The organism is Methylobacterium sp. E-066, from assembly GCF_022829635.1.
In the GTDB taxonomy this organism is placed as follows: Bacteria; Pseudomonadota; Alphaproteobacteria; order Rhizobiales; family Beijerinckiaceae; genus Methylobacterium.
This window is the reverse complement of sequence record NZ_JAKSYO010000090.1, coordinates 1-53,064: the sequence shown is the minus strand read 5'-3', so window position 1 is coordinate 53,064 and position 53,064 is coordinate 1. Positions and strand designations below refer to the sequence as shown.

Genomic DNA, 53,064 nt, shown 5'->3' with positions numbered 1-53,064 from the left:
GCGCCGCGCAGCTCACCGCCGCGACGCAGCCCGAGCGCGGCCGCGCCGCCGAAAGCCCGGCCGAGATGACGCCGGCCGGCTGGAAGGACATCGCGGTCCGGGTCTACCTGGAGTTCAACAAGGACCGGGTGCTGGCGGTGGCCGCCGGGGTGACCTTCTACACGCTGCTGTCGCTGTTCCCGGCCATCGCCGCGCTGGTCACCTGCTACGGGCTGTTCGCCGACGTTACGGCCATCAACGAGCACCTCGCGCAGTTGCATGCCGTGCTGCCGTCGGGCGCGGTCGAACTGATCGGCGACCAGATCAAGCGCATCGCCGCCAAGGGCAGCAGCTCACTGAGCGTCACCTTCTTCACCAGCCTGCTGCTGTCGATCTGGAGCGCCAACGCCGCCATGAAAGCGATGTTCGATGCGCTGAACGTCGTCTACGAGGAGGAGGAGAAGCGCAATTTCTTCTGGCTCAACATCCGCTCGCTCACCTTCACGGTGGGTGCCCTGGTGTTCATCATCATCGCGCTTAACGCGATCGTGGTGGTGCCGGTGGTCCTGAACTTCCTCGGCCTCGGCTCGGGCGCGTGGCTGCTCGCGGCCCTGCGCTGGCCGGCGGTGCTGCTGGTGCTGCTCGCCGGGCTGTCGGTGCTCTACCGGTTCGGCCCCAGTCGGGAGCATGCCCGCTGGCGCTGGGTCGGATTCGGCAGCCTGGTCGCCGGGCTGCTCTGGCTGATCGCGTCGCTGCTGTTCTCCTGGTACGTGGCGAGCTTCGGCACCTACAACGAGACCTACGGCTCGCTCGGCGCCGTGATCGGCTTCATGACCTGGATCTGGATCTCGTCGACCATCGTGCTGCTCGGCGGCGAGATCAACGCCGAGCTGGAGCACCAGACCGCCCGCGACACCACCACGGGCGCGCCCCTGCCGATGGGCCACCGCCGGGCTCGGATGGCGGATACCGTGGGGGCGGCGGCATAGCGGGCATCGCCATAACCGCGAGCGACAGGATGCCGCCGCTGCATCTGTTTTGCGGCAAACGGACTGCCGCCCCCCGCGGGATGCCTATATCTCCCATCGAAAAGGGAGATCTCCATGGCCGATACCGCGACCACCAACCCCGATACCCGTAGCGAGGCCGAGTGGCGCGCCACGCTCACGCCCGAGCAGTACCGGGTGCTGCGCGAGCACGGCACCGAGCGGGCCGGCACCAGTTGCCTGCTGGCCGAGAAGCGGCCCGGCACTTTCACCTGCGTCGGCTGTGGACAGCCGCTGTTCGAGCAGGGCACAAAGTTCGAGTCCGGCACCGGTTGGCCGAGCTTCTTCGAGCCTCTCGACGGCGCCGTCGAGACCACCGTCGACCGCAGCCACCGGATGGTCCGGACTGAGGTCCATTGCGCCCGCTGCAAGGGCCATCTCGGCCATGTCTTCGACGACGGCCCCGCCCCCACGGGCCTGCGCTACTGCATGAACGGCGCCGCGATGACCTTCGAGCCGGCCGCCTGAGGCGTCCGGTTCCGGTTTAACCTGGGTTGGAAAAACCGGGGCGAAAGACGGGATATCGGGGACAGGCAGGGTTCCGGGCGAATCATAACCCGGTTCCGGTCTTGATTTCGTCGTGTTTTTGCTTAGCGCTTAACCGTCTCATGTTGTCGCCATCCGGTATTGGGGATGGATGCGGTCATGTGCGGGCCAATACGGCGTTGCCGTTGAGCTTATACGCCGTCGGCGCGGGCTCGACTTGGCAGATCCATCCGGGCCGGCGGCCCTGAGGGCAGTCCGCCGGATCGGCGCACCGCCGACGAAGCGGGAGGGGTTTTGAGTTCATGAGCACCATTCGCCGATTCCTGGTTGCGCCATCCCTGGTCCGCCTGATCCGCAAGGAGCGGGGCGGCGCCCGGATCACCGAGGGCCATTTCGTCGCGCAGGGGGGCCGCAGCTCCTACGTGCGGGTCGACGGCCAGGTTTGCCAGCTGGTGCTGGTGAACAAGGGCCCGGACGGCGTCCCGGCCGAGGAGCGGACCGACGTGCCGCGCGCCCACGGCGACGCCCTGCTCGACGTCTGCCCCGGCAAGGCCGCCTACGACCGCACCGTCCTGACCATCGGCGGGCGCGAGGTCACGATCGACCGCTACGTCACGCCGGGCAATCTCGACCTGATCAGCGTCGCCTTCGACAATGACGGCGATGCCGCCGGCTTCCAGGCCCCGAACTGGTTCGGCCGCGAGGTCAGCAACGAGCCGACCTTCGAGCGTCAGGCGCTCGCCATCCAGGGCGTGCCGGCGGCCGAAGAGGTGCCGCTGAGCAACGCCGCGCTCGACGCGGTCCTCGACTTGATCGAGCCGCGGTTCGGCTTCGGCCGCTACGGCAGCAGCAGCGCCCGCACCAGCGAGCCGTCCGACGACGGCGCGATGAGCGCCATGCGCCGCATCGTGACTCCGGCCGCCGCGGCAGCCCCGGTCGCGGCAGCGGCTGCGACACCGGCCCCCGAAGCCGTCGAGCCGGCCCCGGCCGCCCCCGTCGCCGAGGCTCCCCCGGAGCCTCAGCCCGAGCCGGAGCCGGCCCCGCCGCCCGCCCCGGAGCCCGTGCATCACGCGGCGCCGGTGGCTCATGAGCCGAGCCCGCCCCAGCCCGCCCCGCAGGAGAGCATCCACAGCGACGCCCGGATCGACGACGTGATCGAGAGCCTGTCCCAGGCGCTCGGCGCGGCGATCCACCAGCATCCCGAGGCCACCGCCGAGCCCAAGGACCCGAAGACCGACGAGTCGGCGGGCGTGTTCGAGCGCTGGACCGTGCGGCCCCGCCGGACGCAGCAGCAGACCTGATCAACCGAGCCATCGAGAAGGCCGCGGAGGCAGGAGCCACCGCGGCCTTTTTGCTGCGCGCCGTCCCGGGCTCGCGTGGCCACGATCCGCGGCCATTCCCTCGCCAAAGAAAAAGAATCGGTCTACACGGCCGCTCCCCAGAACACGCTTACCTGCCCCGTATGCAGGACTGAGCCCGGAGAGCCTGACCCATGCCGATTCTCACCTTCCCCAATGGCGACACGCGGGAGGTCGCTGCCGGCACCACCGGCCGCAGCGTGGTCGAGGGCATCGCCAAGTCGCTGGCCAAGCGCACCGTCGCCATGGCGCTCGACGGCACGGTGACCGACCTCGACGATCCGATCGCCCAGGATGCGGCAATCGAATTCCTGGACCGCACCGACCCGCGCGCCCTGGAGCTGATCCGCCACGATTGTGCGCACGTGCTCGCCGAGGCCGTGCAGAGCCTCTGGCCGGAGACGCAGGTGACGATCGGCCCGGTGATCGAGAACGGCTTCTATTACGACTTCTATCGCGAGACCCCGTTCACGCCCGAGGACTTCCCGAAGATCGAGGCGAAGATGCGCGAGATCATTTCGCGCGATGCGCCCTTCACCAAGGAAGTCTGGAAACGCGAGGACGTGCGCGCGCTGTTCGAGGGCAAGCAGGAGAAATTCAAGGTCGAGCTGGTCGACGCGATCCCTCCGGGCGAGGATCTGAAGATCTACCGGCAGGGCGACTGGTTCGACCTGTGCCGCGGCCCGCACATGACCTCGACGGCCAAGGTCGGCACCGCCTTCAAGCTGATGAAGGTCGCGGGCGCCTATTGGCGGGGTGATTCGAACAACCCGATGCTGACGCGCATCTACGGCACGGCCTGGGCCGCCCAAGCCGATCTCGACGGCTACCTGCACCGCCTCGAAGAAGCCGAGCGCCGGGACCACCGTCGCCTCGGCCGGGAGATGGACCTGTTCCACTTCCAGGAGGAGGGGCCGGGCGTCGTCTTCTGGCACGCCAAGGGCTGGACGATCTTCCAGGAGCTGATCGCCTATATGCGCCGTCGCCTCCGGGGCGACTACGCCGAGGTCAACGCCCCGCAGATCCTCGACAAGGCCCTGTGGGAGACCTCCGGCCACTGGGGCTGGTACCGGGAGAACATGTTCGCCGCGCAGTCCGCGGGCGACGAGGCCGAGGACAAGCGCTGGTTCGCCCTCAAGCCAATGAACTGCCCGGGGCACGTGCAGATCTTCAAGCACGGCTTGAAGTCCTACCGGGACCTGCCCCTGCGGCTCGCCGAGTTCGGCGTAGTGCACCGCTACGAGCCGTCGGGCGCCATGCACGGGCTGATGCGCGTGCGCGGCTTCACTCAGGACGACGCGCACGTCTTCTGCACTGAGGACCAGCTCGCCGACGAGTGCCTGAAGATCAACGACCTGATCCTCTCGACCTACGCGGATTTCGGCTTCGACCAGATCGTCGTGAAGCTCTCGACCCGGCCCGAGAAGCGCGTCGGCTCGGACGCGCTCTGGGACCACGCCGAGGACGTGATGACCCGGGTTCTGACGCAGATCGAGGCGCAGTCGGCCGGCCGGATCCGCACGGAGGTCAACCCGGGGGAGGGCGCGTTCTACGGGCCGAAATTCGAGTATGTCCTGCGCGATGCCATCGGCCGCGACTGGCAATGCGGCACGACGCAGGTGGACTTCAACCTGCCCGAGCGGTTCGGCGCCTTCTACATCGATGCCGACGGCACAAGGAAGCCGCCCGTGATGGTGCACCGGGCGATCTGCGGCTCGATGGAGCGCTTCACCGGCATCCTGATCGAGCATTTCGCCGGGCATTTCCCGCTCTGGCTGTCCCCGGTCCAGGTGGTGGTGGCGACGATCACCGGCGAGGCCGACGCCTACGCCCATGAGGTGGTGCGCGCCCTGGACCGCGCCGGGCTGCGGGTCGAGGCCGATCTGCGCAACGAGAAGATCAACTACAAGGTTCGGGAGCACTCCCTCGCCAAGGTGCCGGTGCTGCTGGCGCTGGGCCGCCGCGAGGCCGAGGAGCGGACGGTCTCGATCCGCCGGCTCGGCAGCCAGCAGACCCGCACCCTGCCGCTCACGGAGGCGGTGGCGGCCTTCGTCGACGAGGCGACCGCCCCGGATCGCCGCCGGGCGCAGGCCGTGGCCGACACGGTCCCGACCAGCGACACCGTCCTCGACGGGCATCACGGCGTGCACGAGACGCCGTAAGGTCTCGGACGGCGCTTTCGCCGTCTCGCCAAGAGGAACCGGCGCGAAAACAAGTCCTCGTCGATCCTCGCGGCGGCCGGCCGCGGGGATTTTCTTGGGCCGGCACAGGCCTGTGCTGCCGGACCCGGCAACTCTAAGTGACCGATCCTGATCTGAGGCCGGCCGGAATTCGCGGGGCTATCAGAGCGATTGACGAGATTGTCGCGTCCTTTCGAGCCAAACGCCGTTTCGTCAAGGTTGGCTAAAGGAATCCCATTCTAAGACGCCTCGGAAGCAGTCTTCGGCGGGGCGTCCGGCTATCCGGCAGGAGCCCGGATCCCGCCGGGTGCTCGAAGGGGGTCGCCATGATGGCGCGAGCGGGCAGGGTGTCGGCGCGGCTGGAGCGGCGCGCGCGGGAGCCGATCGTCGGTCCCCGGGGCTACGGATTCCGTCGGGACCGCCGGCTGGGATCCCGGATTGTCCGGGCCCTGGATAGCCTGCCGCACGGCTTCTGCCTGTTCGATACCGGCAACCGCCTGCTGTTCGCCAATGCCGGCTACCGGGGCATCTTCGGCCAGCCGGACGGAGCGGTGCGACCGGGCCTGCATGCCTGCACGCTCATCGCGATCAATGCCGCCAAGGGTCTCAAGGCCGAGCGGGACCCGGCGCAGATCTGGGCGGAGCGCCGGCGGCTCCTGGCCCGGCGCGATCCCGTCACCGTGCTGCAGACGCTCTCGGACAGCCGCCAGATCGCCCTGACGCTCCAGCCGCAGACGGACGGCGGCTGGGTCGCCCTCTACGAGGACGTGACCGAGCGCCGGCAGGCGGAGGCGCTGCTGCACCATATGGCCCACCACGACCCGCTCACCGGCCTGCCCAACCGCCACCTGTTCGAGGCGCGGCTCGACCGGGCCACGGCCGAGCCCACCGGCCGGGGCTGCGCCCTGCTGTGCATCGATCTCGACGGGTTCAAGCCGGTCAACGATCTCTACGGCCACGCCGCCGGCGACGCGCTGCTGCGGCGGATGGCCGAGCGGCTCCAGGACGGTCTCGGCGATCGGGATATTGCCGCCCGCCTCGGCGGCGACGAGTTCGCCCTGCTCCTGGCCGACGCCCCGGCCTCGACCGTGCTGGACCGGGCGCACCGCCTCCACCGGCGGCTCACCGAACCCTACGATGTCGGCGCCGGGCGGCCGGTCCTCGTCGGGGCGGCGATCGGGATCGCCTGCGCCCCGCAGCACGCCGCCCAGGCGCAAGGGCTGGTCGAGCGGGCCGATGCGGCGATGTACCAGGCCAAGCGCCTCGGCCATCCCTGCCTGTGGAGCGATGCGCTGCGCCCGGGCCTCGCACCGGCAGCCGAAGCGGCCTCATGACGGCCGGCGGCCCGGCTGTGCTCACCGGGCCTTGTCGTGCTCCGCGAGACCGACAGCCTTGTAATCGTAAGTCGGGTAGAACTCGGTGCGATACGCGCCCCAGGCCGTATCCTCCAAGACGCGGTTGATCTCCCGCAGCCGGGTCGCGGGCAGCCGTAGGATGATGATCTGCCCGATGCCCATGACGACGTTCCAGGACACGACCTCGATGCCCGCCGGCGGGAAGGCCTTGTAGAAGCCCTGCCTGGCGAGCTGCGCGTTCAGATCGGCGAGCGGGCGCGACTGGTCGTGCCGCAGGAAGACCGTGAGCAGGATGGCGTTGTCCGGCGTCGCGGTGGCCGAGCCCGCCTGCGGCGGCGGCGTGGTCTGGGCCGTCGCCGGCTGCGCCGCCATGCACGCCAGCAGAGGGAGCGCGGTCAGAAAGGGCCGGGTCGCGATCCGTAAGCGTCTCATGCGTTCTCCTCGCTCAAGCGAACCGGCGCGACACCAACGCATGCAGGCCCGCTTCCGTCGCGGCGCGGTCGCTCGGCGGCCCTGGCCTTCAACCCGGCTCGACATCGTACGACAGACGCAGCCGCAGGCGGACGGTGCCCTGCTCGTCCCGGACGGCGATCACGTAATCCTGCCGCACCTGCGGGTCCGAGAGTCCCTGCGCGATCCGGGTCATCATGCGGACGGCCTGCGCCTGTGCGGCGGCGAGATCGGGCAGGTCGAAACCTGTTTGGTCGCGAACCAGGTTCGCACCATCGTGGAGATCGATGAAGTATCGGGGCACGGATATTGGCTCGGGGCGCGCGATCGCTCACCAGCATCGTGCTACGTTGTTTCTACGTAGTGTCCAGAGGGCCGGCGATGCATTTCGCGCGTGCCGTATACCCCGGCGATCCGGGCCCCGGTGACGCGGGTCAACCGCCCTGGAGGCTCTCGGCGAAATCCTCCGGCACCTCGCCGAACTGGCCCAGGATGGTCACGCCTTCGAGCTCGCCGGTCTCGTCGTCGGCGACCACCTTCAGGGCCGCCGCGCCCGGCATGCGGGCGGCCAGCGCCTCCGCCTTCTTGAGGGCACCGAACTCGCTCTGGGCGGGCTCCTGCCGGGCCGGCCTGAGCCGCTTCCGATGCAGCTCGAACGGCTGCACCACGAATGTCGTCTTCATCGCCATCCACTTCCTTTGAAGCACGCGGCGCGGTTGCGATAGAGCGATGACGACCGAATCGGCGGTGGGCTTCCGGAATGCAGGCCCTGTCGCGAGGGCCGGAGACCGGACCCGTCACAGGCTGCGGGTCGTGACCCCGAGCGCCAGCAGCGCGTAGGCGCCGATGAAGAACCATTGCCGATGCGCCACCACGGTCCGTCCGACCATGGGGATGCGCGTGTACAGGCTGGCGACGGCCAGGCCGATGAGCACGGCCGAGACCAGGAAGGTGAGCAGACGTGGGGCTGACAGCGTGGGCATGCCCCATGCTCGCGCCGGGACGGTTACCGGCGCGTTACCGGTCGAGCCCCGGGACCCGGGGGCGGTCCGGCGTCAGCGGGCCGGTCGAGCCCGGCAGCAGCCCGACCTGGGCCAGCCACAGGGCCATGATCGCCCCGGCGATCAAGGTGGCGAGCGAGGCCAGCCGGCCAGTCCAGCGCCGCGTGATGATCATGATGGCCAGGACGACCAGAAGGGCGAGGAGGAGCGCGAGCAAGAGCATGATCGCGCAATGCCACGGCCGAGCCCTCCCGTCACCGCGCGCGCCGGCCTTGGTAACACTATTCGCCCGAGGGTTGAGAACCCCTCGGGATCCCGATCACGCAAGGCGGGATCTCGGGGAGCGCGGGATCCGGATGCGCGGACCGATCACGACCGTGTGGACCGGCTGGCCCGGGTCACTGCCCCATACCGTTTCCCCAAGGTCGAGCGCGCGAGCCGCACGCGGAATAGAAGACTTCGTCGTCACAGCCTCCGCCTTTTTCGCCACGGTGAAGATTGATTACAATTTGTCGCAGTCTTTCTGAAAACTGTCTTCAATTGAACGATCGCAGTGTTCAATGAATAAAAGCGACGCACCCGCCATGGAAAGGTGCGAGGCTCGTCTCAGTCCCATCGGGGGCACCTCGGAGCTCCAGCCGCACCGGCAACCCGTCTGGTCCAAGCCCTCTGCAAGCGATTGACCGCAATGTGGAAACACTGGCGCAGTGGTTATCGAAACCTCTGCCTTGGCGGACAGTTCACCTGACGGTTGCGCCAGAATTTCCGAGCCTGAAGCGCCAGCATGCATAGCGATCATGACCGAAATGCACCCCATTCTAAGGTTTTGTAACTTGCATTCGGCCGAGAGAGGTAGCAAATCGCTTGAGAGGGGCACATCGGGAACCATGAAGTGACAGAAGAAACCATTGCGCACACGCCGGATCTGATCGGCTTGGCGGGCGACATCGTCGCCGCTTACGTCTCGAACAACCCCGTTCCGGCTGCCGAGCTGCCGGCACTGATCGCCCGCGTGCATGGCGCGATCGCCGGCCTCACCTCCGGGACGAGCACCGTCGCCGCCGGCACGGTCGCGAGCGAAGCGGTCGACAAGCCGACCCCGGCCCAGATCCGCAAGTCGGTCCAGCAGGACGGAATCGTCAGCTTCCTCGACGGCAAGACCTACAAGACCTTGAAGCGCCACCTGACCGCCAACGGCCTCAGCCCGCAGAGCTACCGCGACCGCTATGGCCTGCCGGCCGACTATCCGATGGTCGCGCCGAGCTATGCCGAGCAGCGCTCCGCCCTCGCCAAGGCGATCGGCCTGGGCCAGCCTGGCGCGATGGCCGAGCGCGAGCGCAAGGGCCGCAAGGCCGCCTGAACCCTGGACGCCTCCAGCGCGGATGCCGCCAAGGTGGCTCCGTGCGCTGATGTTTCGGCGTGCACGCGCTCCGGACCCCTCATCCGTCGACCGCGTGCCGTCATCCCGTCTCTGGAACGCCGTGACCGACGTCCGACCGCGCCGGCAAGGCCGTGACCGCGACTGTTGCTGTGCGGCCACACAGGCCGGCGACATGCGACGACACGGACAAGCTGCCACACTCTGCACAAAGCTGATGCCCACGCCGGATCGCGAGAGTGGTTGGTGCGGGATCGAAGCATGATGAAGCGTGAGCAGACGAGACCGGACACGGTCGTAGCGTTCCCGGCCCATATCGCGCCCACCGTGGCCGACGAGGACACCGCATCGGTGATCGCCGTGCTGCAGGACCAGCTGGCGCTCGCCCGCGAGGGACGGCTGCGCTCGGTGGCCGTCGTTTCGGTCTCGACGGACGGCGAGGCGATCGGCACGCAATGGTCGTGCAAGGGCGCCGACATCTCCAGCCTGATCGGCAAGCTGACCGTGCTGACGCACGACATGATGTCGGCCCGGAAGTGACCGAACCGCGCTTCGGCGCGTGATGCGGGCCGGAGGTCGCCGGCTTCGAACCGGTCGTGGCGGGCGCTGCCCGGCGGCACCGCGCTGCGATGTCGCTTCGCGGCGCAGCTTGCCGGGGCGGCATCCGGCATCACTAGCCCTATCTCTGCGTCATGGACCGGCGCCGGCGCGGGTCCGGCTTCAGTCCGCAGAGGAAGACCCGACCATGAGACGCGCCCTGCTCGCCGCCGCGCTGGCTGCGTCGATCCTGCCGTCCGGCCCAACGGCGGCGCAGGACGAGAAGCGAGCCGAGACGATCGACGGGCTGGTGCGGATCGTCGGCGCCCAAGCCGGGATCGTCCTGTATTGCCGCAAATTCTACACCGTGGACGACACGGTCTCCGAGGGCCTGACCCGGACGGTCCGCAAGGCCCTCGACGCGGCCCTCGGCCATCGAAAGGCCAAGACCGCCATTGCCGAGGAGGGCCAGCGCGTCGCCAAAACCATCGCGGAGGTCGGCGCCGAGCAATGGTGCGCCGACCAGCGGGACATCCTCAACACCGACGGCGTTCGGGTCTTCATCGACTGAACCATACCGCCGAGGTCCGGCGGCCCCCCGCACGCGCGCAGACCGACGAAGTCGTCGCCAGAAAAAGCCGCGGCCCAGGCGAGATCTGGAATGTGCAGCGCCTGCGCGTTCTGCAATGCAGAACAGATTATCTCCTTGTTCGTGTTCAGCTCGTCTGTCATGTTTCGACGACGGACGCGTGAAAGCAGACCACGCCGGCTGCGGTCGTCCGGACAAGAGCCCGAAGGGCCAGGAGACCGGCGTCGGAGGATCACGCCATGTCGACACCGATCATCATCGCCATCGCGCTCGTCGTGTTCGGCGCTGCGCTCACGATCTTCGCCTTCACCAGGGCCCCGCGGTCGAACGACTTCGCAGGCTGGGACGTGATGTTCATGAGCGGAATCGGTGCGGTCGCGCTCGGCTTTCTGGCGACTCTGGTTGGGGTGGTCACCGGGTAGCGGGGCCTCTCGGCGCGGATGCCGACAATCCGACGGGTTTCCAGAACCTGATCTGAACCCGGATCGCCGATCCTGCGCGCCTCAAGGTTCACGAGGCGGCGATGCTTAACCGACGGCGCGCTCCGCGCACGGTCCTGAACGAAACCGGCAGTATTTCGGTCGACGAGCATCGCAGCCTGCCCTGCATCGTCTACGACCGCTCTCTCGATGGCGTCCGCGTCGCCCTGCCGGAAGCCGAGATCGTGCCGGACCGATTCGTCCTCAGCATCGATGCGAGCCGCGAGATCCTCATCTGCCGGGCGGTGTGGCGCAAGGCGGAGGAGATCGGCGCGGCCACGAACGAGCCGGAGACCGAGCGGGCACGCCGTCCGAGCCTCCGCCGCGAGCAGGTGCCGGTCTGAGGCTATTGAAGCCGTTTAGCTCGAGCGCCGGGCGTTCCAGCGGCCGCTGCACGTGATCGGGCCGCCGCTCGTCCGCCAGGTGCCGGCGCCTGCGCCCTGCGTATCGAGGCTGCCCGCGATCGGCACCGTGTTGGCGCCGCTGGTGATCGTGGCCTGGACGCTGCCGCTCGCCGAGACGCCGCCGTCGATATCGACCTCATCGCCCGGGATCGAGGCATCACTGTTCTTGATCTGGACCTGGTAGCTGGTCTGCGCCGCGCAGGGCCCCTCCGACGTCGTCGCCACGATGGTCCAGGCGCCGTCGTACCGGTTCGGTATCTTGAGCTTCTTCGTCGCCGAGACCGCCGGAGACAAGACGCCGATGATCAGGGTCGCGGTCAGGATCGGGACAAGGCAACGGTTCACGTGGGCTCCTCGCTTGCGCGGCCAGGGCCGACCACGCGGGGACAGAACCGCGTGGTCGTCGAAACGGTTGCTTTGGCCCTTTGGCGGTGGGCACCTTCGCGCGTGACGGCCGTTCTGTCCGTGCCGGGCCTGCCCATCGCAGGGTGCGGCGCCGATGCCGGGGACACGCCATGCCCGATCCGAGATCGCCCCAAGCAGACGACGCACCCGAGCCCGACCTGCCCAAGGGCCTGCCGACACCGCCGAATACCGGCGACATGCCGCCGCCCCGGCTTCCGCCCGCCCCGGAGGACGACCCTGCGCCGCCGCGGCGGGAACCCGCGCCGGATATCGACGACGTGTCGGGCCTGTGACGGCCGCCCGCATGGTTCGGCGCGCCGGTGCCGTACGGACGGCTCGGTCGATGCGCGGGTGCCTGAGTCTGACCGTCTGTCTCGCCGTCTTCCTCGGATCGCTCCTGACGGCCTCGGCCGCCGAGCCGCTCACCATCGAGCGGCTCAGCGCCGACGGCTGGGAGATCGCCGGCTATACCGGCACCTTCGACAATCGATCGTCCCTGATCCTGTTTCGGCGGAAGGACACGAAGTACTTCGTCCAGTGCTCGATCCTGTACGACGTGACCCGCAACCCGCGCGTGATCACCAATTGCTACGAGCTGCACTGAGGAGTTTCGCGCCGGGCCCGGGTGAACTTCGCCGGCCCACGCCCGTTGGCGTCCGACCCCAAGCGACGGACGGATCCATGACACGCACGACGATGGTGCTCGCGAGCGCCGTGACCCTTCTGCTGGCCGGCCCGGCCGCCGCGCAGGTGACCACCGGCGGCGCCGGCAATACCGGCGTGACCGCCCCGCCCACCACCGGCGGCGTCGGGGCCGGCACCGTGGGCAGCGGCCCGAACGCCCAAATCACCACGGGCACGACAGCCAATCCCAGCAACTCCTCCGTCCCGGGGACGACACCGGGGGTCAATATCGGCGGCACCCCGACGAGCGGACCACCCGGCACCGGCGGCACCGCGGGCGGCCCGGCCCTGGGCAACCGCTAAAGTACTGTCCCGAAAGCGGGTTGCCGGGCTATCGAAGCGGGATCACGGGCCGAGCACTCACGGGCCGAGCGCTTGCCGCTTCGGCTCACTCCCCCCAATCGATGTCCAGCGACCGCTCGAACGCGGCCGCAGACATCTCTTGGCCCTTGGGATTGGCGACCATGATCTCCCGGAACCCGCGCCGGGCGAGTTCCCAGGTCTTCTCCATGGCCTGCTCGTCGGTCCCGCACGCGAAGGTCATGACGCGGCCGGACGGATCGATCCCCTTGACGGTGAACACGACGCTCTCCTCAGCTTTCCCGCCCGCATATAGCGCGGTGGGGGCGATCCCGGCCACACAGCGACCAATGATCCGGGAGCCGCGGGGCGAACACCGCGTTGCTTCGGGACAGGGAGCCCTCGAATGAGTGATTCGCGCAGACCCGCCACCGTGCCGGGAGGGCCCTCGAATCCGCTCGACCCCGATCTGGAGATCCCACCCACGGATCTCGATTCCGACGCCTCGAACAAGCCTTTGCCGATTCCGGACGAAGAACCGGAGGTCGGGCTGTCGCAAAAGGGAAGCGGTGAGGACGCGATCGTTCGGCGCGAGACCGATGTCTGACGGATCCAGCGTCCCGTTACACGTGGATCCCTGGACCTAACCGCTTGTGCGGTGCACAATCGGCACGGCCGCGGCCGGACATGCGGCTGACAGGAGACCAGTCATGGCGAATATTCCGAGCTTCGAGGTCCCCCCGCAGGTGCGCGACTTGGCCGAGACCAGCGTCGAGCAGGCCCGCAAGGCGTTCGGCACCTTCATCGGTTCCGCACGGCGTGCCGCCGATACTGTGCAGGGCTCCACCGAACTGGCCCGCACCAACGCGCACGACATCTATACCCGCAACCTCGACTACGCCGAGCAGAACGTCCGCGCCGCCTTCGATCTGGCGCAGAAGATCGCGTCCGCCCGTTCGTTCCCGGAGGCGATACAGCTCCAAACCGAGTACGTGCGTGAGCGCTTCGCCGCCATGCAGGCCCAGGCCAAGGAACTCGGCGGTCTCGCCCAGGGGGCGTTCCAGCAGGGTGCGGAGCGCGCCCGGTCAGCCGTACAACAGGGTGTCGAGGACACGCAGAAGGCGGTGAAGCAGGGGCAGGACGCTGTCCAGCAGACGCAGCACGCCGCCGACCAGGCGTCGCACTAAAACCGCATGCGCGAGGCTGCGAGCTCTCGGACCCGCCGCCTCGGTAATGGGTCGGCGACGCCTGCGAGTGTCGTCGCAGCCATCCCGGATGTGGAGTTGCCGATGATGTATGGCGAGGTTGGCCGTCTGGCGGACGAGGCCATGTGGCTGAGCATCCGCCAAGCGGAGAATGCCGCCCTTCTCGCGGTTGCCATCCAGTATGCCTGGCTGGACCTCTGCGTCGAGAGCTATCGGGTGACAGGCGCCGCCGTGAGGGACGAGCTGGGGCAGCAGGCCCGAACCCGGCGCCTGATCCAGCGCGGCGTCTCGCCGAGCATCGCCGCCCAGGAACTGCGTATCGTCTGACAGGCGCCCCGCCGGAGGGATGAGCGCCCGGCGGGAAGATCAGCGTGAGGCGCTCAGCGATTCGTGTCGGCGGACGCCTGGACGATCGGCCGCTCGAGGGTCGCCACCGGGCGGCTGACAGTGCGGGTGGCCGAGACCGGCTGGGGCGTGGTGCTCAGATCGCTGACCGAACGGGCCTGCGTGGTGGCGCGGGCCTGCTCCCGATACAGCGGCGGGGTCAGGTGCAGGCTGTCACCCGCGGCAGCGGGACCAGCGAAGATGGCGGCCGAGGTGAGCGCCGCCGACGCGAGGATGAGGATCGTGCGCATGGTGCGTCTCCGGGTCGATCGCGGAATGCAATCGCTGGACGCATGACACCACGAATTTGTGCAATGCGGTATGCTGATTGCGCATTGCAACATAACGCAGTTCAGGCATCGTTCTGCAGTTTTCGCAACCTTGTCAGAGAGAAAATCGCATCTCAGCACAAGCTGCGCCATGCATTCCGGACAAAGGAACTAAATTTCCATCGATGAACTCTCAAATATAAATTGAGATCGAACGCGATTTAATTTCACACGCGGCCGCATCGATAGCCGATGGGCCCGCCGATCCCGCATCGCGGTCTCGAAGGCCAATCACCTCGATCCGCCTCGCGACGTCGCGATGATCGCGACACGAATCAGTAACGCGATCGCCAGATCCACGTCACATGGATCGGTTATGCTCGACCCAATCGCGAAAATTTTCGGAGCGCGACGATGACGCCCGCCGACCTCGATAAAACTGCCGAGTTGACCGTTTGGCCGAGCCGCTCGCTTGGGCGGTCCGCGAAGGGACACCCGTTTGCGACCCTGCGCGAGGCGCTTGCCGCCGCGGTGCAAGCGATCGAAGCCGAGAATGCCGAGCCCTGGATCATCACCGAGGAGGGCGACGTGCTCTCGCCGCGCTGGATCCGCGCGAACACCCAGTCCCGCGCGTTGCAGTGATCCGAACTTTTCCCGGCCGATGCGGTCCCGGACCGGCCCCTCAGCACCCGATGCAGATATCGTGCACCACGTGTTCCCGGCGGTGACCGGTGCGCTGGTTCGGGAGCCGGCCCTCCATCGACGGGAAGCCGCTGCCGAGCGCCTGGAGCCGCCGTCGGCCGGCTGCCGGATCGGCGGGCGCGGGCGGAGCAGGGGTCGCGGCTTCGGGCGGCGAGGCCGTGCTCGGGGCGCTGTTGACCATGCCGGGATCGGGGAGAGGCATCACCATCCCCTGTGTCGGCGGAGCCGACGCGAACTCTCCCGCCTGAACCGACGAGGCCGTGCAGACCAGGACAACGAGGATCAGCCGACACGGCACCGGCATCAAAGTCCCTCCGCACTTGCCCGCTGGATGATCGCCGGCGCCATCACGCGCCGGTGGGGTCCGTGTTTGAGCGTGACGGGCTCGCATGCGCCGAGCCAGTACCTCCTTCGGCGGCCGACCCTCTAGTAAGCTCGCCCGTAGAACGGCTTGGATTCCGGACGATAGCGGTCGCCGACCGGCCAGGTGTAGGGCTGGTCCTTGCCGGTGCGGATATCGGAGCCGAATTTCGGCGTGTTGAACCCGATGCCGTGAAGGCTGCCGGCGCGGCCTTTAGCGCCCTGCACCGTGGAGCCCGCGTCGCGGGCCAGGGCCACGCTCGACATCCCGACGACGAGAACAGCCGCAAGCGAAACGCGGCCCAGTCCCATGGCTTTCTGCATCATCGCCTCCTGTCCCGGCCGAGGCGCCGGTGCAGAAGGAACGGCAGCGCTTCCACCCGGTTCCGCCTCGGCGTGCGGCCGCGTCAGAAGCCGTTCGCGCCGCCGAAGCAGGCCACCGCCAGCGGCCCGGTGCAGGCCGTGTCGGCCTGGGCGGTCCCGGCCGCGATGCCCGCGCCCCCGACCGCTCCGCCGCCGCCATTCCGGACCGTGCTGGCGGTCGTATCGGGATCCGTGACCGCGTTGGCGCCGCTCGCGATCCCGGCGCCGCCGGAGGAGCCGCCGCCGTTCGCCGTGGGTGTCGCGGAGACGGCCGAATTAACGTTCAGGCCCGTCGAACTGGCGCCGATCCCGCCGGCGCCTCCGAAGCCGCCGGCTCCGAACGAAGCCGCCGACGAGGCCGAATTCGCGTTCGTGTTCAGGCTGGTGGCGATCGCCGATCCGCCGCCGATCCCGCCCGTGCCGAACGACGAGAAGGCATTGCCCGAGATCGAGCCGATCGCCGAGCTCGACGAGGTGTTGAAGCCGCTACGCGTCCCGGTCGCCCCGATCGTGCTGCCGGTCCCGGTCGAGCCAGAACTCGTGCTGCCGGTGATACCGGCGCCGCCGGTCGTGCCGGCCCCGGTCAGGCCGAGCCGGCCGGTGCTGCCGCTCGCCCCCGAGGGCGGCGCGATGCTGCCGCTTCCGGAGCCGCCACCGCCGAAGCTGAGCTGGCCGGCATTCACCAGCCCGCCGCCCTGGGCCGAGAGGGTCGGGAACGGGCCGGTGGTCGAGCCGCCGCCGAGGCTGAGCTGGCCGGGATTGGCGATCGCGGTCAGCGGTTCCAGAGAGGCCGCCGCAGGCACGGTCGCGGTGGCGGACAGGCTCTGCGCCCAGGCCGATGAGGCGAACGGGAGCAGCAGGGCGGCAGCGAGGAGGGCTCGCATGGCTGGTGACGTCCACGAAACAGTGTGTCTGCAGCCAACCGCACCGCTTCAGGCAGGTTCCGTCATGGGTCGATCTCTCAAAATCCTGGATTCAAAAGGTTCAAGACCTTTTGCGGGTCCAGGGCAGAGCCCTGGTCCATCGGGGCCAAGCCCTAAAATCTTGCCCCGATACCCCGCCCAAGGGTTGAGCCCCTTGGGATCCCGCTTCTTGGCCGGGTCAGGCCCCTTATCAGGCAGCCCGAACCCAGACAGCGGTGTCGTGGAAGGTGGCGCCGTCGTTGGGGGCGGCCGGGGTGTCGCCGATCAGCGCGTTGATGCCGCGCCCGCCCGAGAAGGCGGCGGAGGGCCACAGGCTCTCGACCACGACGATCCCGGGCGGCTGTCCCTCGGCGAGGCGCGCATGCAGCCGGACCTGGCCGCGGGTGTTGCCGATCTCCACCGCGTCCCCGGTAGCGATCCCGAGGCGGGCGCCGTCCGCCGGATGGAGCAGGCAGGTCGGGCGCCCCTCGCGCCGGATCGATTCCGGGCTGTTGGTGAAGGTGGTGTTTAGGAACTGGCGGGCGGGCGGCGCCACCATCCGGAACGGCCGCTCGGCATCGGCCGGCTCCGACACCGCCCAATGGTCGGGCAGGGCCGGCATGCCGGCGGCGCGCGGCCCGAGCGCGGACCAATCCGGGCTGAACCGGAAGCGCCCGTTCGGATGTCCGAAGCCGGTGAGGAAATGGCTCTCGGCGAAGCTCGGCTGCGCGTCGATCCAGCGCTCCTGCTCTAGCCGGTCGAGGCCGCCCCAGCCGGAGCGGGCCAGGGTGGCGTCGGCGAGCGCCCGGGCGCTCAAGGCGAACCCCGCATGCGCGGCTCCGAGCCGCCCGGCGAGGGCGGCGATCAGGTCGTGATTGGAGCGGCATTCGCCCGGCGGCTCCAGCAGCGCCGGCCCGGACTGGATGTGGCTGTGGCCGCCGGCCCCGTAGATGTCGTCGTGCTCCAGGAAGGTGGTGGCCGGCAGCACAAGGTCGGCGAGCGCCGCCGTCTCGGTCATGAACTGCTCGTGCACCGCCACGAACACGTCCGGCCGCAGCAGGCCGGCGCGCACGCGGTTGCTGTCCGGCGCAGAGGCCGCCGGGTTGGCCGACTGGATCAGCATGGCCCGCACCGGCGGCCCGCCCTGGAGGGCGTCCGCATCGTCGGCCAGGATCGCGCCGATCCGGCTCATGTCGAGTTCGCGCACCCCCGGGGCCTTGGCGTCGAGCCCCTCGGTCAGGGTCTTGTCCCAGTTGAAGATCGCCGCGTTCTGCCAGAGGGCGCCGCCGCCCGCGTGCTGCCAGGCCCCGGTCACGGTCGGCAGGCAGGTCACGGCGTGCAGGTTGACGGCGCCGTTGCGCGTCCGGGTGAAGCCGAAGCCGCAGCGGATGTAGCTGCGCGGCGTCGAGCCGTAGAGCGCCGCGAAGGCCTCGATCTCGGCGACCGTGAGGCCGGTGATCGCCGCCGCCCAGTCCGGGGTTCGGGTCGCGACATGGGCCTCCAAAGCCGCCGTGTCCTCGGCATGGGCCTCCAGATAGGCGCGGTCGGCGTAACGATCGCGGAACAGCACGTGGAGCACCGCGCAGGCCAGCGCCCCGTCGGTGCCCGGCCGGGGGGCGAGGTGGAGGTCCGCCGCCGCCGCGGTGCCGGTGCGATAGGGATCGATCACCACCAGCTTGGCGCCGCGGGTCTTGCGGGCCCGGCTGATGTGGCTCATCGCGTTGACCTGGGTGCTCACCGGGTTGCCGCCCCAGACCACGATCAGGTCGGAGAGCGCCATTTCCCGCGGGTCCGGGCCGGCGACGCGGCCGACACCGGCGCTCCAGCCGGCGATGGCGATGGCGGTGCAGATGGTTCGCTTGCGGCGGGAATAGCCCATCACGTGGGTCAACCGGTGGATGCCGTCGCGCTGGACGAGGCCCATCGTGCCGCCGGAATTGTACGGCCAGACCGCCTCTGGGCCGTGGCGTTCGGCGGCCTCCGCGAAGGCGCCGGCCAGACGGTCGAGGGCGGCGTCCCACGAGATCGGCCGCCACTGGCCGCTCCCCTTTGGGCCAACCCGTTCCAGAGGCTGGAGAATCCGGTCCGGATGGTGGACCCGCTCGCCGTAGCGGCTGACCTTCGCGCAGATCACCCCGGCGGTGTAGGGGTTGTCGCCGCCCTTCACGGAGACGACGCGGCCGTCGGCCACCTGCACGTCCAGGCTGCAGGCGGAGGGGCAATCGTGCGGGCAGACGGTCCGGGCCAAGCGACGAACTCCGTGCCGTCTCTTCGCGGCGGCGGCGGCAATGATGCAAGCGCCGTGCTTTTTTGCGGCGGGACCGTGCGAAGAGTACGCGAAGAATGCGGTTTTTCCCGGCGGGCGTCCGGCCAGCCTGCGAAGAATTGGCCTTCATCCTGCCGGATTGGCGGTATGGTCTCGCGTCCCGGATCCTCCTGAACTCACGATTGTGACTTTGTCCGAAGTGTTCGCTCAAGGCTTGCGCCGCGCCGGCTGGCTCGCCGGGCTGCCCGCGCTCGCGCTGATCTGGGTGAGCGCGACCCTCTACGCCGCCCCGCAGATCGCCGACCGGATCGAGGCGGCGGGCGCGCGCGTCGCTGCGGGCACCGCCACCGCCACCGGCGAGCCCTGGCTGCGGCTGGAGGCGCGGGGGCGCGATCTCGCGGCGGAGGGCGAGGCGCCGGATGTCGGCGAGCGCGAGACCGTGCTGGCGAAGCTCGCCGCCCTGGAGGGACCCCGCCGGATCGTCTCGGAGGTCGGGCTGGTGGAGACGGCCTCGCCGTTCCTGTGGGCCGCGGTCCGCACCGGCACGGCCCGGGTGGCGCTGGAGGGCAGCCGCCCGGTGGAGATCGGCCGGCGGGCCCTGGAGGCGCGGGTCACCGGGACACTGGCGCCCGGCACCCATCTCGACGACACCGCGCGGGCGGCCAGAGGCGCGCCCCCCGATTTCGCCAGCGCCGCGGCCTTCCTGGCGGCGCGCCTGTCCGGGCTCGCCAAGGGCGGCCGGGCGGCGTTGAGCGATACGGTGCTCAGCCTGTCCGGCGAGGCCCTGGACGTGCCGGCCTACGAGGCTTTGCGGGCCGCCCTGTCGGACCCGCCCGCCGGGTTCAGCATCGGGCGGATCGAGATCCTGCCGCCCGCGGTGGCGCAGTACCGGTTCGCGGTGCAGAAGTCCGCCCGGGGGGTCCTGCTCGACGGCTTCGCGCCCTCCGCGGCCGACCGGGATGGGGCCCTGCGCGCGGCCGCGGAGGCCGTGCCCGGCGGCACCGTGCAGGACCGGCTGCTCACCGCAAGGGGGCTCGACCCGGCGATCGACCCCAAAGCCCTGATCGCCTTCGCGTTCAAGCTCGCCGAGCTGATCCAGGCCGGCACCGTCAGCTTCGCGGACGATACCGTGTCGGTCACCGGCGACGCCATCGATGCCCAGGCGATTCCCGATGCCGCCGCGCTGATGCGCGAGGGCCGGCCCGCCGGGGTGAAGCCCGGCGCGGTGGCGCTGACGGCCCGGCCGCTCTCGCCCTACCGGGTGGCGATCCGCCGGACCCCGGAGGCGGTGACGCTGACCGGCCACCTGCCGGACGACGCGACCCGGGAGCGGGTGCTCGCCGCCTTGAGGCCGCGCCTGTTCCGCGAGCCGGTGATCGACCGCACCCGTCTGGCCGACGGCGCCCCGCCCGATCTCGGCCCGGCGCTCGCCGCAGCCGCCCCCCTGGTGGTGACCCTCGCGACCGGGGAGGTGGCGGTGTCGGACCGGGCGCTGACGCTCACCGGCGAGAGCCTCTACCGCGAGGCCGCCGCCCGGGTGCCGGACCGGCTGGCCGAGGCGCTGCCCCCCGGCTGGACCGGACAGGCCGCCGTCACGGCCCGGCAGCCCGCCGAGACCCGCGACCCCGCCGCCTGCCGGGCCGAGGCCGCCGCGACGCTCGCGGGGGCGTCCCTGCGCTTCCCGGCCGGCGGCGCCACCCTGACGCCGGCCTTCTACCCCGTCCTCGACGCCCTGGCGGCCCTGGCCAAGGCCTGCCCGTCGTTGCGCATCGCGATCTCGGCCCCCGCCGACCCAGCCAAACCGAAGCCGGCCCCGGGGGAGGGCGCCCCGACCGCCGAGGCGGCCCCGACCCAGATGGCGAGCACGGCCCGGCCCGAAACCCCCGCCGCCACCGGCTCGGCCCCGAAGCCCAATTCCAAGGAGGCCGCCCCGAAGGCGCATCCGGAGCCCGAGACCCACGCGGCGCCGAAGAAGCCCGAACCCGCCAAGCCCGCAGCCGCGAAGGCCGCTGGCTCCAAGACGACCCCCACCCAAAAAACCGAAACAAAGCCCAAGGCGGCCGTCGACGACCCGCCCCTCGACCTGCCGCGGCTGCGCGGGCAGGCCGTGATCGAGTATCTGCTCCAGGCCGGGGTCCGGCCGGACCAGCTCAGCGCCGGGCCGGACGCGCCCCCCGGCCCCGTCGCCTTCGCGCTGCTGCCGTGAGGCCCGGGCCGCGCGCCCGCGCCGGTTTGCGCCTATGATCGCTCCCTCCCGTCATTGCGAGCGCAGCGAAGCAACCCAGGGCGGCGCGCGATCGCGGAACGTGGCGGATCCCTGGGTCGCTTCGCTGCGCTCGCGATGACGGCGCGGAGTGACAGGCCGGGCCAAGCAAACGGAACCCGTATGAGACCGACACAGACCCCGATCCGTCCCCCGCACCTCAGGATGAGGGTGCGGGTGGGACAGCCCCGCCGAAGCGCCGCCCAGGAGGCCGGACAGCCGTGATGCTGTTGCTTGATGGATTCTGGCCCGGGCTCGCCGGGGCGGGGGCGCTCGGCCTGGTGGTCGGGGCCGTGGCCGGCTGGCCGGCCCGGCCGCTGGTGCCGCTCGCTTTGTGCGGGCTCGCCGCGCTCCTGGCGGCGCTGGCGCTCGTGGGGATCGTGCCGGGCCTGCCCGGCCTGTGGCTGGAGGGCGCCGGCCTGATCCTGCCGCCCTACCTCGCCGGCTGCGCCCTGGGCGCCCTGGCACGCCACTGGGTCGCCCGCCCGTAGGGCCGCGATCCGCCGGCTGGATGGAACCGGTCGGCCCCCCGGCGACGTTGCTTCTGCGAGAATGGCCCCTGGGGCCTACAACCAGAAGAGGCGATCCGATGCCGAACCTGACGCGCTCCGCCCGCCGCTACGCCCTCCGCCTGCCGCGCCCCCGGGCCGGCGCCGCCGCCACCGGCCTGTTCCTGGCCGCCCTGGCGCTCTCCGCCGCCACCGTCCCCCTGGCGCAGCCGACGACAGCCAGCACCGCTCAGGCCTCGCTGGCCCGCTGAGGTCTGACGGGGGAGGGGCGAGCCGGAAATTTCACCGCCCGTCATGCAACCGCGACGCGCCCCCTCTCCCGTGCGGGAGAGGGGGCGCGTGGCGGCTTTCGCAAGCCGAGGTGTGAACATCGTAGCCCGCACGGGGAGGGGACCCGCGCCGCATCCGGCGATGGATGAGGCCGTTCGCCCCACGGCGTCACACCAGCCTCTGCAACCCCCACCCCCCACCCGCCGTTGTCAGCCCGGGCGAACCCCGCCCCGGAGGAACGCTTATGGGTTTGCTCGAATCGGCGATCGGCGGCGTGCTCGGTCAGGTGTTCGGCGGCCAGAGGCAGGGATCCGGGGGGATGTCGCCCCTGGTGAAGGCCCTGCTGATGCTGCTGCTCGCCAAGGGCGCCAGCGGCGGCTTCGGCGACATCTTTGGGCGCGGCGGCCGGGGTGAGCCGGGACCCGAGGCCGACCGGTCCGGCGGCGCCGGCCCCTACGGGCGCGATCCGGGCCAGCATCCCGCCGATGCCGGCGGACGCGGCGACCCGGGCGACATCGGCGGCTGGGACCAGTCCGGCCAGCGCCGGGAGACCGGCCCCTCCGACCCGTCCCTGCCGCCCGGCGATTTTTCGGACCTGTCCGGCATGCTCGACGGCCCGGGCGAATCCGGCCCCACCGCGAGCCGCGCCGCCCCGGAGCATCAGGGCGATCTCGGGGGTCTCGACGGCCTGGTCGACCGCTTCCGCCAGGGGGGCCTCGGCGACGTGATCGAATCCTGGATCAGCCCCGGCAGCAACCGCCCGGTGGCGCCGGCCCAGCTCGCCCAGGCGCTCGGCCCCGACACCCTCGACACCCTCCAGAGCCAGACCGGGATGGACCGCGAGGCGCTGCTTTCGCAGCTCGCCCAGGCGCTGCCGGAGGTGGTGCACGCGCTCACCCCGCAGGGACGGGTGCCGGGGGCGGAGGAGCGGCGGGGGTGGTGAGAGTTGCCGTCTCCCGTGTGCCTGAAAAACGGAACGCCTTGGTCCGTCATAAACAACCCGAAGCTTCGATCCTTTTAAGCAAAAGAGCTCAAACGATCGCCGACTGCCACGAACGGATTTGACGATCTCTTCCTCATCCTGAGATGCTGCGCAGCAGCCTCAAAGGAGCTCTCCTGGGATCACTGTTACCTCTGGAGGTCTTCTTCGAGGCCTACGCTACGCTTTGGCACCGCAGGATGCGGGGCGAGGTTGGGACGATCATCAAGAATATTCGCCGCGTAGCCGATGTCCTCCTTCAACGGAGACCGGATCACCCGTCAGGATTTCCAAGGGTAAGCGGTGAGGAACCGCCACTGCGTATCACTGGTGACTTCCCAAACGCTGCGGAGCGACATGACACGTCCATCCGGCGCTTCCAGAGGGCCTTCGAACACGCGGCGCGGGAGGCCGAGTGGAAGCACCACGGCGCGCCCCGGCCAATGATCGACCGCGTGTTTCACCAGATCACCAGCGAGCCGTTCGGGATCCTCCGCGGCATAGCCGAAGGCCAGCAGATACTTGGCTTTGGAGGCGCCATCGGCATGCAAAGGGTTGAGCAGGTAGCTGACGATCTTGGGCCATTCGACGGTCCAGACGATCGCTTCGACCTCGCCAGTCACACCGGCGCGCGCTCGACCAGTCTAATGTCCCCGGGCCGGACCGTCGCCAGGGCGCCGACCGGCGTCGGAAACTCGACCACATAGGCCTCACCATCGCGATAGACGCTGACGATGGTTCCCTCCGTGCCCGGTGTCAGCACATCGCCATCGTCGCTGGTTGCAGCGGCCGTCAGCGCGACCCGATCGAGATCTCGCAGACCCGACCGTGATGCGTCCTGTCGAAACTGGTAGGCGAATTCCAGCGTCATGGCCGCATGATAGGCGCGCTTCGGGATTGCGCAACCGCTCCGTTTCCCAAGATCGGACTCAAGATGATCCGGCCCCGGGGTGCCTATTGAACCGGTCTTTCCATTCTTACCCTCATCCTGAGGTGGCGTAGAGGAGCGGAGCCCTCGAAGGAGCCCTCCAGCCAGCCGCGTGATCCCTGGAGGGCTCCTTCGAGGCTGCTGCGCAGCACCTCAGGATGAGGTGGAAAATTGGGATCTCCGTCGATCAGATCCGTCATGCGACTTGGATCGCGCAGGTAAACAGAGCAGGTAAACAGATTTGTGAGGCCAGCCGATCAAGCCATTGCTTGCGCGGTGCTGGAAACATTACCGGTTCTCAGGCGACCCGCCGCATCACCAGCGACGCATTCGTCCCGCCAAAACCAAACGAATTCGACAGCACCACGTCGACCTGCTTGCGCTTCGCCTCGAAGGGCACGAGGTCGATCTTGGTCTGGACGGAGGGGTTGTCGAGGTTGAGCGTCGGCGGGATCACGCCGTCGCGCAGGACCAGAATCGAAAAAATCGCCTCGACCGAGCCGGCGGCGCCCAGCAGGTGGCCGACCGAGCTCTTGGTGGAGGACATGGTCGCCTGGGCGGCGGCATCCCCCAAGAGACGCTCCACGGCCTTCAGCTCCAGCTCGTCGCCCATGGGCGTCGAGGTGCCGTGGGCGTTGATGTAGCCGATCTCGGCGGGCGAGATGCCGGCGCGCTTCACCGCGGCGGTCATGCAGCGGAAGGCGCCGTCGCCGTCCGGGGACGGGGAGGTGATGTGGTAGGCGTCGCCCGAAAGGCCGTAGCCGACCACCTCGGCGTAGATTTTTGCGCCGCGGGCCTTGGCATGCTCGTACTCCTCGAGCACGACGATGCCGGCGCCCTCGCCCATGAGGAAACCGTCGCGGTCGCGGTCGTAGGGGCGGGAGGCCTTTTCCGGGGTGTCGTTGAAGCCGGTGGTCAGCGCCCGGCAGGCCGAGAAGCCGGCGATCGACAGGCGGTTGACCGGCGATTCGGCCCCGCCCGCCACCATCACGTCGGCGTCGCCCAGCGCCACCAGGCGGCTCGCGTCGCCGATGGCGTGGGCGCCCGTGGAGCAGGCGGTGACCACGGCGTTGTTCGGGCCCTTGAGGCCGTAGGCGATCGAGACCTGGCCGGAGGCGAGGTTGATGATCCGGCCCGGGATGAAGAACGGCGAGATCCGGCGCGGGCCCTTCTCGTGGAGGGTGACCGAGGCGTCGTAGATGCCGCCGATGCCGCCGATGCCGGAGCCGATCAGAACGCCGGTGGCGCACTGGTCCTCGTGGCTCTTGGGGTGCCAGTTGGCGTCCTTCAGGGCCTCGTCGGCCGCCGCCATCGCGTAGACGATGAACGGATCGACCTTGCGCTGCTCCTTGGGCTCCATCACCGCGTCGGGGTTGAAGGTGCCGTCGGTGCCGTCGCCGAACGGGACCTGCGCGGCGACCCGGCAGGGCAGGTCGGCGGATTCGAAGCCGCGGATCGGGCCGGCGCCGCTGTCGCCCGCGATCAGACGGCTCCAGGTGTGCTGCACCCCGCTGCCGAGCGGCGTGACCATCCCCAGACCCGTGACCACCACCCGCCGCATGCTACCTGTCCCGTCTTAGGAGCGCTCCCCCGCCGCCATCGACGCCGGCCATCCCCGGAGCGCATCTCGTACAACCGATCGCGGCCGGATCCGTGCCACGGAACCGCGAAACGCAGAACGGCGCGGGGGCTGCTTCGCCTCACCCGCGCCGCGTGAAACCGAATCCGGCGCCTCAGGCGGCCGAGTTCTTTTCCAGGAACTTCACCGCGTCGCCGACCGTCTGGATGGTCTCGGCGGCATCGTCCGGGATCTCGACGTTGAATTCTTCCTCGAACGCCATGACCAGCTCGACCGTGTCGAGGCTGTCGGCACCGAGGTCGTCGATGAAGTTGGCGCTCTCGACCACCTTCTCGGGCTCGACGCCCAGGTGCTCGACGACGATCTTCTTCACGCGCTCAGCGATATCGCTCATCGGTCTTCCGTCCTCGTCCTTTTGGTCTGTCAGTCGTCTCGGGGTGGTGCCGTGGCCGCGCCGCGCCCCTGCGGGCTTGTTGGCGGGCCGGTGTCGATCGCGCGTGTTTCGAGGTGAACCGGGACGGCCCCGCCGGGGGGCCTTGGACTGAAAACCCGCTGAACCGTCAACCCCCTGTACGGCTGCGGGGCGTGGTAGCACAGGGTTCCCGCCCTGGCGAGAGCCGTTCAGATTCCCTTCATGGGTGTGGCACACGCGTGTCGGACGGGTCGATTCGGCGTTGGCTTCCGCATCATCGCCGTCCGAAAGCGGGAAGCCACCTTTCGGGATGATGCGCTAGAACATCGCCATGCCGCCGTTCACGTGCAGGGTCTGGCCGGTGACGTAGGCGGCCTCCGCCGACGCCAGGTAGATGCAGGCGGCGGCGACCTCCGCGCCCTCGCCGAGGCGCCCGGCGGGCACCCGGGTCAGGATGCCCTCGCGCTGCTTCTCGTTGAGCGCGTCAGTCATCGGCGATGCGATGAAGCCCGGCGCGATGCAGTTGACCGTGATCCCGCGCGAGGCGACCTCGGCGGCCAGCGCCTTGGTCATGCCGACGAGCCCGGCCTTGGCGGCGGCGTAGTTGCCCTGGCCGGGATTGCCGGTCGAGCCCACCACCGAGCCGATATTGACGATCCGCCCGGCCCGGCGGCGCATCATGCCCTTCACGGCCGCGCGCGAGAGCCGGAAGGCCGCAGTGAGGTTGACGGTGAGCACCTGCTCCCACTCGTCGTCCTTCATCCGCATGAACAGGTTGTCCCGGGTGATGCCGGCATTGTTGACCAGGATGTCGAGGGGCCCGATCGCCGCCTCGGCCGCCGGGACCAAGCCCTCCACCGACTCCTTGTCGGAGAGGTCGGCCGCCACCGGGCTCGCCCGCTCGCCGAGTTCCGCCGCCAGGGCCTCCAGAGCCGCCGGCTTCGTGCCCGAGAGCGCCACGGTGGCGCCCTGGGCGTGCAGCGCCCGGGCGATCGCCTGGCCGAGGCCGCCGGTGGCGCCGGTCACGAGGGCTTTGCGGCCGGTGAGATCGAACATGCTGGTTTCCTACGTTCAAGAGCCTGTTTGAGCGGTCCGTCCCCTCCACGACCTCATCCTGAGGTGCCGGCCAATCGACGATCGGGCGGCTTCGAAGGAGCCCTCCAGATCGCGCCGCGATCCCTGGAAGCCTCCTTCGAGGCTGCTGCGCAGCACCTCAGGATGAGGGGATGGGTGGGAGATCCTTCGGTTCGAACCGTCCTGCGAAAGCGATCACGCGGTCACACAGAATCGAAAGATCTAGAGCGCGAAGGCCGCCACGTCCGCGGGGGTGCCGATCGCCGTGGCACTCGCCTGGGGGGCGATGCGCTTGACCAGGCCGGTGAGCACCTTGCCGGCGCCGAGCTCGTAGAACCGGTCGACACCCGCCGCCGCCATGGCGGCGACGCTCTCGCGCCAGCGCACGGTGCCGGTGACCTGCTCGACCAGGGCCGCCCGGATCGCCGCGGGCTCCGCCACCGGACCCGCCGTGACGTTGGCGTAGAGCGTCACCCGGGGCGCCTTCAGGTCGACCTTGGCGAGGGCCGCGGCCATCGCGTCGGCGGCGGGGCCCATGAGCCGGCAATGGAACGGTGCGGAGACGTTGAGCATCACGGCGCGCTTGACCCCGCGCTCGGTGGCGATGCCGACCGCGCGCTCCACGGCCGCCCGCTCGCCGGAGAGCACCACCTGGCCGCCGCCATTGTCGTTGGCGACATCGCAGACCGCGCCGTCCGATTCGAGGGCCGCCGCCTCGGCGATCCCGCGGGCCGCCTCGACATCGGTGCCGATCAGGGCCGCCATCGCGCCGATTCCCGGCGCCACCGCCGCCTGCATGGCCTCGCCGCGCAGGCGCAGCAGCCGGGCCGCATCCGCGATGGAGAGGCTGCCGGCGGCCGCGAGCGCCGCGTATTCGCCGAGGGAATGCCCGGCCACGCAGGCCACGTCCCGGGCGAGGTCGAGGCCGCGCTCGGCCTCCAGCACCCGCAAGGTCGCGAGACTCGCCGCCATCAGGGCCGGCTGGGCATTGGTGGTGAGGGTCAGCTCCTCCACCGGCCCCTCGAACATCAGCCGCGAGAGCGGCTGGGACAGGGCGTCGTCGACCGCGTCGAGCACGGCCTTCGCCTGCGGGAAGTTTTCGGCGAGCGCCTTCGCCATGCCGACCGCCTGGCTACCCTGGCCGGGAAAGATGAGTGCGCGCATGGCTTGTCTGATCGCTCTCGCCGTGCGGCGCGCGAACGCCGCCCCTGTCGGCCGAAACACCTGGAATAAGCGGCGCGCACTCGCACCCGAGGCAGCCCGTGTCAACAATGCGTCGCACAATCCGGGCGGCACCGCGCAGGCGCCTCAAGGTGTTGGCGACGCCCATGGGCTGCCCCGTCTGTCGGACGACGTCGGCGTTCCGCCGCAGCCGTTCCGACAACAGCCCCGTCATCCCGGGGCCGCGAAGCGGAGCCCGGGATCCAGAAACGCAGTTGCGGCAAGGATTGGTGCCGTCGGCGGTTCTGGATCCCGGGCTCGCCTGCGGCGCCCCGGGATGACGGGGAGGATGCCAATGCCGTCGCAGACCTCCGGCCTCTCGTGGAGCCTTTCCAACCTGCGCGGCCCGAGCGATCGATCCTGTCGGCGAACCACCGCGGGCATTGGAGTCCGGGCATCGGGGAGGGGCATCGCCCCGCCCATCCGACCCGCGCCCGGTGCAACCCGCTGTGCTTGTTGCACAACGGCATTCCGTGTAGAGTGGCGCCACACCCGACATCACCCGTCGCTTAAGCTGAGGAGCCGCCCCGCATGGCGCGCGTCACCGTCGAAGACTGCATCGAGAAGGTCGAGAACCGGTTCGAGCTGGTGCTGCTGGCGAGCCACCGGGCGCGCCTGCTGGCCGCCGGCGCCCCGCTCACCATCGACCGCGACCGCGACAAGAACCCGGTCGTGGCCCTGCGTGAGATCGGCGACGAGACGATCACCGCCGACGATCTCAAGGAACAGCTGATCCACTCGATGCAGAAATACGTCGAGGTGGACGAGCCGGAGGCCGAGACCGTGCCGCTGCTGTCGAGCTCGCCGGCTGCCGCCGCCGTGGCTCCGCAATCCTCCAGCGACGATGCGGCGGTCCAGTTCGACCGCATGAGCGAGGAGGACCTGCTGCGCGGCCTCGAGAACCTCGCCCCGCCGGTCGAGACCGACGACGAGGGCGAGTAAACCCGGATACAGTGAGCCGCGCCACGTGGGCCTGGATGATCACGACCTGAACGAGACCGGACCCGGCGGAGACGCCGGGTTCTTGCGTTCGGACGGCGATACGGTCGCAACCGGCGCTTTTCCGCCGCCGGGGGCTGGCGCCGTCACGCCGGTTGCGGGAGAGTCGGGCGTGACCCCGACCCCGCGTGCCATCCAGGAACCGACGACCTCCCGGCGGATGATGCGCCAGTACGAGCTCGTCGAGCGGGTCAAGCGCTACAATCCGGCCGCCGACGAGGCGCTGCTCAACCGCGCCTACGTCTACGCCATGCAGGCGCACGGCACGCAGAAGCGGGCCTCGGGCGATCCGTTCTTCGCACATCCCCTCGAAGTCGCCGCGATCCTCACCGACCTGCATCTCGACGACGCCACCATCGTGGCCGCGGTCCTGCACGACACCGTCGAGGATACCGAGGCGACGCTGGAGGAGATCCGCCGGCTGTTCGGGCCGGAGATCGGCGCGCTGGTCGACGGCCTGACCAAGCTGAAGCGCCTCGACCTCGTCTCCAAGCAGGCCGCCCAGGGCGAGAACTTTCGCAAGCTGCTGCTCGCCGTGGCGGCGGATGTGCGGGTGCTGCTGGTCAAGCTCGCCGACCGCCTGCACAACATGCGCACCCTCCAGCACATGCGGGAGGACAAGCGCCACCGCATCGCTCAGGAGACCCTGGACATCTACGCGCCGCTCGCCGGCCGGATGGGCATGCAGGAGCTGCGCGAGGAGCTGGAGGACCTGGCCTTCCGCAACATCGAGCCGGAGGTCTACGCCACCATCACCCAGCGCCTCGCCCGGCTCACCGCCAAGTCCGAGCGGGTGGTCGAGACCATCGCGCAGGTGCTGACGGAAAAGCTCTCCGCCCAGGGCATCACCGCCGAGGTCAGCGGCCGGCAGAAGCGGCCGTTCTCGATCTGGTCGAAGATGGAGCGCAAGTCGGTCGCCTTCGAGCAGCTCTCCGACATCTTCGGCTTCCGGGTGATCGTAGACACGGTCCAGGATTGCTACGCGGCGCTCGGGATCGTCCATACCAGCTGGCCGATGGTGCCGGGCCGGTACAAGGACTACATCTCGACCCCGAAGCAGAACGATTACCGCTCGATCCACACCACGGTGATCGGGCCGAAGAGCCAGCGCGTCGAGCTGCAGATCCGCAGCCGCGCCATGGACGACATCGCCGAATACGGCATCGCCGCGCACGCCCATTACAAGGAACTCGGCAAGGACGTGCCCAGGGAGCCGGGCAGCGTCCATCCGAAGCTCGCCGCCGAGAGCGGCGCCTACCAATGGCTGCGCCGGACCATCGAGCTGCTCGCCGAGGGCGACAGCCCGGAAGAGTTCCTGGAGCACACCAAGCTGGAGCTGTTCCAGGACCAGGTGTTCTGCTTCACCCCGAAGGGACGGCTGATCGCCCTGCCGCGGGGCGCGACGCCGATCGACTTCGCCTACGCGGTGCACACCGATGTCGGCAACTCGGCGGTGGGTGCCAAGATCAACGGCCGGATGGCGCCGCTGCTGCACGAGCTCGCCAACGGCGACGAGGTCGAGATCAGCCGCTCGGACGGGGCCTCGCCGCCGGCCGCCTGGGAATCCCTGGTGGTGACCGGCAAGGCCCGGGCGGCGATCCGCCGGGCGACCCGGGCGGCGGTGCGCCGGCAATATGCCGGGCTCGGCCGCCAGATCCTGGACCGCGCCTTCGAGCGCGCCGCCAAGACGTTTTCCGAGGACAAGCTGCGCGGCGCCCTGCCGCGCCTGGCCCGGGCCACCACCGAGGACGTGTTCGCGGCGGTGGGGCGGGGCGAGATGTTCTCCGGCGACGTGGTCCGGGCGGTCTATCCCGACCACCGCGACGAGCGCCGTCCGTCGACGCCGCAGGGCGCGCTGAACGGCGCCGGCCGGCTCGTGCGCTCGGCCGACCAGACCATGCGGCTGACCTTTCCGGCCACCGAGGGTGGCAAATCCGAGGGCCGCAGCGACGCGATCCCGATCCGGGGGCTGGCCGGCGACCTGCCGGTGACCTTCGCGCCCAATGGCGGCGCGGTCCCGGGCGACCGGATCGTCGGCATCCTGACCCCCGGCGTCGGCGTCACCGTCTATCCGATCCAGTCGGCGGCGCTCGCCGCCTTCGACAACGAGCCCGAGCGCTGGCTCGACGTCCGCTGGGACACCGAGGCCTCGGGCACCGAGCGCTTCCCGGCCCGCCTGGCGCTGAAGTCGATCAACGAGCCCGGCGTGTTCGCCCAGATCGCCCAGGTGATCGCCGACCACGACGGCAACATCGACAACATCTCGATGAAGCGCCGCACCCAGGACTTCACCGACATCACCATCGACCTGTCGGTCTGGGATCTCCAGCATCTGACGGCAATCATCGCCGAGCTGCGCGGCAAGCGCCCGGTCAACAGCGTCGAGCGCGTGAACGGCTGAGATGTTTTTCCGCCCGCACGGGCGATGGACCTCAGGTTTATCGGATTAACCGAGGTCTATCGTCCCAGTCGCGTGGCGCGATACGCCGCGATACGATTTTTCTATCGACCCCCCGGGGAAACGGCGCTATCGAGAGCCACATTCCTTCCGGTTGACTTGACAGGGGTATGTTTCGCCCGAATGGTCGAGAAAGCCCGGGCGACCGTCGTCCGGAAGGGGACCGCGCTTTTCTGTCCCGGCTTTCATCTCTCTCGGCATTCGATCGCGACGATGCGGCCCCGGGCTTTCCGCCCGGATTTATCCCAGCCGTTTCAGCACACGATTTCCGGCAACCCGTATTCTTCAGGATTCGACCCATCCATGGCAGCACCGCAACGCAGCGCTCTCTTCATCGACGGCGCGAACCTCTACGCCACCACCAAGGCTCTCGGCTTCGATATTGACTACAAGAAATTGCTCAAAGAATTTCAGGCTCGCGACACCCTGCTGCGGGCGTTCTACTACACCGCGATGATCGAGGATCAGGAATATTCCTCGATCCGGCCGCTGATCGACTGGCTCGACTACAACGGCTACCGCGTCGTGACCAAGCCCGTGAAGGAATTCACGGACTCGATGGGCCGGCGCAAGTACAAGGGCAACATGGATATCGAGCTGGCGATCGACGCCCTCGAGCTCAGCCCGCATATCGACCACATGGTGCTGTTCTCCGGCGACGGCGATTTCCGCTCGCTGGTCGAAGCGATGCAGCGGCGCGGCGTCAAGGTGACGGTGATTTCCACCATCCAGACTCAGCCGGCGATGATCTCGGACGAGCTGCGCCGGCAGGCCGACGAGTTCGTGGATCTGGCGAGCCTGTCGGGCCGCATCGGCCGCGAGGCGAGCGAGCGCCCGGTCCGGGCGGCCGGCGAGACCGCCAGCCGCTACCGCGGCGACGCCCGCCCGAGCCCGGCCCTCGAGAACCGCTACGGCATCCGCCAGCCGGAATCCGAAGAGGGCTGAGTGCCTGTTTGACCGGTCATTCCCATTCTCGACCTCATCCTGAGGTAGCGTAGCGAAGCGGAGCCCTCGAAGGAGCCCTCCAGCTGGCCGCGCGATCCCTGGAGGGCTCCTTCGAGGCTGCTGCGCAGCACCTCAGGATGAGGGGAGAGATGAGGATCTCCGTCGATCAGAACCGTCCTTCGACTGCAATGGCGCAGTCAAACAGGCTCTGAGACCAGGGCTAAACTTCAGGCGCTGCCGCCGTCGAGCCAGTCGATCAGCTGCTGCGCGCCGCGATCGGCCGGGAAGACCGGGTAGAACACGCGGGCGACCACGCCGTCGTCGATCACCAGGGTGAGGCGGCGCAGCAGCACCTGCCCGCCCGCCTCGAAGACCGGCAAGCGGGCGGCCATCGCGAAGGCGCGGTGCGGATCGGCCAGCAGCGGAAACGTGAGGCCCAGCCGCTCGGCCGCCTCCCGCTGGTAGGCGCTGGTCTGGGTCGAGAGGCCGAAGACCTGCGCGACTCCGCGCTCCCGCAGGGCGGCATGGTGATCCCGGAAATCGCAGGCCTGCGGGGTGCAGCCCCGGGCGCCGGGAATCGCGTCCCAGTCCGGCGTCAGGGCCGGCTTCCCCGGCTCGCCCGTGCGCGGATAGGCATAGGCCACGGTGCGGCCGGACAGCTTCGCGAGCGACACCGTACGGCCGTCCGTCGCGGTGAGCGCCACGTCGGGCAGCTTCATCCCGCGCAGATGATCGGCGGCGCCGTCATCGACGGGGGCGGGGAGGTCGGCGGGCAGGGTGTCGGGGTTGGGGTGCATGGGCGTCTCCTCGGATCGCGAGCCTAGATCGCCGCGCGCCGAAGGTGAATCGCCAGTTTTTGGCTTCGCCCTCGCCGTCATCACGAGCGGAGCGACGTGACCCAGGGCAGCGCGAGGGTCGGAGATCGCGCGCCGCACTGAGTTGCTTCGCTGCGCTCGCAAGGACGGAATGGCTCCGAAGCGATTCCCCCCGGAAGCCGGATGATCCGGTCTACCCCCGGTCCCGCAGCAGCCGCGCGCGGTCGCGCTGCCAGTCGCGCTCCTTGGCGGCTTCGCGCTTGTCGTGGGCCTGCTTGCCCTTGCCCAACCCGAGCTCGATCTTCGCCCGGCCCTTGTCGTTGAAGTAGATCTTCAGCGGCACCACCGTGTAGCCCTGGCGCTGGGTCGCGCCGATCAGCTTGTTGATCTGGCGGCGGTGCAGCAGCAGGCGGCGCGGGCGCTTGGGCTCGTGGTTGAAGCGGTTCGCCTCCAGGTATTCCGGGATGTAGCAGTTGAACAGCATCAAATCGCCGCCGGAGGGGCCGGCATAGGCCTCGCCGATCGTCGCCTTGCCGCCGCGCAGGGACTTCACCTCGGTGCCGGTCAGGGCAATGCCGGCCTCCAGCGTGTCCTCGATCGTGTAGTGGAAGCGCGCGGCACGGTTGTCGGCGACGACGCGCCGACTGGGCTCCGGTTTCGGGGCCATGGTTTTGGGATTCTCCTTAGCCTTCGAGCAGACCGGCGTGGCGCAGGGCCGCGTCGACGATCGCCCGGGTCGCGTTCGAGACCGGCACCAGCGGCAGGCGCAGCTCTTCCGTCATGTGGCCGAGCTTGGCGAGCGCATACTTCGCCGGCGACGGATTGGCCTCGGCGAACAGGCCGCTCTGGAGCGGGAACAGCCGGTCCTGGATGGTGAGCGCCTTGGCGTAATCGCCCGCGAGCGAGGCCTCCTGCAAATCGGCGCAGAGGCGCGGCGCCACGTTGGCCACCACCGAGATGCAGCCGTGGCCGCCCTGGGCGTTGTAGCCCAACGCCGTCGCATCTTCGCCTGAAAGCTGGAGGAAGTTCGCCCCCATGGCCTGACGCTGCTGGCTGACGCGGTCGATCTTGGCGGTCGCGTCCTTCACGCCGGCGATGTTCTTCAATTCGTACAGACGGGCCATCGTCTCGACGCTCATGTCGACGACGGAGCGGGGCGGGATGTTGTAGATGATGATCGGGATACCGACCGCGTCGTTGACGGCCTTGAAGTGGGCGTAGAGGCCCTCTTGCGTCGGCTTGTTGTAGTAGGGCGTGACCACGAGCACGGCGTCGGCGCCGGCGCGCTCGGCGTGACGTGCCCGCTCCACCGCCTCGGCGGTGGAGTTGGAGCCGGCACCCGCCACCACGGGCACGCGGCCGCCGGCCTCGTCGATGCAGGCCTCGACCACCCGGTCGTGCTCGGCATGGGTCAGGGTCGGGCTCTCGCCGGTGGTGCCGGTCGGCACCAGGCCGTGGCTGCCCTGCTCGATCTGCCAGCGCACGAATGTCCGGAACGCGGCCTCGTCAAAGGCGCCGTCGCGGAACGGCGTCACAAGCGCGGTGAGCGAGCCCCGCAGGCGGCTCCCGGTCATCTCGGTCATCTCAGGCGTCCCGAAAAGTATCAGCTGGGGTCTCGGCGGATGGGCTGGTCCCGGCGTTCGCGGCGCCGTGCGTCCCGCGCGCCCTTCGGCCGCGGACGGGCAGACATAGAAGGTCGCGCCACGGTGCGCAAACAGATCGTGGTCACGGTTTACGGGTTCTTAATGCCCCCGCGCCGATCTTCATTTCTTTCCACTCCGGTCGTGAGAAGGGGGGAAACGTGATCCGAGCCCAGTCGATCCGAGGTCCCCTGATCCGAGCGCTGGCCTCGACGCGCACGCCCCTGGCGGCGGCGGCCCTGGTCACGACGCTTGTCACGACCCTTGGGGTCGCGCTCGCCGGCCAAGCCGGCACCGACGCGCCCGCCTCGCAGCCGACGCCGCCCTCGACCGACGCCGCCCTGTCGCCGGCCCAGACCCGGAGCACGGAGGCCGAGGCGGTCGCCGATCCGGTCACCGCCGACGCGCTCAAGCTCGATCCGGCCCAGACCGCCAAGGGCTCCGACCGGGGCGAGGAAGCCGCCGGCAAGATCCCGGCCGCCGCTACCGCCTATGCCTCGGCCGATCCCGACGCCCCCGTGGCCTTCCCGCTGCCCGACGCGGCGGTGACCCCGGCGGCGCCGGTGCCCGAGGTCCCGGACCCGGGCAAGCCAAAAATCTCGGGCGACACCGACCCGACGCTGCTGCGCGGCGCCATCGACCTCTACCGCAAGGGCCGGGTCGCTGACGGCGACCGGATGCGCGACGGCTTCACCGATCCCGCGGCGAAGGCGCTGCTCGAATGGGTGGCGATCCGCGCCGGCGCCGGCATCGGCTTCGCCCGCACGGTGGCCTTCACCCGGGCCAACCCGACCTGGCCGGCCGGCCCGCTGCTGCGCCGCCGGGCCGAGGAGGCGCTGCTCTCCGAGCGCAAGCCCCCGGCCCTGGTCCGCGCCTTCTTCGCCACGGCCAAGCCGGTGAGCGCGCCGGGCAAGTTCGCCCTGGCGCTGGCGCTCCGGGCCGACGGCTATGACGGCGACGCCGCCGAGATCGTCCACGACCTGTGGCGCACCGAGAGTTTTGGGAAGAGCCTGGAGGCCAAGGTCCAGGACGCGTTCCCGGGGGTGCTCACCCGGATCGACCACCGCTACCGGATGGAGCGGGCGCTCCTGAAGGACGATTGGGAGAGCGCCGGCCGGGCGGCGGGCTACGCGGGCGGCGGCTATGCCAGCCTCGTGCGCGCCCGCCGGGCCGTGGAGGACAAGGCCGGCGGTCCGGCCGCCCTCGCGGCGGTACCGCCGTCGCTCCGGGGCGACGCCTCCTACATCTTCTCCCGGGCGCAGTATTTCCGCCGGGCCGACAAGCCCGAGGAGGCCGCCGCGGTGCTCGCCACCGCGCCGGTCAACCCGGACGTGCTGGTCGACGGCGACGAGTGGTGGGTCGAGCGCCGGATCGTGGCGCGCAAGCTCCTCGACCTCGGCGATGCCAAGACCGCCTTCACGGTGGCGAGCGGCCATGCGGCCCGCACCCCCGAGAAGCGGCTGGAGGCCGAGTTCCACGCCGGCTGGATCGCCCTGCGCTTCGCCGGCGACCCGGCCAGCGCCGCCCAGCACTTCGCCCGGATGGCGACCATCGCCGAGAGCCCGGTCTCGCTCGCCCGCGCCGCCTATTGGCAGGGCCGGGCGGCCGAGTCCCTCGGCCAGCACGACGTGGCAAAAACATTCTACGAGCGGGCCGCCCTGCAGCCGATCGCTTATTACGGCCAGGTCGCCCGGGCCAAGCTCGGCCAGACCAGCCTGCCCCTGCGCGCGCCGGCCGATCTCGAGGGCGTCGAGCGCCAGGCCTTCGAGGACCGGCTCTACATCCGGGCCCTGCGCATGCTCGGCGAGGCCGGGCTCAAGGACCTGGCGCTGCCGCTCTACATCGACGCCGCCCGGGACCTCGGCGACCCGCGCGAGATCCAGGCGCTCGGCGACCTCGCCACCGAGATGAAGGATGCCCGCGCCCTGGTGGCGATCGGCAAGCTCGCGGTGCAGCGCGGCCTGCCGCTGGACGCCCACGCCTATCCGACCATCGGCATCCCGACCTACGAGACGTTTTCGGCGGTGCCGCAGGTGGAGCGGGCCATGGTCTACGCCATCGCCCGGCAGGAGAGCCAGTTCGACCCCCGGGCCCAGTCAGGCGTCGGCGCCCGCGGCCTGATGCAGATGATGCCGGCCACCGCCCAGCGCACCGCCCGTCGGGTCGCCACGTCCTTCGACGTCGACCGCCTGACCAGCGACCCGGCCTACTGCGCCAAGCTCGGCCAGGCCCATCTCGGCGAGTTGATGGAGGATTGGCGCGGCTCCTACGTGCTCGCCTTCGCCTCCTACAATGCCGGCGGCGGCAACGTGAAGAAGTGGATCGACGCCTACGGCGACCCGCGCAAGGGCGAGGTCGACGTGATCGACTGGGTCGAGCGCATCCCGTTCACCGAGACCCGCAACTACGTGCAGCGGGTGATGGAGAACCTGCAGGTCTACCGCTCCCGCCTCGACGGCCGCAGCGCCTTGCTGATCGACGGGGATCTGCACCGCGGGGCGCGGTAGGGGATCGGGCGTTCCGCGCGGGGTGCGATGGTCACGCATCGGCTTGTGGTAGGCGCGGCGCTCTCTCCTTCCCCTTGTGGCTACGGGCTTACACAAGTTTGAGGCGCAGGCGTTGTTGCAGGCCGCGACGTGCCCCCTCTCCCGTGCGGGAGAGGGCTGGGGTGAGGGATGCGCCTTATCCGGAGGCAGCTGGCCCCTCACCCTGCCCCTCTCCCGCACGGGAGAGGGGACCCGCGCCTCAGTCGGGCATCGCCTGAGTTGACTGGTATCATCCGAACGAGCCAGCGCGTGGTCTTACCGCCGACCCCATCCTACTAATCAGCCCTGCTCGTCCTCGATGATGCCGCGCAGGGCGGTGAGGGCGCGTTCCCGGCCGGCGTCGGTCCTGATAGATGACCAGAGCCGCAGGCATTCTTGCATGTCGGCGGTGCCGAGCGACCCGCTGTCGCCGTTGAAGAAGCGGTCGACCGGGATGCCGAGAATGTCGGCGAGCGTCAGCAAGGTCTGGGTCCCCGGCTTCTCGGTACCGCTCATGAGGGACAATCCCCTTACCAGTATACGGTATAGTTTAACCAGTTTTATATTATATAAAATTGAATAAAAAATCAATCCTGCTATCTTTATAGGTTTCTAAGAAATACCATCCGCCGATCTGTGGGAGACCAAGCCCGCCAGCGTCCCGGCGGACGCCATCGGCTCGCCCGACACTCACGCCGCGGCTCATCCCGCATTCCGGAGCCCGGCCGCGTCGGCGCGCCGGCCGCGGCGCTCGGCCGGGTCCTGGAACACCCCGGACCACAGGCCGAGCCGCCGTCCCCAGGCCCGATCGGCGGCCGCCGTGTAGGTCGGCGCGGTCGTGCGATCGGGCACCGCGAGGCCGCGCGCCACCATCCAGGCCCCGAGATCCTCGTCGCCGACCCGGCAGAGCGCCGCCACCGCGCCATCGGATTCCGTCCCGCGCGGCTCGCAGGTGATGGCTTCGGTGCCGATATGGTCGGCCAGGGCCCGGGCCGCGTCCCGGCCGCAGCGATAGGGCCGGTCCTGCGCGTCCGAGCAGGTCTGGTCGGCATCGGGCGCCGCGATGCCGTAGAGGCTGACGCGGCGCGGGCCGACCATCACGGTCCCACCGTCGAGTACCCGGGCCGGGCCGTACAGGGTTTCGCCGGCCCGGGCCGGGGCGTGCCAGGCGAGGCCGCCGATCAGGAACGCCGCCAGCAGCGGCAGCCGCGAGCGCCGGGCGGCGGACTCGTCGGGGCAGAGCAGGGTGCCGGCGAGGCCGGCGGCACAGGCGAGGAGGGCACCGAGGATCAGGGACATGGGATCGCGTCTCCGGAAGAGGTCTGGCCCCCTTCTGCCGGAACCCCGCCCCGCGACCCTGACGGCGCCTGTCAGCCTCCCGTCAGGCTGTTCGCGCCATGCGATGCGGGATGACTTTACAGGGCCGGACCCCACCTCTGTTCGTGATGGTTGACCCGGTTCGCATTTCGCCTTGTGCAGGCCGCGACGCGCTCCTTCTCCCGTGCGGGCTACGACGTTCACACATCTCACTTCGATACCGTGCCGGTACCGGCAGATCCTGGTCCGGAAGGGCAGAGGCGCGCTCCCTCCCCCCTCTGCGGGGGAGGGAGAGCCGCGGTGTCGCTAGCGTATCCTGCCGACCCCGATGTGTGAATCCGCTAGCCCCTTGCGGGGAGGGGACCAGCACCTCGTCCGGAAACGTGTGATGCCAGGAGCCCCGTCATGACCGAGTTCGCATGATCCAGCCCCCATCCCGCCGCGCCGCGCTCCTGCTGCTCGCCTGCGCGGCCTGGCCCGCCCATGCCTCCGAGGATGCCGACCGCGCGCGCCGCGCCCTGGAGAAGGGCGAGATCCGCCCCCTCGACGAGGTCCTGCACGCCGCCCGCGAGGCCGTGCCGGGGGACGTGGTGGCGGTCGATCTCAAGCGCGACGATGGGCAGTGGCTGTACAAGCTGCGCATCCTCGGCGCCGACGGGAAGCGCCGGTCCGTGAAGGTCGATGCCGGCTCGCTCAAGATCCTGGACGAGGACGACGATGATTGAGGACGGGAGCCGGCCGTGCGCGTCCTAGTGGTCGAGGACGAGCCGCGCATCGCCGCGGACGTGAAGCACGGGCTCGAACAGGCCGGCTACGTCGCTGACGTGGTCGCGGACGGGGAGGCGGCGTGGTTCCGCGCCGAGACCGAGCCCTACGACGCCATGGTGCTCGATCTCGGCCTGCCGCGCCTCGACGGGCTCGGCGTGCTGCGCCGGCTGCGGACGGCCGAGGTGGCGCTGCCGGTGCTGATCCTCACCGCCCGGGACGGCTGGCGCGAGCGGGTCGAGGGCATCGATGCCGGCGCCGACGACTACCTGGTCAAGCCGTTCCGCATGGAGGAGCTGGTCGCGCGCCTGCGGGCGATCCTGCGGCGCACCGCCGGCCACGCCTCGCCGGTGCTCCGGACCGGGGACGTGGAACTCGACACCCGCACCCGGGCGGTGAGCGTCGCCGGCCGGCCGGCCGAACTGACCGCCCTCGAATACCGGCTCCTGGCCTTCCTGCTGCACCGGCAGGGCCAGGTCGTGCCGGCGGGCGAGGTTCTGGACCATCTCCACGGGGTCGGCACCGAGCGCGAGGCCAACGCCCTCGAAGCGCTCCTGACCCGCCTGCGCCGCAAGCTCGGGCCGGGGGTGATCGAGACCCGCCGCGGCCAGGGCTACCGTGTCCCGGAGGCGCCGTGAGGCGCGACTCCCTGCGGCTGCGGCTGGGGCTCGCGGCGGCGGCCCTGATCGCGCTCGCCCTGCTGCTCGCCGGCGCCGGCCTCACCGTGATCCTCGACCAGGTGCTCGACGCCCGCACCGCCGACGAGCTCGACCGGACCGCCAAGCTCATCGCCGGCCGGGTCAACCTCGCCCCGGACGGGAGCCCGACCGTCTCCCGGGAGCCGCCGGACCCGCGCTTCGCCACGCCCTATGGCGGCCTGTACTGGCAGGTGGAGGCGGGAAGCCAGATCCTGCGCTCGCGCTCCCTCTGGGACAAGCGCCTCGACCTCGGGCCCACCGCCGGCGACGCGCCCACGACCGTCGAGGCCACCGGGCCGGATGGCGGCCGGCTGATCGCCATCGTCCGCCCCCTGGAGATCGGTCCGCGGGGTGCCGAGACCGGCTTGCGGGTGATCGTGGCCGAGGACCGGCGCGACTTGGCAGCGAGCCGCGCCACCTTCCTGCGCCTGCTGGTCCCGGCGCTCGCGGCCCTGTTCGTGGTGCTGACCCTGGCCCTGTGGCTGTTCGTGCACCGGGCGCTGGCGCCGTTCCGGGTGCTGCAGCAGGATCTCGGCGCGGTCCATGCCGGGACGCGGACCCGGCTGCCCGAGCAGTTCCCCGACGAGGTCCGGCCGCTGGTGGCCGACCTCAACCGGCTGCTCGACGCGCAGGAGCGCGCCCTGGTCCGGGCGCGCGCCGCGGCGGCCGACATGGCCCACGGCCTCAAGACGCCGCTCGCCGTCCTCGACGCCCTGGCGCGCCGGACCGGGCCGGCCGATCCCGGCCTGTCGGCGGAGATCGCCGAGCAGGCCCGCGCGATGGGGGGCCAAGTCGAGCGCGCGCTGGCCCGCGCCCGGATCGCGGCGGCCGGCGACCTGCGGCGGCGGACCTGCCGGGTCGCCCCGGTGGCCGAGCGGCTGGTCGCGACCATGCGCCGGCTGCCGGAGGGCGATTCGCTGGCCTGGGAGATCGCCGTGCCGGACGCGCTCGCCTATCCGGGGGACGAGGGCGAGCTGATGGAGGTGCTGGGCAACCTCCTCGACAACGCCCGCAAATGGGCGCACCGGCGGGTCCGGGTAGCCGGGGCGGCGGATGGCGGCGGCTCACGGCTCACGGTCGAGGATGACGGCCCCGGCATGAGCGAGGCCGCGATCGCCGGCATCGGCCGCGGCCAGCGCTGGGACGAGAGCCGCCCGGGCACCGGCTTCGGCATCGCCATCGCCCGGGACGTGGCCGAAGCCGCGGGCGCCCAGCTCGCCTTCGGACGCTCGGAGATGGGCGGCCTGCGGGCCACGCTGACTTGGACGGAGCCGGCGGACGGCGGAAGGCCGGGGCGCTAATCCGCCCCGCGCCGGAGCAAGAACACGCCTTGCGCGCCGAACAGGTTCCACACCCACCAGGGCATGGAGAACCGCATCGGCCGGCCGCTGGCGTCCAGCGCCGTGGCGGTCTCGATCTGCGCGCCGATCAGGCGGCACAGGCCGACGAAGTCGCGGATCGTGCAATGGTGGATGTTGGGCGTCTCCCACCAGGCGTCCGGCATGATCTCGGTGACCGGCATCCGGCCGCGCAAGGCCAGTTCCGACCGGACCCGCCAATGCCCGAAATTCGGGAACGAGATGATCACCTGCCGGCCGATGCGCAGCAGGTGCTCCAGCACGATCCGCGGATTGCGGGTCGCCTGGATGGTCTGGGACAGCACGACCACGTCGAAGGCGTCGTCGGGGTAATTTTCCAGGTCCGTGTCGGCGTCCCCCTGGATCACCGACAGGCCGCGGGCGAGGCAGGCATTCACGCCGTCGCGGGAGAGCTCGATCCCGCGCCCGTCGATGCTGCGGCGGTCGCGCAGCAGCGCCAGCAGGGAGCCGTCGCCGCAGCCGATATCGAGCACCCGGGCGCTCGGCGGCACCAGACCCAGCACGACGATGTGGTCGACCCGGGCGCCGTTGCCCTCGGCGGTGCGGGGCAGGGCGTCGGTGGTCTGCCAGGGCGCGGTGTTGCCCGGAGAGCCTTTGAACAGCATCGAGCCGCTCATAATCCGCGCGCCCGGGCGGCGGCGTCGATGAAGCCGCGGGCGGCCGAGAACATCGCCGGCTCGTCGAGCAGGAAGGCGTCGTGGCCCTTGTCGGTCTCGACCTCCACGAAGGCGACCGGGGCCGCGGCGGCGTTGAGCGCGTGCACGATCACCCGCGACTCGGAGGTCGGGAACAGCCAGTCGGAGGTGAACGAGATCACGCAGAACCGGGTCTTGATCCCCTGGAACGCCTTGGCCAGCGCGCCGCCATGGTCCTCGGCGAGGTCGAAATAGTCCATCGCCCGGGTCAGGTAGAGATACGCGTTGGCGTCGAACCGCTCCACGAAGCTCAGGCCCTGGTGGCGCAGGTAGCTCTCGATCTGGAAGTCGGCGTTGAACGAGAAGGTCGGCGCCGAGCCGCCCTGGAAGCGCCGGCCGAACTTCCGGTGCAGCGCCGGCTCGGACAGGTAGGTGATGTGCGCACCCATCCGGGCGACGCCGAGCCCCTTGGACGGCCGGGTGCCCGCCTCGAGATAGCGCCCGTCGGCCCAGGCGGGATCCGCCATGATCGCCTGCCGGCCGACCTCGTGGAACGCGATGTTCTGCGCGGAATGGCGGGGCCCGGTGGCGATCGGCATCGCGGCGAAGACCCGCTCGGGGTACAGGGCCGCCCATTGCAGCACCTGCATCCCGCCCATCGAGCCGCCGATGCACAGGAACAGGTCGCGCACGCCGAGACGCTCCAGCAGCATCGCCTGGGCCCGGACCATGTCGCGGATCGTCACCAGCGGGAAGTTCAGGCCGTAGGGCCGCCCAGTCGCGGGATCGATCGAGGCCGGGCCGGTGGAGCCCATGCAGGACCCGATCACGTTCGAGCAGACGACGAAGTAGCGGTCGGTGTCCACCGGCTTGCCGGGGCCGACCAGGGTCTCCCACCAGCCCGGCTTGCCGGTGAGCGGATGCGTATGGGCGAAATACTGGTCGCCGGTGAGCGCGTGGCAGATCAGCACCGCGTTCGTGCCCGCGGCGTTGAGGGTGCCGGCGGTCTGGTAGGCGATCTGGAAGGGCGCGAGTTCGACGCCGGCATCGGTCAGCAGCGGCGTGTCCGCGCCGAAGCGCATGACCAGGCTCTTCGGGTCGAGCGCCTGCGAGGGCTCCGACAGGCGCCCGGCCGTCTCGTCGATCGGGTCCGGCCGCAGCGCGGTATCCGGTTGGGTATCCATGCGGGACTTGACGACCGTCTGTCGGCGATCCCGGTCCGCGGCGAGGGAGCGCGGTGCCGCGTGACGCGCCGCACTCGCCCGACGCGGCCAGCGAGACCGGGAGGTAATGCTCCGGGGGGCGAGCGTCAACGCGCCCGGTATGGGCAGGAGTGCCGGGTCGCCTCCGGCTCAGGCGAGCGGGGCCGCCATCAACGCCAGCCCGAGAGCCGGGAGCCCGAGCGCCAAGGCCGCGCGGGCGTCCAGCCGGTCGGCGCGGACGCCGCCGCGCCAGCTCCGGCTCGCAACGCTCTCGACGCAGAGCCCGGTCAGGACGAGCGCGCAGCCGACGATCGCCTGGATCGAAACCATGGGAACCTCACCGAGCCGGCCGCGCCGCGGAACGCGGCCCAGGATCACGGCTGGTGAAGTGTGAAGCGGGCCTGCCGGTTCCTCCGGCACGTCATCGTGAAGGCGGGGTGTCGCTTTCGGGGCAAGCCCTCAGCGGATGGCGACCGCGCAGGCGAAAAAGACCATGGCGGCGCCGACCGCGGTGATGCAGCCGTTCGTCCACGCGGAGGCGTCAGCCCGGCGCATTCGACAATCGGCGGCCACCGAGGTGAGGATCCCGATCAGGAACAGGCTGCAGGGGATCAGGTCGCCGGGCATATGGATCCGTCCAGGGGAACGCGGGGCGCGACGCGCCCGACGCGGCCCCTTCTCCTGGATCAACAGGCCGAAACGTGGCGAGTGCCCCGCGGCATTTGCGCGTCGCCGCTTTGCCGCGGCGCGGGGCCTCGCCTCGCCAAGCTCTAAAGCGTGGCCGCGCTTGGGGGCGTCTCGAAATCCTCTGGCCCCATGTCGAGCAGGTCGTTCGGGGTCTCGGTCTTGTCGTAGGCGGCGCTGGCCGCGGCCTCGATCGCCGCCTGGTTCTGGGCGAACAGGTCGAGGGGCGCGATGTCGGCGCCGCCGCCGAAATGCTGGCGCAGCACGGGGATCGGCACGTCGATCCCGATCACCCGCTCGCCGTTGGTCATCGCGAACCGGATCAGGCTCTCGTCGGCGGGCAGGATATGGGCGCCGCCATCCAGGTAACGTGTGAGGGGCATGGGATCGGTCCTTCTCGCAAGCGGGATCCTGAGAGACATAGCGAGGTCCCACCGACCAACCAGAGCGTGCCCAATCCCGGCAGCAACTTAACCGTCGGGTGCGGCCCGGCCCCTCCGGCTTCACCGGCGGCGGAAATGCTGTAGACGGACGCGGGAATCCAAAGAACCCCGCACGCGCATCCGAGTCGCCCTGCTATGTCCGCCCCCACCCCCGTCCGCCCGGAACCGCGCCCCGGAATCCTGGCGATCGACACCTACGTGCCCGGCAAGAGCGGGCGGCCCGGCGGCGGCAAGGTCCACAAGCTGTCGGCCAACGAGACTCCGCTCGGCCCGAGCCCGGTGGCGCTCGCAGCACTCCACGAGGCCACCGCCAAGCTGGAGATCTACCCGGATGGGCAGGCGACGGCCCTGCGCACGGCCATAGCCCAACGCTACGGGCTCGATCCGGCGCGGATCGTCTGCGGCGTCGGCTCGGGCGAACTGCTGTCGCTGCTTTCCTACGCATATTGCGGGCCTGGCGCCGAGGGCATCTATTCCGAGCACGGATTCCTGACCTACCCGATCGTGATCAACGCTTCGGGCGGCACGCCCGTGGTGGCGCCGGAACGCGACCTCACCACCGATGTCGACGCGATCCTGGCCCGGGTCACCGAGCGGACCCGGATCGTCTACGTCAGCAACCCGAACAACCCGACCGGCACCTACCTGCCGTTCGACGAGATCCGCCGCCTGCACGCCGGCCTGCCGCCCAACGTGCTGCTGGTGATCGACGGCGCCTATGCCGAATACGTGCGGGCGAACGACTACTCGGCCGGGCTCGAACTCGCGCTCGAATCCGAGAACGTCGTGATGACTCGGACCTTCTCGAAGATCTACGGCCTCGCCGCCGTGCGGATCGGCTGGATGCTCGCCCCGGCCCATGTGGCGGATTCGGTCAACCGCATCCGCGGCCCGTTCAACGTCTCGGGGCCGGCCATCGCGGCGGGCGCGGCCGCCATCGCCGACGAGGCGCACATGGCGGCCGCCGCCGCCCACAACGCCGAATGGCTGCCGAAACTCACCGACGGCGCTCGGGCGCTCGGGCTGACCGTGACGCCGAGCGTCGCCAACTTCGTGCTGATCCACTTCCCCGACGCGCCGGGCCGCTCGGCCGCGGACGCCGACGATTTCCTCACCGAGCGCGGGCTGATCACCCGCCGGGTTGCCGCCTACGGGCTGCCCAACGCCCTGCGGGTGACGGTGGCGGGGGCCGAGGCCAACGAGGCCTTCCTGGCGGCGCTCGGCGACTTCGTGCGGGGGGCGCATGCCTGAGGCCGCGACCCCGCCCATCGGGCGCCTCACCATCGTCGGGCTCGGGCTGATCGGCTCCTCGATCGCCCGGGCCGCCCGCCGCTACAATCTCGCCGGCACGATCGTCGCCCTGGACCGGGACGAGGCCGTGCGCGCCCGGGTCGCCGAGCTCGGCATCGCCGATCGCGTCACCGGCGACCCGCGGGAGGGCGCCACCGACGCCGATCTCGTGATCCTGTGCGTGCCGGTGGGTGCCATCGGGGCGGCGGCGGCCGAGCTGGCGCCGTACCTGAAGCCCGGCGCGATCGTGTCGGATGTCGGCTCGGTCAAGGGCGCCGTCGTGGCGGCGATCCAGCCGCACCTGCCCGCGGGCGTCGCCCTGGTCCCCGGCCACCCGATCGCCGGCACCGAGTTCTCGGGGCCAGATGCGGGCTTCGCGACCCTGTTCCAGGGCCGCTGGTGCATCCTCACGCCCCCCGAGGGCACCGACCCGGCGGCGGTGGAGCGGGTGCGCGCCCTGTGGGCGGGCATGGGCGCCAATGTCGAGACCATGAGCGCCGAGCATCACGACCACGTGCTGGCGATCACCAGCCACCTGCCGCACCTGATCGCCTACAACATCGTCGGCACCGCCGCGGACCTCGAATCGGCGACCCAGTCCGAGGTGATCAAGTTCTCGGCCAGCGGATTCCGGGATTTCACCCGCATCGCCGCCTCCGACCCGACCATGTGGCGCGACATCTTCCTCAACAACCGCGAGGCGGTGCTGGAGATGCTCGGCCGGTTCAACGAGGACCTCTCGGCGCTCGCCAAGGCGGTGCGCTGGGGCGACGGCGACGCGCTCCACGCGATGTTCACCCGCACCCGGGCGATCCGGCGCAGCATCGTGGCTCAGGGCCAGGAGACCGCAGCGCCAGATTTCGGCCGGCCACGGCCGCCGGAGGCGTAGGGCGACAGACGGCTCATCCCACCCGTGCCCTCATCCTGAGGTGCCGCGTAGCGGCCTCGAAGGAGCCCTCCAGCCGGCCGCGCGATCCCTGGAGGCCTCCTTCGAGGCCTCCGCTTCGCTCCGTCACCTCAGGATGAGGGGGATTGGGTGGGATGGCCGTCGCCGCCCCCCCAACCTCACGCCGGCGGCCGGTTCACCAGCACCGGCTGGGGCGCCGTCCGCTCCGGAAACAGCTGCTTCAGCGCCTCCAGCTTCGGCGCGTCGTTGGCGGCGATGTAGGGGTGGCCCGGGTGCTGGGCCATGAAGTCCTGGTGGTAGCCTTCCGCCGGGTAGAACGCCGCGCCCGGCTCGATCCGGGTGGCGATGGGTTGGGCATAGGCCTTGGCCGCCTCGAGCTGCGCGATGTAGGCTCGCGCGATCCGGGCCTGCTCGGCATCCTGCGGGAATAGCGCCGAGCGGTATTGCCGCCCGCTATCGGGCCCCTGGCGGTCCACCTGCGTCGGGTCGAGGGCCACCGAGAAGAAGATCCGCAGCAGTTCGTCGTAGCGGATCACGGCCGGGTCGTAGGTGACCGCCACCGCCTCGGCATGGTCGGTGCCGCCGCGGCTGACGGTGTTGTAATCCGCGTCGGCGGCCGTGCCCCCGGCATAGCCCGAGACCGCGCCGGTCACCCCGCGCACGTGCTGGAACACGCCCTGCACGCCCCAAAAGCAGCCGCCCGCGAACACCGCCACGCGGGCGCCCGGCGCCTCGCTCGCCTGGGTCACGGCCTCGGGCAGGCGCCGCGGCGCCTCCTCGGCGAAGGCGGCCAAGCGGGGCAGCAGCAGCACCCCGGCGAGGCCGAGCCCGAGGGCCGCCCCGAGGAGCGGGCGGATGGTGTCGCGAAAAGCCATGATTGTCCTCGTGGGCGATCCTCAAGACCTGACCGCGAGTTCGTCATCCGGGGCGCACGGGTTACAGGTCGCAAGTGACGGGGCTCGGGGCCGCATTGCGGCGGCGCCCGCATGGGTCTAGGCACCCGGCAACAGATCGATCGTCGTCCGGAAGGACCTGCCCGTGACCATCGCCCCCGAACCGAACTCCTTCCGCACCGGCCCCGACGAGCGCGGCCGCTTCGGCATCTTCGGCGGCCGGTTCGTCGCCGAGACGCTGATGCCGCTGATCCTCGAGCTGGAGGCGGCCTACGAGGCGGCGAAGGTCGATCCCGCCTTCGCGGCCGACATGGCGAGCTACGGCACCCACTATATCGGCCGGCCGAGCCCGCTCTACTACGCCGAGCGCCTGACCGAGCACCTCCGCGCCCAGGCACCCACCGGGCAGGGCGCCAAGGTCTATTTCAAGCGCGAGGAGCTGAACCATACCGGCTCCCACAAGGTGAACAACGTGCTCGGCCAGATCCTGCTGGCCCGGCGCATGGGCAAGCCGCGGATCATCGCCGAGACCGGCGCCGGCCAGCACGGTGTTGCCACCGCGACGCTGTGCGCGCGGTTCGGCCTGAAATGCGTCGTCTACATGGGCGCGGTCGACGTCGCCCGGCAGGCGCCCAACGTGTTCCGGATGAAGATGCTCGGCGCCGAGGTGATCCCGGTGGAATCCGGCACCAAGACCCTCAAGGACGCGATGAACGAGGCCCTGCGCGACTGGGTCACCAACGTCGCCGACACGTTCTACTGCATCGGCACCGTGGCCGGCCCGCACCCGTACCCGGCCATGGTCCGCGACTTCCAGTCGGTGATCGGCCGCGAGACCCGGGAGCAGATGCTCGCGCAGGAAGGCCGCCTGCCGGATTCGCTGATCGCCTGCATCGGCGGCGGCTCCAACGCCATGGGGCTGTTCCACCCGTTCCTGGACGACCGCGAGGTCGAGATCTTCGGGGTCGAGGCCGCCGGCCACGGGGTCGAGTCCGGCTTGCACGCCGCCTCGCTCACGGGCGGCAAGCCGGGGGTGCTGCACGGCAACCGCACCTACCTGCTGATGGACGCGGACGGGCAGATCTCCGACGCGCACTCGATCTCGGCCGGCCTCGATTATCCCGGCATCGGCCCCGAGCACGCCTGGCTGCACGAGATGGGCCGCGTGCAGTACCTCTCGGCCACCGATTCCGAGACCCTGGAGGCGTTCAAGCTCTGCTCGATGCTGGAGGGGATCATCCCGGCCCTGGAGCCGGCCCACGCCCTGGCTCGGGTGCTGGACATCGCGCCCCAGCGCCCGGCCGATCACCTGATGGTGCTCAACATGTCCGGCCGGGGCGACAAGGACATCCCGCAGGTCGCGGAGATCTTTGGGACGAAGCTCTGAAGCTTTTGGGACTGGGACCTATCCCATCCACGACCTCATCCTGAGGTGGCGCAGCGAAGCGAAGCCCTCGAAGGAGCCCTCCTTCGAGGTCGCTGCGCGGCACCTCAGGATGAGGGGAGGGTTTGGGAGGGCCGGAATGCGGGTCGCAGCCCCATCGTCATTGCGAGCGCAGCGAAGCAACCTAGGGCAGCGCGCGATCAACGGATGTGGCGTGTCCCTGGGTCGCTTCGCTGCGCTCGCGATGACGGCCTGAATCCAAACCATCGCAGACGCACCGCGCCGACCTCACCGCACCGTCACTTGATCCTTGATCTTCTCGTACACGGCCCGGCTGAGGACGCGCTTCGACAGGAGCTGGTCCACGGAGGTGTAGGGGCGCTTGGCGGTGATCGCCCGGCCGATCGCGCCGCCGCCCCGGAGCCTGTTGAGGTCGGCCACCGAGGCGGTGTTCAGGTCGAGGAGGGCGAGCGCCCGGGGACCGGCATTGTCCTCGGCCTGGTCGATCTCAGCCTGGCCCTGCTGGACCGGCTCGGACGGAAAGGCGAGGGCGTCGGACGGCATCTGGGCGGGGCGCGAGGCGGCCGACCCCGGGGGCGGGGAGGACGGCTGCGGCGCCGGTTCCGGAGCCGGCGGGGGGGCCGGCGGCGCGATCGGCTCAGGGAGCGTGCTGGGCGCCTCGGCCACCGGGGCGGGATCCGGCGCGGGGGTGCGGCTCGGACTCGGCAGCAGGAATTGCACCACCGCCGCCAGGATCCCGGCCAGGATCAAGATGACGGAAATTCTCAGGATTGCAGGACCACTCAGCACGCGTCACTCGGCGATGAAATTACACTCTTCAGGCCTCAGATAATGCGCTCCCCACCCGCCGGCCAATCGGACGACAGCCCCCTGAGCCGGACCATCGACAGGCGATCCGCCAGGACCGGCCGCCGGTGAGCGTTCGGATCGCCCGCCTCGGCGAGCGCCTCGGGGCGCTGCGCTACCTGCCGGCCTTGTTCCGCGAGATCGCCGCCGCGAGCCCGCGCCTGCTCGCGGCGAGCTTAGGCTTGCGCCTGGTGGCGGCCTGCCTGCCGATCCTGTCGCTCTACCTCGCCAAGCTGATCCTCGACGGGATCGTGGCCGAGCACGCCCGTCCGGCGCCGGCGGCGGGACTTTCGGACTGGCTCGCCGATCCCGGCCGGGCGCGGCTCGCCCTGCTGGTGGCGGCCGAGCTCGGGCTCGCTTTGCTGTCCGACCTCACCGGTCGGCTCGCCAACCTCACCGAGACCTTGATCGGCGACCTCTACGCCAACGCCGCCTCCCTGCGGCTGATGGCGCACGCCGCCTCCCTGGACCTCGCGCAGTTCGAGGACAGCGCCCAGCAGGACCGGCTGGAGCGGGCGCGCCGGCAGGTCAGCGGCCGCACCGGGCTGATCGGCACGGTGTTCGGGCAGTTCCAGGCTCTGGTGACCCTCGCCTCGCTCACCGCCGGGGTGGCGGCCTTCACGCCCTGGCTGGTGGTGCTGATCGCCGCCGCCCTGGTGCCGGCTTTGCTCAACGAGTGGCACTTCACCAAGGCCGGCTATCGCCTGGCCTGGATCCGCAGCCCGGAGCGGCGCAGGATCGACTACCTGCGCTACCTCGGCGCCAGCGTCGAGACCGCCAAGGAGGTGAAGCTCTTCGGCCTCTCGGGCTACATCACGGCGCTGTACGGCGGCCTCGCGGAAAACCTGCTCGCCGAGAACCGGGCGCTGGCCACCGCCCGGGCGCGCTGGGGCTTCGCCTTCGCGAGCCTCGGGACGCTGGCCTATTACGCCGCCTACGCGGTGATCGTCTGGCGGACCGTGGCCGGCGCGTTCTCGATCGGCGACCTCGCCTTCCTGGCCGGCGCGTTCCAGCGCCTGCGCGGCGGCATCGAGGGGCTGCTGCTGGGCCTCACCCAGATCAGCGGCCAGGCGCAGTATCTCGACGATTTCTTCTCGTTCTTCGCGATCCGGCCGGAGATCCGCTCGCCCGCGCATCCGGTCCCGGTGCCGAGCCCGATCCGCGAAGGGCTGGTGTTCGAGGCTGTCGGCTACCGCTATCCCGGCACCGAGACCTGGGCCCTGCGCGGCCTGTCCTTCGCGGTGCGGGCCGGGGAGACCGTGGCGCTCGTCGGCGGCAACGGCGCCGGCAAGACCACGATCGTCAAGCTGATGACCCGGCTCTACGACCCGCACGAGGGGCGGGTGCTCCTCGATGGGCTGCCGCTGGCCGCCTACGACCTCGACGATCTCCGGGCCCGGGTCGCGGCGATCTTCCAGGACTTCGTCCGGTTCGACCTCACAGCGGGCGAGAACGTCGCGGTGGGCCGGATCGCGGCGGCCGAGGACCGGGACCGGATCGCGGCGGCCGCGGCGCGGGGGCTCGCCGCCCCGGTGATCGAGCGCCTGCCGGAGGGCTACGCCCAGCCGCTCGGCAAGCGCTTCGCCGGCGGCGTCGACCTGTCGGGGGGCGAGTGGCAGAAGGTCGCCCTGTCCCGGGCCTATATGCGCGAGGCCGAGATCCTGATCCTCGACGAGCCGACCGCGGCCTTGGACGCGCGGGCCGAGCACGACGTGTTCGCCCGGTTCCGGGAGCTGTCGGCCGGGCGCACGACGGTGCTGATCTCGCACCGGTTCTCGACGGTGCGCATGGCCGACCGGATCCTGGTCCTGGAGGGTGGCCGGGTGCTGGAAGAGGGCAGCCACGCCACGCTGATGGGGCAGGGCGGCCGCTACGCCGAGCTGTTCACCCTGCAGGCCCAGGGCTACCGGTAAACGTCGTGGTTTCGAAAGGTCCGGGACCTTTCGCGGGTCCAGGGCAGCGCCCTGGTCTATCGGGGCTCTGCCCCGATGCCCGAGGATTGCCCCTTTCGCGGCGCCTGCTATCTGGCGGACCTTGAACCGGGATTATTCATGCGCCTCTCGCATCTCCTGACGGCCGGCCTGCTCGTCTCCGCCTGGGGGGCGCAGGCTGCGCCGGCCGTCGCCGAACCGCCGGCCCCCGCGGCCAAGGCCGAGGCCCCCGCGCCGGCGCAGGAGATCGTGCTGGCCAACCACCGGGCGGTCTACGACCTGTCGCTCGCCGAGGGCGGCGGCACCCGCTCGGTGGAGAGCGCCCGCGGCCGCATCGTGATCGATTTCCGGGGCGATGCCTGCCGCGGCTACACCATGCTGACCCGGCAGGTGACGGAGCTCTCCTCCGGCGAGAGCGGGCCGCGCCTGTCGGACATGCGCAGCACCACCTTCGAGGGCGGCAAGGGCCGGGAGTTCCGGTTCAAGACCACCACGCTGACCAACAACCAGCCCGCCGCCCCGGTGGACGGCACCGCCTCGGAGCAGGGCGACGGCGTGACCGTGAAGCTGAAGGGCGCCAAGTCCTTCACCGTGGAGGGGCCGGTGCTGTTCCCGAGCGAGCACATGCGCCACCTGATCGAGGCGGCCCGCGCCGGCCAGGCGACCCTGTCGGCCAAGGTGTTCGACGGCTCCGACGACGGCAAAAAGATCTACGACACCTTCGCGGTGATCGGCCATGCCGGCACCGGCCCGGCCGCGGACACCGCCCGGGACAAGCCCCTGCGGGACGGACCGCTCGCCGGCATGCCGCACTGGCCGGTGCGGCTGAGCTACTACACGCCCGGGGTGGGCGAGCGGACGCCGATCTACACCCTCGGCTTCGATCTCTACGAGAACGGGGTCAGCGGCGCGCTCAAGCTCGATTACGGCGAGTTCGCCATCCTGGGCGACATGACGGCCCTCGACATCG

General features: G+C 70.4%; 63 protein-coding genes (1 of these 63 only partly in view). 33 read left to right on the top strand and 30 right to left on the bottom strand.

Annotated elements, in window-relative coordinates:
- The 5 genes from MKL20_RS11435 to MKL20_RS11415 form a co-directional block, all read left to right on the top strand.
- Positions 1-968, top strand: partial view of a YihY/virulence factor BrkB family protein gene (locus tag MKL20_RS11435; protein ID WP_244036759.1) — the 3' portion only. Its footprint begins 217 nt before the window's first position; 968 of the gene's 1,185 nt are visible here — the last part of the coding sequence; the start codon falls outside the window, past its left edge; it ends in the stop codon at positions 966-968.
- 114 nt (positions 969-1,082) lie between these two features.
- A complete protein-coding gene (msrB, locus tag MKL20_RS11430; RefSeq protein ID WP_244036758.1) occupies positions 1,083-1,493 on the top strand; it encodes a peptide-methionine (R)-S-oxide reductase MsrB in 411 nt (136 codons plus the stop codon).
- 320 nt (positions 1,494-1,813) lie between these two features.
- Positions 1,814-2,812, top strand: coding sequence for a hypothetical protein (locus tag MKL20_RS11425; RefSeq protein ID WP_244036757.1), 999 nt, complete (start codon positions 1,814-1,816; stop codon positions 2,810-2,812).
- A 191-nt stretch (positions 2,813-3,003) separates the two neighbouring features.
- Positions 3,004-5,031, top strand: a complete 2,028-nt coding sequence (thrS, locus tag MKL20_RS11420) for a threonine--tRNA ligase (protein WP_244036756.1) — start codon at positions 3,004-3,006, stop codon at positions 5,029-5,031.
- A gap of 365 nt (positions 5,032-5,396) precedes the next feature.
- A complete protein-coding gene (locus MKL20_RS11415; protein WP_244036755.1) occupies positions 5,397-6,383 on the top strand; it encodes a sensor domain-containing diguanylate cyclase in 987 nt (328 codons plus the stop codon).
- 21 nt (positions 6,384-6,404) lie between these two features.
- Here MKL20_RS11415 and MKL20_RS11410 read toward each other — a convergent pair whose 3' ends face one another.
- The 5 genes from MKL20_RS11410 to MKL20_RS11390 form a co-directional block, all read right to left on the bottom strand.
- A complete protein-coding gene (locus tag MKL20_RS11410) occupies positions 6,405-6,836 on the bottom strand; it encodes a hypothetical protein (protein WP_409568142.1) in 432 nt (143 codons plus the stop codon).
- Between the two features lie 88 nt (positions 6,837-6,924).
- Complete coding sequence (locus MKL20_RS11405; RefSeq protein WP_243965371.1) at positions 6,925-7,158, bottom strand: DUF6894 family protein; 234 nt, start codon at positions 7,156-7,158, stop codon at positions 6,925-6,927.
- 130 nt (positions 7,159-7,288) lie between these two features.
- A complete protein-coding gene (locus MKL20_RS11400) occupies positions 7,289-7,543 on the bottom strand; it encodes a hypothetical protein (RefSeq protein ID WP_058194295.1) in 255 nt (84 codons plus the stop codon).
- A gap of 108 nt (positions 7,544-7,651) precedes the next feature.
- On the bottom strand, positions 7,652-7,837 hold the full coding sequence (locus MKL20_RS11395; protein ID WP_050731805.1) for a hypothetical protein: 186 nt from the start codon (positions 7,835-7,837) through the stop codon (positions 7,652-7,654).
- A gap of 34 nt (positions 7,838-7,871) precedes the next feature.
- Positions 7,872-8,078, bottom strand: a complete 207-nt coding sequence (locus MKL20_RS11390; RefSeq protein ID WP_244036754.1) for a hypothetical protein — start codon at positions 8,076-8,078, stop codon at positions 7,872-7,874.
- 669 nt (positions 8,079-8,747) lie between these two features.
- Here MKL20_RS11390 and MKL20_RS11385 point away from each other — a divergent pair.
- The 5 genes from MKL20_RS11385 (at position 8,748) to MKL20_RS11365 (ending at position 11,182) form a co-directional block, all read left to right on the top strand.
- A complete protein-coding gene (locus MKL20_RS11385; RefSeq protein WP_244036753.1) occupies positions 8,748-9,215 on the top strand; it encodes a MucR family transcriptional regulator in 468 nt (155 codons plus the stop codon).
- A 282-nt stretch (positions 9,216-9,497) separates the two neighbouring features.
- Positions 9,498-9,773 (top strand): hypothetical protein, encoded by a 276-nt coding sequence (locus MKL20_RS11380; protein ID WP_409567019.1) that lies wholly within the window; start codon positions 9,498-9,500, stop codon positions 9,771-9,773.
- 205 nt (positions 9,774-9,978) lie between these two features.
- Positions 9,979-10,341: a hypothetical protein gene (locus MKL20_RS11375; protein WP_244036752.1), complete on the top strand. Its 363-nt coding sequence runs from the start codon at positions 9,979-9,981 to the stop codon at positions 10,339-10,341.
- Positions 10,342-10,598: 257 nt separating this feature from the next.
- The gene (locus MKL20_RS11370; RefSeq protein WP_244036751.1) at positions 10,599-10,781 is read left to right on the top strand and encodes a hypothetical protein; all 183 of its coding nucleotides are present in this window, start codon (positions 10,599-10,601) and stop codon (positions 10,779-10,781) included.
- 101 nt (positions 10,782-10,882) lie between these two features.
- Positions 10,883-11,182: a PilZ domain-containing protein gene (locus MKL20_RS11365; protein WP_244036750.1), complete on the top strand. Its 300-nt coding sequence runs from the start codon at positions 10,883-10,885 to the stop codon at positions 11,180-11,182.
- Between the two features lie 15 nt (positions 11,183-11,197).
- Here the strand turns inward: MKL20_RS11365 and MKL20_RS11360 are convergent, their stop codons facing one another.
- Positions 11,198-11,587: a heme utilization protein gene (locus MKL20_RS11360; protein ID WP_244036749.1), complete on the bottom strand. Its 390-nt coding sequence runs from the start codon at positions 11,585-11,587 to the stop codon at positions 11,198-11,200.
- A gap of 170 nt (positions 11,588-11,757) precedes the next feature.
- Between MKL20_RS11360 and MKL20_RS11355 the strand changes: the two genes are divergently transcribed.
- From MKL20_RS11355 to MKL20_RS11345, 3 genes are all read left to right on the top strand, one after another.
- Positions 11,758-11,940 (top strand): hypothetical protein, encoded by a 183-nt coding sequence (locus tag MKL20_RS11355; RefSeq protein ID WP_243965361.1) that lies wholly within the window; start codon positions 11,758-11,760, stop codon positions 11,938-11,940.
- 50 nt (positions 11,941-11,990) lie between these two features.
- Entirely contained in the window at positions 11,991-12,251 is a 261-nt protein-coding gene (locus tag MKL20_RS11350) for a hypothetical protein (RefSeq protein WP_244036748.1), read from the top strand.
- Between the two features lie 77 nt (positions 12,252-12,328).
- The gene (locus tag MKL20_RS11345; protein WP_244036747.1) at positions 12,329-12,634 is read left to right on the top strand and encodes a hypothetical protein; all 306 of its coding nucleotides are present in this window, start codon (positions 12,329-12,331) and stop codon (positions 12,632-12,634) included.
- Between the two features lie 85 nt (positions 12,635-12,719).
- On the opposite strand, the gene MKL20_RS11340 is transcribed toward MKL20_RS11345, so the two are convergent.
- Positions 12,720-12,914, bottom strand: coding sequence for a hypothetical protein (locus MKL20_RS11340; protein ID WP_243965357.1), 195 nt, complete (start codon positions 12,912-12,914; stop codon positions 12,720-12,722).
- A gap of 123 nt (positions 12,915-13,037) precedes the next feature.
- Between MKL20_RS11340 and MKL20_RS11335 the strand changes: the two genes are divergently transcribed.
- The 3 genes from MKL20_RS11335 to MKL20_RS11325 all read left to right on the top strand — a co-directional run bounded on the left by MKL20_RS11335 (position 13,038) and on the right by MKL20_RS11325 (position 14,163).
- A complete protein-coding gene (locus MKL20_RS11335) occupies positions 13,038-13,238 on the top strand; it encodes a hypothetical protein (RefSeq protein ID WP_244036746.1) in 201 nt (66 codons plus the stop codon).
- 103 nt (positions 13,239-13,341) lie between these two features.
- On the top strand, positions 13,342-13,818 hold the full coding sequence (locus MKL20_RS11330; RefSeq protein WP_243965356.1) for a phasin: 477 nt from the start codon (positions 13,342-13,344) through the stop codon (positions 13,816-13,818).
- 102 nt (positions 13,819-13,920) lie between these two features.
- Positions 13,921-14,163 carry a hypothetical protein gene (locus MKL20_RS11325; RefSeq protein WP_244036745.1) on the top strand — a complete coding sequence of 81 codons (243 nt, stop codon included), beginning with the start codon at positions 13,921-13,923 and terminating at the stop codon, positions 14,161-14,163.
- A 53-nt stretch (positions 14,164-14,216) separates the two neighbouring features.
- On the opposite strand, the gene MKL20_RS11320 is transcribed toward MKL20_RS11325, so the two are convergent.
- Complete coding sequence (locus MKL20_RS11320; protein ID WP_244036744.1) at positions 14,217-14,471, bottom strand: hypothetical protein; 255 nt, start codon at positions 14,469-14,471, stop codon at positions 14,217-14,219.
- 432 nt (positions 14,472-14,903) lie between these two features.
- On the opposite strand from MKL20_RS11320, the gene MKL20_RS11315 reads away from it, so the two are divergent.
- The gene (locus MKL20_RS11315; protein WP_244036743.1) at positions 14,904-15,131 is read left to right on the top strand and encodes a hypothetical protein; all 228 of its coding nucleotides are present in this window, start codon (positions 14,904-14,906) and stop codon (positions 15,129-15,131) included.
- A gap of 40 nt (positions 15,132-15,171) precedes the next feature.
- On the opposite strand, the gene MKL20_RS11310 is transcribed toward MKL20_RS11315, so the two are convergent.
- The 4 genes from MKL20_RS11310 to MKL20_RS11295 all read right to left on the bottom strand — a co-directional run bounded on the left by MKL20_RS11310 (position 15,172) and on the right by MKL20_RS11295 (position 19,064).
- Positions 15,172-15,399: a hypothetical protein gene (locus tag MKL20_RS11310; protein ID WP_244036742.1), complete on the bottom strand. Its 228-nt coding sequence runs from the start codon at positions 15,397-15,399 to the stop codon at positions 15,172-15,174.
- A 218-nt stretch (positions 15,400-15,617) separates the two neighbouring features.
- Positions 15,618-15,878 carry a hypothetical protein gene (locus MKL20_RS11305; protein ID WP_244036741.1) on the bottom strand — a complete coding sequence of 87 codons (261 nt, stop codon included), beginning with the start codon at positions 15,876-15,878 and terminating at the stop codon, positions 15,618-15,620.
- Between the two features lie 80 nt (positions 15,879-15,958).
- A complete protein-coding gene (locus MKL20_RS11300) occupies positions 15,959-16,798 on the bottom strand; it encodes a hypothetical protein (RefSeq protein WP_244036740.1) in 840 nt (279 codons plus the stop codon).
- Positions 16,799-17,027: 229 nt separating this feature from the next.
- The gene (locus tag MKL20_RS11295) at positions 17,028-19,064 is read right to left on the bottom strand and encodes a molybdopterin-dependent oxidoreductase (protein WP_244036739.1); all 2,037 of its coding nucleotides are present in this window, start codon (positions 19,062-19,064) and stop codon (positions 17,028-17,030) included.
- A gap of 217 nt (positions 19,065-19,281) precedes the next feature.
- Here MKL20_RS11295 and MKL20_RS11290 point away from each other — a divergent pair, with 217 nt between their 5' ends.
- The 4 genes from MKL20_RS11290 to MKL20_RS11275 all read left to right on the top strand — a co-directional run bounded on the left by MKL20_RS11290 (position 19,282) and on the right by MKL20_RS11275 (position 23,067).
- Positions 19,282-21,288 (top strand): hypothetical protein, encoded by a 2,007-nt coding sequence (locus MKL20_RS11290; RefSeq protein ID WP_244036777.1) that lies wholly within the window; start codon positions 19,282-19,284, stop codon positions 21,286-21,288.
- 281 nt (positions 21,289-21,569) lie between these two features.
- Positions 21,570-21,836, top strand: coding sequence for a hypothetical protein (locus MKL20_RS11285; protein ID WP_244036738.1), 267 nt, complete (start codon positions 21,570-21,572; stop codon positions 21,834-21,836).
- Positions 21,837-21,934: 98 nt separating this feature from the next.
- Complete coding sequence (locus tag MKL20_RS11280; protein ID WP_243965530.1) at positions 21,935-22,105, top strand: hypothetical protein; 171 nt, start codon at positions 21,935-21,937, stop codon at positions 22,103-22,105.
- 263 nt (positions 22,106-22,368) lie between these two features.
- Positions 22,369-23,067 carry a YidB family protein gene (locus MKL20_RS11275; protein WP_244036737.1) on the top strand — a complete coding sequence of 233 codons (699 nt, stop codon included), beginning with the start codon at positions 22,369-22,371 and terminating at the stop codon, positions 23,065-23,067.
- 317 nt (positions 23,068-23,384) lie between these two features.
- On the opposite strand, the gene MKL20_RS11270 is transcribed toward MKL20_RS11275, so the two are convergent.
- From MKL20_RS11270 to fabD, 6 genes are all read right to left on the bottom strand, one after another.
- Positions 23,385-23,726, bottom strand: coding sequence for a DUF6883 domain-containing protein (locus tag MKL20_RS11270; protein ID WP_244036736.1), 342 nt, complete (start codon positions 23,724-23,726; stop codon positions 23,385-23,387).
- Entirely contained in the window at positions 23,723-23,974 is a 252-nt protein-coding gene (locus tag MKL20_RS11265; RefSeq protein ID WP_244036735.1) for a DUF4926 domain-containing protein, read from the bottom strand. The genes MKL20_RS11270 and MKL20_RS11265 overlap by 4 nt, the downstream gene beginning before the upstream one ends.
- Before the next feature lie 355 nt (positions 23,975-24,329).
- Positions 24,330-25,592: a beta-ketoacyl-ACP synthase II gene (gene fabF, locus MKL20_RS11260; protein ID WP_243965327.1), complete on the bottom strand. Its 1,263-nt coding sequence runs from the start codon at positions 25,590-25,592 to the stop codon at positions 24,330-24,332.
- A gap of 172 nt (positions 25,593-25,764) precedes the next feature.
- On the bottom strand, positions 25,765-26,004 hold the full coding sequence (locus MKL20_RS11255) for an acyl carrier protein (protein WP_007559070.1): 240 nt from the start codon (positions 26,002-26,004) through the stop codon (positions 25,765-25,767).
- A 336-nt stretch (positions 26,005-26,340) separates the two neighbouring features.
- Complete coding sequence (gene fabG, locus MKL20_RS11250; RefSeq protein WP_244036734.1) at positions 26,341-27,078, bottom strand: 3-oxoacyl-[acyl-carrier-protein] reductase; 738 nt, start codon at positions 27,076-27,078, stop codon at positions 26,341-26,343.
- Between the two features lie 240 nt (positions 27,079-27,318).
- Positions 27,319-28,260: an ACP S-malonyltransferase gene (gene fabD / locus MKL20_RS11245; RefSeq protein WP_244036733.1), complete on the bottom strand. Its 942-nt coding sequence runs from the start codon at positions 28,258-28,260 to the stop codon at positions 27,319-27,321.
- A 588-nt stretch (positions 28,261-28,848) separates the two neighbouring features.
- On the opposite strand from fabD, the gene rpoZ reads away from it, so the two are divergent.
- The 3 genes from rpoZ (at position 28,849) to MKL20_RS11230 (ending at position 32,719) form a co-directional block, all read left to right on the top strand.
- Positions 28,849-29,259: a DNA-directed RNA polymerase subunit omega gene (gene rpoZ, locus MKL20_RS11240; RefSeq protein ID WP_010685409.1), complete on the top strand. Its 411-nt coding sequence runs from the start codon at positions 28,849-28,851 to the stop codon at positions 29,257-29,259.
- Positions 29,260-29,476: 217 nt separating this feature from the next.
- On the top strand, positions 29,477-31,717 hold the full coding sequence (locus MKL20_RS11235) for a RelA/SpoT family protein (protein WP_244036776.1): 2,241 nt from the start codon (positions 29,477-29,479) through the stop codon (positions 31,715-31,717).
- Between the two features lie 360 nt (positions 31,718-32,077).
- Positions 32,078-32,719: an NYN domain-containing protein gene (locus MKL20_RS11230; RefSeq protein WP_243965314.1), complete on the top strand. Its 642-nt coding sequence runs from the start codon at positions 32,078-32,080 to the stop codon at positions 32,717-32,719.
- A 227-nt stretch (positions 32,720-32,946) separates the two neighbouring features.
- Here MKL20_RS11230 and MKL20_RS11225 read toward each other — a convergent pair whose 3' ends face one another.
- The 3 genes from MKL20_RS11225 to dapA form a co-directional block, all read right to left on the bottom strand.
- Complete coding sequence (locus MKL20_RS11225) at positions 32,947-33,516, bottom strand: peroxiredoxin (protein ID WP_244036732.1); 570 nt, start codon at positions 33,514-33,516, stop codon at positions 32,947-32,949.
- Between the two features lie 211 nt (positions 33,517-33,727).
- Positions 33,728-34,201: an SsrA-binding protein SmpB gene (gene smpB, locus MKL20_RS11220; protein ID WP_147910009.1), complete on the bottom strand. Its 474-nt coding sequence runs from the start codon at positions 34,199-34,201 to the stop codon at positions 33,728-33,730.
- Between the two features lie 16 nt (positions 34,202-34,217).
- The gene (gene dapA / locus MKL20_RS11215; protein ID WP_244036731.1) at positions 34,218-35,117 is read right to left on the bottom strand and encodes a 4-hydroxy-tetrahydrodipicolinate synthase; all 900 of its coding nucleotides are present in this window, start codon (positions 35,115-35,117) and stop codon (positions 34,218-34,220) included.
- Positions 35,118-35,365: 248 nt separating this feature from the next.
- Here dapA and MKL20_RS11210 point away from each other — a divergent pair, with 248 nt between their 5' ends.
- Positions 35,366-37,681 (top strand): transglycosylase SLT domain-containing protein, encoded by a 2,316-nt coding sequence (locus tag MKL20_RS11210; RefSeq protein WP_244036775.1) that lies wholly within the window; start codon positions 35,366-35,368, stop codon positions 37,679-37,681.
- 318 nt (positions 37,682-37,999) lie between these two features.
- On the opposite strand, the gene MKL20_RS11205 is transcribed toward MKL20_RS11210, so the two are convergent.
- Positions 38,000-38,215, bottom strand: coding sequence for a hypothetical protein (locus tag MKL20_RS11205; protein ID WP_243966796.1), 216 nt, complete (start codon positions 38,213-38,215; stop codon positions 38,000-38,002).
- A gap of 186 nt (positions 38,216-38,401) precedes the next feature.
- A complete protein-coding gene (locus MKL20_RS11200) occupies positions 38,402-38,998 on the bottom strand; it encodes a thermonuclease family protein (protein ID WP_244036730.1) in 597 nt (198 codons plus the stop codon).
- A 437-nt stretch (positions 38,999-39,435) separates the two neighbouring features.
- Here MKL20_RS11200 and MKL20_RS11195 point away from each other — a divergent pair, with 437 nt between their 5' ends.
- Genes MKL20_RS11195 through MKL20_RS11185 form a run of 3 tightly spaced genes read left to right on the top strand, consistent with a single transcriptional unit; the run spans position 39,436 to position 41,780 of the window.
- Positions 39,436-39,741: a PepSY domain-containing protein gene (locus MKL20_RS11195; RefSeq protein WP_244036729.1), complete on the top strand. Its 306-nt coding sequence runs from the start codon at positions 39,436-39,438 to the stop codon at positions 39,739-39,741.
- A gap of 15 nt (positions 39,742-39,756) precedes the next feature.
- Entirely contained in the window at positions 39,757-40,419 is a 663-nt protein-coding gene (locus tag MKL20_RS11190) for a response regulator transcription factor (protein ID WP_244036728.1), read from the top strand.
- Entirely contained in the window at positions 40,416-41,780 is a 1,365-nt protein-coding gene (locus MKL20_RS11185) for a sensor histidine kinase (protein WP_244036727.1), read from the top strand. The genes MKL20_RS11190 and MKL20_RS11185 overlap by 4 nt, the downstream gene beginning before the upstream one ends.
- Here MKL20_RS11185 and metW read toward each other — a convergent pair.
- The 5 genes from metW to MKL20_RS11160 form a co-directional block, all read right to left on the bottom strand.
- Positions 41,777-42,463 carry a methionine biosynthesis protein MetW gene (gene metW / locus MKL20_RS11180; protein WP_243966774.1) on the bottom strand — a complete coding sequence of 229 codons (687 nt, stop codon included), beginning with the start codon at positions 42,461-42,463 and terminating at the stop codon, positions 41,777-41,779. The genes MKL20_RS11185 and metW overlap by 4 nt on opposite strands.
- A gap of 8 nt (positions 42,464-42,471) precedes the next feature.
- Complete coding sequence (locus tag MKL20_RS11175) at positions 42,472-43,677, bottom strand: homoserine O-acetyltransferase (protein WP_244036726.1); 1,206 nt, start codon at positions 43,675-43,677, stop codon at positions 42,472-42,474.
- A gap of 168 nt (positions 43,678-43,845) precedes the next feature.
- Positions 43,846-44,025 carry a hypothetical protein gene (locus MKL20_RS11170; RefSeq protein WP_243966751.1) on the bottom strand — a complete coding sequence of 60 codons (180 nt, stop codon included), beginning with the start codon at positions 44,023-44,025 and terminating at the stop codon, positions 43,846-43,848.
- A 129-nt stretch (positions 44,026-44,154) separates the two neighbouring features.
- Complete coding sequence (locus MKL20_RS11165) at positions 44,155-44,322, bottom strand: hypothetical protein (RefSeq protein ID WP_167367772.1); 168 nt, start codon at positions 44,320-44,322, stop codon at positions 44,155-44,157.
- Positions 44,323-44,465: 143 nt separating this feature from the next.
- A complete protein-coding gene (locus MKL20_RS11160) occupies positions 44,466-44,762 on the bottom strand; it encodes a hypothetical protein (RefSeq protein ID WP_244036725.1) in 297 nt (98 codons plus the stop codon).
- 195 nt (positions 44,763-44,957) lie between these two features.
- On the opposite strand from MKL20_RS11160, the gene MKL20_RS11155 reads away from it, so the two are divergent.
- Both MKL20_RS11155 and MKL20_RS11150 read left to right on the top strand, forming a co-directional pair.
- Positions 44,958-46,073, top strand: coding sequence for a pyridoxal phosphate-dependent aminotransferase (locus MKL20_RS11155; protein ID WP_244036724.1), 1,116 nt, complete (start codon positions 44,958-44,960; stop codon positions 46,071-46,073).
- Positions 46,066-47,001, top strand: coding sequence for a prephenate/arogenate dehydrogenase family protein (locus MKL20_RS11150; protein ID WP_244036723.1), 936 nt, complete (start codon positions 46,066-46,068; stop codon positions 46,999-47,001). Before MKL20_RS11155 ends, MKL20_RS11150 begins: the two co-directional genes overlap by 8 nt.
- A 176-nt stretch (positions 47,002-47,177) precedes the next feature.
- On the opposite strand, the gene msrA is transcribed toward MKL20_RS11150, so the two are convergent.
- Entirely contained in the window at positions 47,178-47,894 is a 717-nt protein-coding gene (msrA, locus tag MKL20_RS11145) for a peptide-methionine (S)-S-oxide reductase MsrA (RefSeq protein WP_244036722.1), read from the bottom strand.
- Between the two features lie 163 nt (positions 47,895-48,057).
- On the opposite strand from msrA, the gene trpB reads away from it, so the two are divergent.
- A complete protein-coding gene (gene trpB / locus MKL20_RS11140) occupies positions 48,058-49,299 on the top strand; it encodes a tryptophan synthase subunit beta (protein WP_244036721.1) in 1,242 nt (413 codons plus the stop codon).
- Positions 49,300-49,584: 285 nt separating this feature from the next.
- Here trpB and MKL20_RS32960 read toward each other — a convergent pair whose 3' ends face one another.
- A complete protein-coding gene (locus tag MKL20_RS32960) occupies positions 49,585-50,106 on the bottom strand; it encodes a helix-hairpin-helix domain-containing protein (protein ID WP_313902716.1) in 522 nt (173 codons plus the stop codon).
- Positions 50,107-50,231: 125 nt separating this feature from the next.
- Here MKL20_RS32960 and MKL20_RS11125 point away from each other — a divergent pair, with 125 nt between their 5' ends.
- Both MKL20_RS11125 and MKL20_RS11120 read left to right on the top strand, forming a co-directional pair.
- Complete coding sequence (locus tag MKL20_RS11125; protein WP_244036720.1) at positions 50,232-52,076, top strand: ABC transporter ATP-binding protein; 1,845 nt, start codon at positions 50,232-50,234, stop codon at positions 52,074-52,076.
- A gap of 138 nt (positions 52,077-52,214) precedes the next feature.
- Positions 52,215-53,064, top strand: an 850-nt coding sequence (locus tag MKL20_RS11120; RefSeq protein ID WP_244036719.1) for a cell envelope integrity EipB family protein, incomplete at its 3' end; no start/stop codon positions are given.

Excerpts from the sequence above, each read along its gene's own strand:
- msrB (WP_244036758.1), top strand. The coding sequence starts at position 1,083 with ATGGCCGATACCGCGACCACCAACCCCGATACCCGTAGCGAGGCCGAG.
- MKL20_RS11425 (WP_244036757.1), top strand. The coding sequence starts at position 1,814 with ATGAGCACCATTCGCCGATTCCTGGTTGCGCCATCCCTGGTCCGCCTG.
- thrS (WP_244036756.1), top strand. The coding sequence starts at position 3,004 with ATGCCGATTCTCACCTTCCCCAATGGCGACACGCGGGAGGTCGCTGCC.
- MKL20_RS11410 (WP_409568142.1), bottom strand. The coding sequence starts at position 6,836 with ATGAGACGCTTACGGATCGCGACCCGGCCCTTTCTGACCGCGCTCCCT.
- MKL20_RS11400 (WP_058194295.1), bottom strand. The coding sequence starts at position 7,543 with ATGGCGATGAAGACGACATTCGTGGTGCAGCCGTTCGAGCTGCATCGG.
- MKL20_RS11395 (WP_050731805.1), bottom strand. The coding sequence starts at position 7,837 with ATGCCCACGCTGTCAGCCCCACGTCTGCTCACCTTCCTGGTCTCGGCC.
- MKL20_RS11390 (WP_244036754.1), bottom strand. The coding sequence starts at position 8,078 with ATGCTCTTGCTCGCGCTCCTCCTCGCCCTTCTGGTCGTCCTGGCCATC.
- MKL20_RS11380 (WP_409567019.1), top strand. The coding sequence starts at position 9,498 with ATGAAGCGTGAGCAGACGAGACCGGACACGGTCGTAGCGTTCCCGGCC.
- MKL20_RS11375 (WP_244036752.1), top strand. The coding sequence starts at position 9,979 with ATGAGACGCGCCCTGCTCGCCGCCGCGCTGGCTGCGTCGATCCTGCCG.
- MKL20_RS11370 (WP_244036751.1), top strand. The coding sequence starts at position 10,599 with ATGTCGACACCGATCATCATCGCCATCGCGCTCGTCGTGTTCGGCGCT.
- MKL20_RS11365 (WP_244036750.1), top strand. The coding sequence starts at position 10,883 with ATGCTTAACCGACGGCGCGCTCCGCGCACGGTCCTGAACGAAACCGGC.
- MKL20_RS11355 (WP_243965361.1), top strand. The coding sequence starts at position 11,758 with ATGCCCGATCCGAGATCGCCCCAAGCAGACGACGCACCCGAGCCCGAC.
- MKL20_RS11350 (WP_244036748.1), top strand. The coding sequence starts at position 11,991 with ATGCGCGGGTGCCTGAGTCTGACCGTCTGTCTCGCCGTCTTCCTCGGA.
- MKL20_RS11345 (WP_244036747.1), top strand. The coding sequence starts at position 12,329 with ATGACACGCACGACGATGGTGCTCGCGAGCGCCGTGACCCTTCTGCTG.
- MKL20_RS11335 (WP_244036746.1), top strand. The coding sequence starts at position 13,038 with ATGAGTGATTCGCGCAGACCCGCCACCGTGCCGGGAGGGCCCTCGAAT.
- MKL20_RS11330 (WP_243965356.1), top strand. The coding sequence starts at position 13,342 with ATGGCGAATATTCCGAGCTTCGAGGTCCCCCCGCAGGTGCGCGACTTG.
- MKL20_RS11325 (WP_244036745.1), top strand. The coding sequence starts at position 13,921 with ATGATGTATGGCGAGGTTGGCCGTCTGGCGGACGAGGCCATGTGGCTG.
- MKL20_RS11320 (WP_244036744.1), bottom strand. The coding sequence starts at position 14,471 with ATGCGCACGATCCTCATCCTCGCGTCGGCGGCGCTCACCTCGGCCGCC.
- MKL20_RS11315 (WP_244036743.1), top strand. The coding sequence starts at position 14,904 with ATGACGCCCGCCGACCTCGATAAAACTGCCGAGTTGACCGTTTGGCCG.
- MKL20_RS11310 (WP_244036742.1), bottom strand. The coding sequence starts at position 15,399 with ATGGTGATGCCTCTCCCCGATCCCGGCATGGTCAACAGCGCCCCGAGC.
- MKL20_RS11305 (WP_244036741.1), bottom strand. The coding sequence starts at position 15,878 with ATGATGCAGAAAGCCATGGGACTGGGCCGCGTTTCGCTTGCGGCTGTT.
- MKL20_RS11300 (WP_244036740.1), bottom strand. The coding sequence starts at position 16,798 with ATGCGAGCCCTCCTCGCTGCCGCCCTGCTGCTCCCGTTCGCCTCATCG.
- MKL20_RS11285 (WP_244036738.1), top strand. The coding sequence starts at position 21,570 with ATGCTGTTGCTTGATGGATTCTGGCCCGGGCTCGCCGGGGCGGGGGCG.
- MKL20_RS11280 (WP_243965530.1), top strand. The coding sequence starts at position 21,935 with ATGCCGAACCTGACGCGCTCCGCCCGCCGCTACGCCCTCCGCCTGCCG.
- MKL20_RS11275 (WP_244036737.1), top strand. The coding sequence starts at position 22,369 with ATGGGTTTGCTCGAATCGGCGATCGGCGGCGTGCTCGGTCAGGTGTTC.
- MKL20_RS11265 (WP_244036735.1), bottom strand. The coding sequence starts at position 23,974 with ATGACGCTGGAATTCGCCTACCAGTTTCGACAGGACGCATCACGGTCG.
- fabF (WP_243965327.1), bottom strand. The coding sequence starts at position 25,592 with ATGCGGCGGGTGGTGGTCACGGGTCTGGGGATGGTCACGCCGCTCGGC.
- MKL20_RS11255 (WP_007559070.1), bottom strand. The coding sequence starts at position 26,004 with ATGAGCGATATCGCTGAGCGCGTGAAGAAGATCGTCGTCGAGCACCTG.
- fabG (WP_244036734.1), bottom strand. The coding sequence starts at position 27,078 with ATGTTCGATCTCACCGGCCGCAAAGCCCTCGTGACCGGCGCCACCGGC.
- fabD (WP_244036733.1), bottom strand. The coding sequence starts at position 28,260 with ATGCGCGCACTCATCTTTCCCGGCCAGGGTAGCCAGGCGGTCGGCATG.
- rpoZ (WP_010685409.1), top strand. The coding sequence starts at position 28,849 with ATGGCGCGCGTCACCGTCGAAGACTGCATCGAGAAGGTCGAGAACCGG.
- MKL20_RS11235 (WP_244036776.1), top strand. The coding sequence starts at position 29,477 with ATGATGCGCCAGTACGAGCTCGTCGAGCGGGTCAAGCGCTACAATCCG.
- MKL20_RS11230 (WP_243965314.1), top strand. The coding sequence starts at position 32,078 with ATGGCAGCACCGCAACGCAGCGCTCTCTTCATCGACGGCGCGAACCTC.
- MKL20_RS11225 (WP_244036732.1), bottom strand. The coding sequence starts at position 33,516 with ATGCACCCCAACCCCGACACCCTGCCCGCCGACCTCCCCGCCCCCGTC.
- smpB (WP_147910009.1), bottom strand. The coding sequence starts at position 34,201 with ATGGCCCCGAAACCGGAGCCCAGTCGGCGCGTCGTCGCCGACAACCGT.
- dapA (WP_244036731.1), bottom strand. The coding sequence starts at position 35,117 with ATGACCGAGATGACCGGGAGCCGCCTGCGGGGCTCGCTCACCGCGCTT.
- MKL20_RS11205 (WP_243966796.1), bottom strand. The coding sequence starts at position 38,215 with ATGAGCGGTACCGAGAAGCCGGGGACCCAGACCTTGCTGACGCTCGCC.
- MKL20_RS11200 (WP_244036730.1), bottom strand. The coding sequence starts at position 38,998 with ATGTCCCTGATCCTCGGTGCCCTCCTCGCCTGTGCCGCCGGCCTCGCC.
- MKL20_RS11195 (WP_244036729.1), top strand. The coding sequence starts at position 39,436 with ATGATCCAGCCCCCATCCCGCCGCGCCGCGCTCCTGCTGCTCGCCTGC.
- metW (WP_243966774.1), bottom strand. The coding sequence starts at position 42,463 with ATGCTGTTCAAAGGCTCTCCGGGCAACACCGCGCCCTGGCAGACCACC.
- MKL20_RS11175 (WP_244036726.1), bottom strand. The coding sequence starts at position 43,677 with ATGGATACCCAACCGGATACCGCGCTGCGGCCGGACCCGATCGACGAG.
- MKL20_RS11170 (WP_243966751.1), bottom strand. The coding sequence starts at position 44,025 with ATGGTTTCGATCCAGGCGATCGTCGGCTGCGCGCTCGTCCTGACCGGG.
- MKL20_RS11165 (WP_167367772.1), bottom strand. The coding sequence starts at position 44,322 with ATGCCCGGCGACCTGATCCCCTGCAGCCTGTTCCTGATCGGGATCCTC.
- MKL20_RS11160 (WP_244036725.1), bottom strand. The coding sequence starts at position 44,762 with ATGCCCCTCACACGTTACCTGGATGGCGGCGCCCATATCCTGCCCGCC.
- MKL20_RS11155 (WP_244036724.1), top strand. The coding sequence starts at position 44,958 with ATGTCCGCCCCCACCCCCGTCCGCCCGGAACCGCGCCCCGGAATCCTG.
- MKL20_RS11150 (WP_244036723.1), top strand. The coding sequence starts at position 46,066 with ATGCCTGAGGCCGCGACCCCGCCCATCGGGCGCCTCACCATCGTCGGG.
- msrA (WP_244036722.1), bottom strand. The coding sequence starts at position 47,894 with ATGGCTTTTCGCGACACCATCCGCCCGCTCCTCGGGGCGGCCCTCGGG.